The sequence below is a fragment of the Polaromonas sp. P3_B1 genome, assembly GCF_056402935.1.
The window spans coordinates 1-51,325 of sequence record NZ_JBFUGK010000043.1; the positions used below are offsets into that span (position 1 = coordinate 1).

General features: G+C 65.3%; 49 protein-coding genes. 22 read left to right on the forward strand and 27 right to left on the reverse strand.

Going from position 1 to position 51,325, the window contains the following annotated elements:
• Window positions 1–234: 234 nt before the first annotated feature.
• Window positions 235–411, reverse strand: a complete 177-nt coding sequence (locus tag AC1DXS_RS20870) for a hypothetical protein (RefSeq protein ID WP_477739374.1) — start codon at window positions 409–411, stop codon at window positions 235–237.
• A 321-nt stretch (window positions 412–732) separates the two neighbouring features.
• On the opposite strand from AC1DXS_RS20870, the gene AC1DXS_RS20875 reads away from it, so the two are divergent.
• Window positions 733–1,068 (forward strand): ElaB/YgaM/YqjD family protein, encoded by a 336-nt coding sequence (locus tag AC1DXS_RS20875; protein WP_477739375.1) that lies wholly within the window; start codon window positions 733–735, stop codon window positions 1,066–1,068.
• Window positions 1,069–1,285: 217 nt separating this feature from the next.
• The gene (locus tag AC1DXS_RS20880; RefSeq protein ID WP_477739376.1) at window positions 1,286–2,218 is read left to right on the forward strand and encodes a DUF808 domain-containing protein; all 933 of its coding nucleotides are present in this window, start codon (window positions 1,286–1,288) and stop codon (window positions 2,216–2,218) included.
• Window positions 2,219–2,226: 8 nt separating this feature from the next.
• Here the strand turns inward: AC1DXS_RS20880 and AC1DXS_RS20885 are convergent, their stop codons facing one another.
• Both AC1DXS_RS20885 and AC1DXS_RS20890 read right to left on the reverse strand, forming a co-directional pair.
• A complete protein-coding gene (locus AC1DXS_RS20885) occupies window positions 2,227–2,430 on the reverse strand; it encodes a hypothetical protein (RefSeq protein WP_477739377.1) in 204 nt (67 codons plus the stop codon).
• Between the two features lie 124 nt (window positions 2,431–2,554).
• Window positions 2,555–3,526 (reverse strand): LysR family transcriptional regulator, encoded by a 972-nt coding sequence (locus tag AC1DXS_RS20890; RefSeq protein WP_477739378.1) that lies wholly within the window; start codon window positions 3,524–3,526, stop codon window positions 2,555–2,557.
• A 461-nt stretch (window positions 3,527–3,987) separates the two neighbouring features.
• Between AC1DXS_RS20890 and AC1DXS_RS20895 the strand changes: the two genes are divergently transcribed.
• The 9 genes from AC1DXS_RS20895 to AC1DXS_RS20935 all read left to right on the forward strand — a co-directional run bounded on the left by AC1DXS_RS20895 (window position 3,988) and on the right by AC1DXS_RS20935 (window position 15,591).
• Window positions 3,988–4,836: an alpha/beta hydrolase gene (locus tag AC1DXS_RS20895; protein WP_477739379.1), complete on the forward strand. Its 849-nt coding sequence runs from the start codon at window positions 3,988–3,990 to the stop codon at window positions 4,834–4,836.
• 251 nt (window positions 4,837–5,087) lie between these two features.
• Entirely contained in the window at window positions 5,088–6,326 is a 1,239-nt protein-coding gene (locus tag AC1DXS_RS20900) for an efflux RND transporter periplasmic adaptor subunit (protein ID WP_477739380.1), read from the forward strand.
• A 33-nt stretch (window positions 6,327–6,359) separates the two neighbouring features.
• A complete protein-coding gene (locus AC1DXS_RS20905) occupies window positions 6,360–9,593 on the forward strand; it encodes an efflux RND transporter permease subunit (protein WP_477739381.1) in 3,234 nt (1,077 codons plus the stop codon).
• A gap of 28 nt (window positions 9,594–9,621) precedes the next feature.
• Entirely contained in the window at window positions 9,622–11,031 is a 1,410-nt protein-coding gene (locus tag AC1DXS_RS20910; RefSeq protein WP_477739382.1) for an efflux transporter outer membrane subunit, read from the forward strand.
• A gap of 230 nt (window positions 11,032–11,261) precedes the next feature.
• Entirely contained in the window at window positions 11,262–11,675 is a 414-nt protein-coding gene (locus tag AC1DXS_RS20915) for a hypothetical protein (RefSeq protein WP_477739383.1), read from the forward strand.
• A gap of 128 nt (window positions 11,676–11,803) precedes the next feature.
• Window positions 11,804–13,066, forward strand: a complete 1,263-nt coding sequence (locus AC1DXS_RS20920) for a methyltransferase (RefSeq protein ID WP_477739384.1) — start codon at window positions 11,804–11,806, stop codon at window positions 13,064–13,066.
• Between the two features lie 24 nt (window positions 13,067–13,090).
• Complete coding sequence (locus AC1DXS_RS20925; protein WP_477739385.1) at window positions 13,091–14,107, forward strand: tRNA dihydrouridine synthase; 1,017 nt, start codon at window positions 13,091–13,093, stop codon at window positions 14,105–14,107.
• 112 nt (window positions 14,108–14,219) lie between these two features.
• Complete coding sequence (locus tag AC1DXS_RS20930; protein WP_477739386.1) at window positions 14,220–14,630, forward strand: RcnB family protein; 411 nt, start codon at window positions 14,220–14,222, stop codon at window positions 14,628–14,630.
• A 106-nt stretch (window positions 14,631–14,736) separates the two neighbouring features.
• Entirely contained in the window at window positions 14,737–15,591 is an 855-nt protein-coding gene (locus AC1DXS_RS20935) for a PA4780 family RIO1-like protein kinase (protein ID WP_477739387.1), read from the forward strand.
• 109 nt (window positions 15,592–15,700) lie between these two features.
• Here AC1DXS_RS20935 and AC1DXS_RS20940 read toward each other — a convergent pair whose 3' ends face one another.
• Window positions 15,701–16,903 (reverse strand): multidrug effflux MFS transporter, encoded by a 1,203-nt coding sequence (locus AC1DXS_RS20940; protein ID WP_477739388.1) that lies wholly within the window; start codon window positions 16,901–16,903, stop codon window positions 15,701–15,703.
• A 306-nt stretch (window positions 16,904–17,209) separates the two neighbouring features.
• On the opposite strand from AC1DXS_RS20940, the gene AC1DXS_RS20945 reads away from it, so the two are divergent.
• Window positions 17,210–19,633: a cellulase family glycosylhydrolase gene (locus AC1DXS_RS20945; protein WP_477739389.1), complete on the forward strand. Its 2,424-nt coding sequence runs from the start codon at window positions 17,210–17,212 to the stop codon at window positions 19,631–19,633.
• Window positions 19,634–19,645: 12 nt separating this feature from the next.
• Here AC1DXS_RS20945 and AC1DXS_RS20950 read toward each other — a convergent pair whose 3' ends face one another.
• The 9 genes from AC1DXS_RS20950 to argE form a co-directional block, all read right to left on the reverse strand.
• Window positions 19,646–21,253: a gamma-glutamyltransferase family protein gene (locus AC1DXS_RS20950; RefSeq protein ID WP_477739390.1), complete on the reverse strand. Its 1,608-nt coding sequence runs from the start codon at window positions 21,251–21,253 to the stop codon at window positions 19,646–19,648.
• Between the two features lie 34 nt (window positions 21,254–21,287).
• Window positions 21,288–22,160 (reverse strand): ABC transporter permease, encoded by an 873-nt coding sequence (locus AC1DXS_RS20955; protein WP_477739391.1) that lies wholly within the window; start codon window positions 22,158–22,160, stop codon window positions 21,288–21,290.
• 4 nt (window positions 22,161–22,164) lie between these two features.
• Window positions 22,165–23,106 carry an ABC transporter permease gene (locus tag AC1DXS_RS20960; protein WP_477739392.1) on the reverse strand — a complete coding sequence of 314 codons (942 nt, stop codon included), beginning with the start codon at window positions 23,104–23,106 and terminating at the stop codon, window positions 22,165–22,167.
• A gap of 29 nt (window positions 23,107–23,135) precedes the next feature.
• Window positions 23,136–24,635: an ABC transporter substrate-binding protein gene (locus AC1DXS_RS20965; protein WP_477739393.1), complete on the reverse strand. Its 1,500-nt coding sequence runs from the start codon at window positions 24,633–24,635 to the stop codon at window positions 23,136–23,138.
• Window positions 24,636–24,723: 88 nt separating this feature from the next.
• Window positions 24,724–25,773, reverse strand: coding sequence for an ABC transporter ATP-binding protein (locus tag AC1DXS_RS20970; RefSeq protein WP_477739394.1), 1,050 nt, complete (start codon window positions 25,771–25,773; stop codon window positions 24,724–24,726).
• Complete coding sequence (locus AC1DXS_RS20975) at window positions 25,770–26,798, reverse strand: ABC transporter ATP-binding protein (RefSeq protein ID WP_477739395.1); 1,029 nt, start codon at window positions 26,796–26,798, stop codon at window positions 25,770–25,772. The genes AC1DXS_RS20970 and AC1DXS_RS20975 overlap by 4 nt, the downstream gene beginning before the upstream one ends.
• Window positions 26,795–27,514 (reverse strand): DUF1028 domain-containing protein, encoded by a 720-nt coding sequence (locus AC1DXS_RS20980; protein ID WP_477739396.1) that lies wholly within the window; start codon window positions 27,512–27,514, stop codon window positions 26,795–26,797. Before AC1DXS_RS20980 ends, AC1DXS_RS20975 begins: the two co-directional genes overlap by 4 nt.
• A gap of 252 nt (window positions 27,515–27,766) precedes the next feature.
• Complete coding sequence (locus tag AC1DXS_RS20985) at window positions 27,767–28,726, reverse strand: tripartite tricarboxylate transporter substrate binding protein (RefSeq protein WP_477739397.1); 960 nt, start codon at window positions 28,724–28,726, stop codon at window positions 27,767–27,769.
• Window positions 28,727–28,776: 50 nt separating this feature from the next.
• Window positions 28,777–29,997 (reverse strand): acetylornithine deacetylase, encoded by a 1,221-nt coding sequence (gene argE / locus AC1DXS_RS20990; RefSeq protein WP_477739398.1) that lies wholly within the window; start codon window positions 29,995–29,997, stop codon window positions 28,777–28,779.
• 203 nt (window positions 29,998–30,200) lie between these two features.
• Between argE and AC1DXS_RS20995 the strand changes: the two genes are divergently transcribed.
• Window positions 30,201–30,710 (forward strand): DUF1993 domain-containing protein, encoded by a 510-nt coding sequence (locus tag AC1DXS_RS20995; protein WP_477739399.1) that lies wholly within the window; start codon window positions 30,201–30,203, stop codon window positions 30,708–30,710.
• 52 nt (window positions 30,711–30,762) lie between these two features.
• Here the strand turns inward: AC1DXS_RS20995 and AC1DXS_RS21000 are convergent, their stop codons facing one another.
• The 5 genes from AC1DXS_RS21000 to AC1DXS_RS21020 form a co-directional block, all read right to left on the reverse strand.
• Window positions 30,763–31,347 carry a hypothetical protein gene (locus AC1DXS_RS21000; RefSeq protein WP_477739400.1) on the reverse strand — a complete coding sequence of 195 codons (585 nt, stop codon included), beginning with the start codon at window positions 31,345–31,347 and terminating at the stop codon, window positions 30,763–30,765.
• A 385-nt stretch (window positions 31,348–31,732) separates the two neighbouring features.
• Window positions 31,733–32,782, reverse strand: a complete 1,050-nt coding sequence (locus AC1DXS_RS21005) for a class I SAM-dependent methyltransferase (protein ID WP_477739401.1) — start codon at window positions 32,780–32,782, stop codon at window positions 31,733–31,735.
• Between the two features lie 207 nt (window positions 32,783–32,989).
• Entirely contained in the window at window positions 32,990–33,454 is a 465-nt protein-coding gene (locus AC1DXS_RS21010; protein WP_477739402.1) for a DUF4864 domain-containing protein, read from the reverse strand.
• 116 nt (window positions 33,455–33,570) lie between these two features.
• On the reverse strand, window positions 33,571–34,443 hold the full coding sequence (locus AC1DXS_RS21015; protein ID WP_477739403.1) for a PhzF family phenazine biosynthesis protein: 873 nt from the start codon (window positions 34,441–34,443) through the stop codon (window positions 33,571–33,573).
• A gap of 70 nt (window positions 34,444–34,513) precedes the next feature.
• Window positions 34,514–34,750: a hypothetical protein gene (locus AC1DXS_RS21020; RefSeq protein WP_477739404.1), complete on the reverse strand. Its 237-nt coding sequence runs from the start codon at window positions 34,748–34,750 to the stop codon at window positions 34,514–34,516.
• Window positions 34,751–34,947: 197 nt separating this feature from the next.
• Between AC1DXS_RS21020 and AC1DXS_RS21025 the strand changes: the two genes are divergently transcribed.
• Window positions 34,948–35,610 (forward strand): alpha/beta hydrolase, encoded by a 663-nt coding sequence (locus tag AC1DXS_RS21025; RefSeq protein WP_477739405.1) that lies wholly within the window; start codon window positions 34,948–34,950, stop codon window positions 35,608–35,610.
• Window positions 35,611–35,625: 15 nt separating this feature from the next.
• Here the strand turns inward: AC1DXS_RS21025 and AC1DXS_RS21030 are convergent, their stop codons facing one another.
• From AC1DXS_RS21030 to AC1DXS_RS21040, 3 genes are all read right to left on the reverse strand, one after another.
• Window positions 35,626–36,915, reverse strand: coding sequence for an MFS transporter (locus AC1DXS_RS21030; RefSeq protein ID WP_477739406.1), 1,290 nt, complete (start codon window positions 36,913–36,915; stop codon window positions 35,626–35,628).
• A 63-nt stretch (window positions 36,916–36,978) separates the two neighbouring features.
• Window positions 36,979–37,674, reverse strand: a complete 696-nt coding sequence (locus AC1DXS_RS21035; RefSeq protein ID WP_477739407.1) for a GspH/FimT family pseudopilin — start codon at window positions 37,672–37,674, stop codon at window positions 36,979–36,981.
• Window positions 37,675–37,859: 185 nt separating this feature from the next.
• Window positions 37,860–38,561, reverse strand: a complete 702-nt coding sequence (locus tag AC1DXS_RS21040) for a hypothetical protein (protein ID WP_477739408.1) — start codon at window positions 38,559–38,561, stop codon at window positions 37,860–37,862.
• 415 nt (window positions 38,562–38,976) lie between these two features.
• Here AC1DXS_RS21040 and gshA point away from each other — a divergent pair, with 415 nt between their 5' ends.
• Together gshA and AC1DXS_RS21050 are read left to right on the forward strand one after the other, a co-directional pair.
• On the forward strand, window positions 38,977–40,548 hold the full coding sequence (gene gshA, locus AC1DXS_RS21045) for a glutamate--cysteine ligase (RefSeq protein ID WP_477739409.1): 1,572 nt from the start codon (window positions 38,977–38,979) through the stop codon (window positions 40,546–40,548).
• Window positions 40,549–40,655: 107 nt separating this feature from the next.
• Entirely contained in the window at window positions 40,656–41,672 is a 1,017-nt protein-coding gene (locus AC1DXS_RS21050; protein ID WP_477739410.1) for a LysR family transcriptional regulator, read from the forward strand.
• Here the strand turns inward: AC1DXS_RS21050 and AC1DXS_RS21055 are convergent.
• The 3 genes from AC1DXS_RS21055 to AC1DXS_RS21065 form a co-directional block, all read right to left on the reverse strand.
• Complete coding sequence (locus AC1DXS_RS21055; protein ID WP_477739411.1) at window positions 41,553–42,275, reverse strand: SDR family oxidoreductase; 723 nt, start codon at window positions 42,273–42,275, stop codon at window positions 41,553–41,555. The genes AC1DXS_RS21050 and AC1DXS_RS21055 overlap by 120 nt on opposite strands.
• A gap of 127 nt (window positions 42,276–42,402) precedes the next feature.
• Window positions 42,403–42,609, reverse strand: coding sequence for an oxidoreductase-like domain-containing protein (locus AC1DXS_RS21060; protein ID WP_477739412.1), 207 nt, complete (start codon window positions 42,607–42,609; stop codon window positions 42,403–42,405).
• Window positions 42,610–42,629: 20 nt separating this feature from the next.
• Window positions 42,630–42,905, reverse strand: coding sequence for a hypothetical protein (locus AC1DXS_RS21065; RefSeq protein WP_477739413.1), 276 nt, complete (start codon window positions 42,903–42,905; stop codon window positions 42,630–42,632).
• 363 nt (window positions 42,906–43,268) lie between these two features.
• Between AC1DXS_RS21065 and ylqF the strand changes: the two genes are divergently transcribed.
• The 3 genes from ylqF (at window position 43,269) to AC1DXS_RS21080 (ending at window position 45,785) form a co-directional block, all read left to right on the forward strand.
• Entirely contained in the window at window positions 43,269–44,237 is a 969-nt protein-coding gene (gene ylqF / locus AC1DXS_RS21070; RefSeq protein WP_477739414.1) for a ribosome biogenesis GTPase YlqF, read from the forward strand.
• Window positions 44,238–44,354: 117 nt separating this feature from the next.
• Entirely contained in the window at window positions 44,355–44,924 is a 570-nt protein-coding gene (locus AC1DXS_RS21075; protein WP_477739415.1) for a hemerythrin domain-containing protein, read from the forward strand.
• A gap of 246 nt (window positions 44,925–45,170) precedes the next feature.
• Entirely contained in the window at window positions 45,171–45,785 is a 615-nt protein-coding gene (locus AC1DXS_RS21080) for a hypothetical protein (protein ID WP_477739416.1), read from the forward strand.
• Between the two features lie 760 nt (window positions 45,786–46,545).
• Here the strand turns inward: AC1DXS_RS21080 and AC1DXS_RS21085 are convergent.
• Window positions 46,546–47,229, reverse strand: a complete 684-nt coding sequence (locus tag AC1DXS_RS21085) for a GDSL-type esterase/lipase family protein (protein WP_477739417.1) — start codon at window positions 47,227–47,229, stop codon at window positions 46,546–46,548.
• A 126-nt stretch (window positions 47,230–47,355) separates the two neighbouring features.
• On the opposite strand from AC1DXS_RS21085, the gene AC1DXS_RS21090 reads away from it, so the two are divergent.
• Complete coding sequence (locus AC1DXS_RS21090) at window positions 47,356–48,162, forward strand: oxygen-binding di-iron domain-containing protein (RefSeq protein WP_477739418.1); 807 nt, start codon at window positions 47,356–47,358, stop codon at window positions 48,160–48,162.
• Between the two features lie 39 nt (window positions 48,163–48,201).
• Here the strand turns inward: AC1DXS_RS21090 and trxC are convergent, their stop codons facing one another.
• Window positions 48,202–48,639, reverse strand: coding sequence for a thioredoxin TrxC (trxC, locus tag AC1DXS_RS21095; RefSeq protein WP_477739419.1), 438 nt, complete (start codon window positions 48,637–48,639; stop codon window positions 48,202–48,204).
• 178 nt (window positions 48,640–48,817) lie between these two features.
• Between trxC and AC1DXS_RS21100 the strand changes: the two genes are divergently transcribed.
• Both AC1DXS_RS21100 and AC1DXS_RS21105 read left to right on the forward strand, forming a co-directional pair.
• On the forward strand, window positions 48,818–49,333 hold the full coding sequence (locus AC1DXS_RS21100) for a DUF2242 domain-containing protein (RefSeq protein WP_477739422.1): 516 nt from the start codon (window positions 48,818–48,820) through the stop codon (window positions 49,331–49,333).
• A 259-nt stretch (window positions 49,334–49,592) separates the two neighbouring features.
• Window positions 49,593–50,105 carry a hypothetical protein gene (locus AC1DXS_RS21105; protein WP_477739420.1) on the forward strand — a complete coding sequence of 171 codons (513 nt, stop codon included), beginning with the start codon at window positions 49,593–49,595 and terminating at the stop codon, window positions 50,103–50,105.
• 158 nt (window positions 50,106–50,263) lie between these two features.
• Here the strand turns inward: AC1DXS_RS21105 and AC1DXS_RS21110 are convergent, their stop codons facing one another.
• Window positions 50,264–50,911, reverse strand: coding sequence for a hypothetical protein (locus AC1DXS_RS21110; RefSeq protein WP_477739421.1), 648 nt, complete (start codon window positions 50,909–50,911; stop codon window positions 50,264–50,266).
• Window positions 50,912–51,325: the final 414 nt, after the last annotated feature.

Sequence of the window (51,325 nt, forward strand, 5' to 3'; positions counted from 1 at the left end):
CGTCTGGACCGAGCACCGCAGGCTGCCCGCAGCGAAGCGGAGGGACGCAGACACCAGGGTCGCCTTTTCTTTTGCTTACTTTTCTTTTGGCGAAGCAAAAGAAAAGTGAGTTGCCGCCGGGCAACCCCCGGCCAACAACCCTCAGCAGGGTAAACAGAAAGACGAAAACAGGAGAAGCGGAGAAGGAAGAGCGCGAAGACCGGCGCAAGACCCGGCCTGACGCAAGACCCGGCATCAAGAAGGAACATTCACAACCCGCTCATCATCCGGAATGAGCGGCGTCCCCTCATCCGGCTCCACCGGCAACTCCAGTGCATCGTCATCCTCCGGCGCCTCTTCAGGCGGGCCGTTGCGGGGTTGGCCGTTGTCGGGGTCGCCGATTCTGAGGGCGGGTCTGGGCGTGGCTGGCATGGTTTTCTCCTTGGGTTCTGTGCGAGTGAAGGCACTGGCGCTTTCGGGGTCTAGGCGCCGATGATGCGTGAGCGGGTGCTTCGGCCCGCCAAGCCAAGCGGCAGTTTCGCTGTCAGTGCAGGCCGACAATGCCGGACGTTTTGCCGACGCTCTCTTGTCCTACATCCGGCTTGTCCGGCAGCGCACAGGCTGTTGCTTTGCGGCTGCCTACAGTCAATGGGTACAGCGATGGCCCGGGCACCGGACACATTGGCCATCAAGCGCAACCCTCCACTCACGGCGCCTTGCCTGTTTTGTGGAACTTTTTTTGAAAGAAGCATCATGGACAAAACCACAGCATCGCCCGCCGGCGGCAATCCCATCCAGCGCGGCGTCGAATCCGCCGGCGCAGCGCTCCACAGCGGCATCGACAAGGTGGCCGATCCGGCGCGCAGCGCGGTGGACCGTGCTTCGTCAGCGGCGCACCAGGGCGTCGACAAACTGGCGGGCACCGCGGCCGATGTGGCCGACCGTTTTGCCGACCAGACGCGCCGCATCGGCGAAGCGCCGGCGCATGCGCTGGAAGTTTCGAAATCCTGGGTGCAGGAAAGGCCGCTGGAGGCCGTGGGCGCGGCCCTGGCCGTAGGCTTTATCCTTGGGCGGCTGACCGCGCGCTAAGCTGCGCCCCACCGGAAATCATTCGAAGAAAAGCCGCCCGCGGGCGGCTTTTCTTTTGTCGTTGTTTTGCCGTTGTTTTGCCCTTGTTTTTGCTGCCGTAAAACTTCGGTACAGTAAGCGCTCTTCCTGGTCGCGCCATCACTACAACACCATGCGCCGGATGCCTGTTCCACACCGCTGCGGCCTGACGCCACAGCCCTGACGAAAAAGAACACCTATGGCCAGCAGCCTGCTTGCATTGATTGACGACATCGCCACCGTACTGGACGACGTGGCGCTGCTTTCCAAAGCCGCCGCCAAGAAAACCGCCGGCGTGCTGGGCGACGACCTGGCCCTCAACGCCCAGCAGGTTGCCGGCGTCAAGGCCGATCGCGAACTGCCGGTGGTCTGGGCCGTGGCCAAGGGTTCTTTCATCAACAAGGCCATCCTGGTGCCGGCGGCGCTGGCCATCAGCGCTTTTGCGCCCTGGGCGGTGACGCCGCTGCTGATGGTGGGCGGCGCCTTCCTCTGCTATGAGGGTTTTGAAAAGCTCGCCCACAAATTCATGCACAGCGCACACGAGCAGGCGGCTGAGCATGAGGCGCTCGCCACGGCACTGGCCAACCCCGCGGTGGACCTGGTGGCGCTGGAAAAGGACAAGATCAAAGGCGCGGTGCGCACCGACTTCATCCTGTCGGCCGAGATCATTGCGATCACGCTGGGCACGGTGCAGGCCAGCCCGTTCATCACGCAGGTCGCGGTGCTCTGCGGTATCGCTGTGCTCATGACGGTAGGGGTGTACGGCCTGGTGGCGGGCATCGTCAAACTCGACGACGGTGGGCTGTACCTGAGCCGGCGTGCGGGGGAGGGGAGCTTGCCGAGCCTGCAGCGAAGCCTGGGGCGGGCCATCCTGTGGGCCGCACCCTGGTTGATGAAAGGGCTGTCGGTGGCGGGCACTGCGGCAATGTTCCTGGTGGGCGGCGGCATCCTCACGCATGGCTTTGCGCCTTTGCACCACTTCATCGACTCGTTTGCGCAGCGAGTGGCGGATGGCGCCGGCGCTTTTCCGGCCGCAATCACGCCGCTGCTCATGGATGCGCTGGTGGGCCTGGTGGCGGGCGCGCTGGTGCTGCTGCTCGTGAACATGGCCAGGCGGCTGAAGCCGCGCTGAGTCTCTCCTTAGTCGCCGGATTTGCGCGCGGGCTTTTCGTGCGGCGATTCGCGCGTGCTGTCGGCGGCTTCGCCTGCAGGCTGGTCGTCGGATACGGGAAAAGGCCAGCGGCCTTTTTGCTGGGGCGGCGCAGGGAGCACGGCCTCCCGCGCGCGTTGCTCCAGTGCCTTGCGGCTTTCTGCATCAGGCGCGGGTGCTTTCAATCTTGGCATGTCGGGTCTTTCGCAAGCAAGGTAAGGGACAAAGGAAGGACAGGCCTTCAGCGTAGCCCCCGCAGGCTGCACGCCCTGTAGGTTGGTGGTGACGCCGGCTGTAGGAAAGGCCGGCCCAGCGCGCCTACTCGATAAACGCTTCAGCGGCAGCCTCGGCGCGCGCGATGCGTCCCGGCAGGGTGCTCTTGCGCTGGATCAGGTCGTGCCTGGCGAAGAGGTCGGCGACCCAGTCGACAAACACGCGCACCTTGTTGCTCAGGTGGCGGTTGGGCGGATAGACCACATGAATGGGTTTGGCCGCAGTCCACCAGCCGTTGAACAGCGGCTCCAGCGCGCCGCTGCTGACATGGTGCTGGACCAGGAAGGTGAGCGTCTGCAGCACGCCCAGGCCGGCCAGTGCCGCCGCCACGCCGGCATTGGAGTCATTGACCGAAAGCTGGTGGTGGCCTGCGATCTCCACTTCCTGTCCATCCTTGTGCAGGGTGACGTTGTAGAGCTTGCCGTCGCGCGGCGAAAAATACCGGATCAACCGGTGGCCGTGCGCCAGTTCCTGCGGATGCTGCGGCACGCCGTGGCGTTTGAGGTAAGCCGGTGAAGCGCAGGACATCAGGTAGAACTCGCCGATGCGGCGCGCCACCAGCGACTGGTCGCTGATCTCGCCGCCGCGTATCACGCAGTCCACGTTCTCGGCCAGGATGTCAATGGGCCGGTCGCTTACGCCCAGTTCCAGCTGGATGTCGGGATAGCGCGCATAAAAATCCGGCAGGGCGGGGATGATCACCGCCAGGCCCAGGGAAGAAGGAATGTCCACCTTGAGGCGCCCGCGCGGGCTGGCTTTGGCGCGCGACATGCTCGACTCTAGTTCCTCCATTTCGCCGAGCAGGCGGCCGGCGCGCTCGTAATACGCCGCGCCGTCGGCCGTCACCGTGACCTTGCGCGTGGTGCGATTGAGCAGCTTGGTGTCCAGCGACTGCTCCAGCGTCTGGATCAGGCGCGTCACGGTCGGCTTGGGCATGCCCATGGAGTCGGCGGCCTTGGTGAAAGTGCCGGCTTCCACGACCCTCACAAAGGCCTGCATTGCGGAAAACTTGTCCATGAGAAGTCCTGTCCTGGTAAGAGGTCTGTCAATGCACATGAGGCATGGCGGGCGGGTCGGCCTGCTGCCTCGTCCCCCGCCGGCGGGTGGCCGCAGGGGTCTGGGGGAAAGTCGGGGAGATGCGTGAAGGGCGGTTCACAGGGGAGCTGCGAGGGGCGATTGTGACCATCCTGGCAACTTCCCGTGACAGCCGCCGAATAGCCCTTGGTTGCGTCCGGGTTTTCCCTGGGTTCGTTGACCCTGCCATGGTGGCAAGGCCAACACTTCGCGCCTGCATGCATCGCCGGGCGGCACGGTAGCAAAGCTTGTTGAGCTTACCCATCCCCTGATTGTTGCATTGGTGAAATAAAGAATAAACAGAACAGCTATTTATTAAGTGAGAGCCCGCGCGTATCTTCTGCTGCATTGCAACAAACCGGAGACCCTTTGCGGTCACGATGATGAAAAGCCACCAGCCCGCCATGAACGGCGCCGACAAAGCCGCCCCCCCGTGGGTCGAAAAACAGATCCAGCTTGCGCTGAAAAAGCCGCTGGATGTGCGTTTCTATGGCCGCAAGGGTACGGGCGTGGCGCCGCTGGTGGTGCATTTCCACGCCGGCGCCTTTGTGGGCGGCTCGCTCGAAGGCGGCTCCTGCGTGGCCGGCCTGTTGGCCGATGCGGGTGCCGTGGTGATGTCGCTGGACTATCCGCTGGCGCCCGAACACCCGTTTCCCAGTGCCGTGGAGATGGGCTATGCCGCGCTGGAGTGGGCCTTCAAGGCGCGCCACAAGCTGGCCGGCGTGGGTGCGCCCTTGTTTGTGGCCGGCGAAGAGGCCGGCGGCAACATTGCCGCCGCCGTGGCGCTGATGGCGCGCGACCTGCATGAGCCGGCGCTGGCCGGGCAAATTCTGCTGTCGCCCATGCTGGACCCTTGCCTGGCCACGGCTTCGCTGCGCGACGCTGAAGCCGGCCCGGTGGGCTGCACCTGGGCCGACGGCTGGCACAACTACCTGCCGCGCCTGGAAGACGCCAGCCACCCCTATGCCGCGCCGGGCTCGGCATTTCGCCTGGTCGGCCTGCCGCCCACGCTGCTGATCACGGCGCAGGACGACCCGCTGCGCGACGAGACGCTGGCCTATGCCGCGCGCCTGCGCGCCGCCGGCCTGGTCGCGCTGGACACGGTGCTGCCGGTGCCCACCGGCTGGCCCTGCAGTTACCAGGAACCGGCGGACCCCCAAAAAGCCTGGGCGCCGCTCATCCACGAGCGTTTCAGCCGATTTTTCGCCACCGCGCTCGATGCGCGGACGGCCGCGCACAGCGCCACCGCTTGAGTTTCATTGCATCCATTTTTCTTTGAGGGAGTTCACCATGACATTGCCATCGCCATTGATTCACCTGGATACCGAGCAGCGCCGCGCAGCCCAAGGCTCGCGGCAGCTTGATGTCCCTGCGCGGCCCCCGTGTTATGCGCTGCGCGCTTGACCTCAACATAAGTTGAGGTTTTAGAGTCGCCGCTTTTACCAAATCCGCTTGCCCCTCATTCGTTTTCAGTTTCATCCATTTCACCTTCGAGAGAATTGACATGCCAACCATCCCACTCCAAACCCCCAAACGCCGCCTGCTGGCCGTGGCCCTCGCCGTGCTGGCCGTGACCGGCATCTCCGCCGCAGTCTTCGGCGTCTCCGGCACCCGCGCCCAGTCCGGCCCTGCCGCGCCACAAGCCACCCCGGTCTCGGTCGCCGCCGTGGTGCAGAGCGACGTCTCCGCCTGGGACGAGTTCTCAGGCCGGCTGGAGGCGGTCGAGCGCGTGGACGTGCGCTCGCGCGTGGCCGGTACCATCCAGTCGGTGCACTTTCGCGAAGGCGCGCTCGTCAAGAAGGGCGACCTGCTGCTGACCATAGACCCGGCGCCCTATGCCGCCGACGTGGAACGCGCCGATGCGCAGGTTGCGGCGGCCCAGGCCCGGGTCACCCAGGCCAAGGGCGAGCAGGAGCGTTCGCAGCGCCTGTGGAGCGAGCAGGCCATCTCCAAGCGTGAATTCGACGAGCGCACCAACGGCAAGGGCGAAGCCGAAGCCAATCTGCGCGCCGCGCAGGCGGCCCTGCAATCGGCGCAGCTGAGCCTGGGCTACACCCAGGTGCGCGCGCCGGTGGCCGGCCGTGTCGGCAAGCTCGAAGTGACCGTGGGCAACCTGGTCGCCGCCGGCCCGGGCGCTCCCGTGCTGACCACGCTGGTGTCCGTGAGCCCGATCTACGCAAGCTTTGATGCCGACGAGCAGGTCGTCACCAAGGCCCTGAAAGACGTGGGCGGAAATGGCGGCAATGGCGGCCCGGCCAGCCGCAACCTGGAGCGCATCCCCGTGCAGATGGGCACCGCCGCCAGCACCGACACGCCGTTTGAAGGCAAGCTGCAACTCGTCGACAACCAGGTCGATGCCCGCAGCGGCACCGTGCGCGCCCGCGCCGTCTTTGACAACAAGGACGGCCAGCTGATGCCCGGCCAGTTCGCGCGCATCCGCATGGGCCAGGCCACCAAGGGCACGGCCTTGCTGATCAACGAACGCGCCGTCGGCACCGACCAGAACAAGAAATTCGTGCTGGTGGTGGGCGCCGACAACAAGGCGGTGTACCGCGAAGTCACGCTGGGCGCGGCCGTCAACGGCCTGCGCGTGGTGAAGGGCGGCCTGGCCGCCAACGAACGCATCGTCGTCAACGGCCTGCAGCGCATCCGTCCGGGCGCGCTGGTCGCGCCGCAAGTGGTGGAAATGTCCGCCAAGGCCGAGCTCACCGAGAAACCGGTCAAGGTCGCGGCGAAATCCTGAGCCTTGCTCGACACCTGAACAAGAAGAACTGCCATGAATTTATCCAAGTTTTTTATTGACCGGCCCATCTTTGCCGGCGTGCTGTCGCTGCTGATGTTCATCGCCGGACTGATCGCGCTGCGCTCGCTGCCGATCGCCGAATACCCGGACGTGGTGCCGCCCACCGTGGTGGTGCGCGCCAACTATCCGGGCGCCAACCCCAAGGTGATCGCCGAAACCGTGGCCACGCCGCTGGAGGAATCCATCAACGGCGTGGACGGCATGCTCTACATGAGCAGCCAGGCCACCACCGACGGCCTGATGACGCTCAACGTCACCTTCAAGCTGGGTACCGACCCGGACAAGGCGCAGCAACTGGTGCAAAACCGCGTCTCGCAAGCCGAGCCGCGCCTGCCCGAGGAAGTGCGCCGCCTGGGCATCACCACCATCAAGAGCTCACCCGACCTGACCATGGTGGTGCACTTGCTCTCGCCCAACGACCGCTACGACATGACCTACCTGCGCAACTACGCGGTGCTCAACGTCAAGGACCGCCTGGCGCGCATCAACGGCGTGGGCCAGGTGCAGCTCTTCGGTTCGGGCGACTATTCGATGCGCGTCTGGCTGGACCCGCAAAAGGTGGCTGAGCGCGGCTTGTCCGCCGGCGACGTGGTGCGCGCCATCCGCGAGCAGAACATCCAGGCCGCCGCCGGTGTGGTGGGCGCTTCGCCCGGCCTTCCCGGCGTGGACATGCAGCTGTCCATCAACGCACAGGGCCGCCTGCAAAGTGAAGAAGAGTTCGGCGACATCATCGTCAAGACCGACCGGAACGGCGCCGTGACGCGTCTGCGCGATATTTCCCGCCTGGAGCTGGGCGCTTCCGATTACGCGCTGCGCTCGCTGCTGGACAACAAGCAGGCCGTGGCCGTGCCGGTGTTCGCCGCGCCGGGCTCCAACGCCATCCAGATTTCGGATGACGTGCAGGCCGTGATGAAAGAGCTCAAGAAGAACATGCCCGAAGGCGTGGACTACGAGATCGTCTACGACACCACGCAGTTCGTGCGTTCCTCCATCGAAGCCGTGGTGCACACGCTGCTTGAGGCCGTGGCATTGGTGGTGCTGGTCGTGATCATCTTCCTGCAGACCTGGCGCGCTTCGGTCATTCCGCTGCTGGCCGTGCCTATTTCCGTCATCGGCACCTTCGCGGTGATGCACCTCTTCGGGTTTTCGATCAACGCGCTCAGCCTGTTCGGGCTGGTGCTGGCGATCGGTATCGTGGTGGACGACGCCATCGTGGTGGTGGAGAACGTGGAGCGCAACATCGAGGCGGGGCTGAGTCCGCGCGACGCCACCTACCGCGCCATGCGCGAGGTGTCCGGGCCCATCATCGCGATTGCCCTGGTGCTGATCGCCGTGTTCGTGCCGCTGGCTTTCATCACCGGCCTGTCGGGCCAGTTTTACAAGCAGTTCGCGCTCACCATCGCCATCTCGACCGTGATCTCCGCGATCAACTCGCTGACCTTGTCGCCTGCGCTGGCCTCCCTGTTGCTCAAGGGCCATGACGCGCCCAAGGACGCGCTGACCCGCGGTATGGACAAGGTCTTCGGCCGCTTCTTCGGCGCCTTCAACAAGGCCTTCAGCCGCGGTTCCGAGAACTACAGCCGCGGCGTCAAGGGCGCGATCTCGCGCAAGGCCATCATGCTGGGCGTCTACCTGGTGCTGGTGCTGGCGACCACGGGCCTGTTCAAGGCCGTGCCCAGCGGCTTTGTGCCCGGCCAGGACAAGCAGTACCTGATCGGTTTTGCGCAGTTGCCCGACGGCGCCACGCTGGACCGTACCGAAGACGTGATCCGCCGCATCAGCGACATCGCGATGAAGCAGCCCGGCGTGGAGCACGCGATTGCCTTCCCCGGCCTGTCGATCAACGGCTTTACCAACAGCTCCAACTCCGGCATCGTGTTTCTCTCGCTCAAGCCCTTTGACGAGCGCAAGAGCGCGGACCTGAGCGCGGGCGCCATCGCCGGCCAGCTCAACGGCAAGTTCAGCGGTATTCAGGAAGCGTTTATCGCGATGTTCCCGCCGCCGCCCGTGCAGGGCCTGGGCACCACCGGCGGCTTCAAGCTGCAGCTGGAAGACCGCGGCTCGCTCGGCTACGCCGCGCTGGACAAGGCCACCAAGGACTTCATGGCCAAGGCCTACCAGACGCCTGAACTGGCCGGCTTGTTCTCGAGCTTCCAGGTCAACGTGCCGCAGCTCTATGCCGACATCGACCGCACCAAGGCGCGCCAGCTCGGCGTGCCGGTGACCGACGTGTTCGACACCATGCAGATCTACCTGGGCAGCCTGTACGCCAACGACTTCAACAAGTTCGGCCGCACGTATTCCGTGCGGGTCCAGGCCGATGCGCCTTACCGCGCCCGCGCCGAAGACATCGGCCTGCTCAAGGTGCGCTCGGCCACCGGCGAGATGGTGCCGCTGTCGGCGCTGATGAAGGTCACGCCCAGCTTCGGCCCGGAACGCGCCATGCGCTACAACGGCTTCCTGTCGGCCGACATCAACGGCGGCGCCGCGCCCGGCTATTCGTCGGGCCAGGCGCAGGACGCGGTTGCCCGCATCGCGGCCGAGACCCTGCCGCCCGGCATCAGCTATGAGTGGACCGACCTGACCTACCAGGAAATCATCGCCGGCAACTCGGCCATGTGGGTGTTCCCGCTGGCGCTGCTGCTGGTTTTCCTGGTGCTGGCTGCGCAGTATGAAAGCCTGACCCTGCCGATCGCCATCGTGCTGATCGTGCCCATGGGCCTGCTGGCCGCCATGCTGGGCGTGAAGCTGACCGGCGGTGACAACAACATCTTCACGCAGATCGGCTTGATCGTACTGGTGGGGCTGTCGGCCAAGAACGCCATCCTGATTGTGGAGTTTGCGCGCGAGCTCGAGTTTGCCGGGCGCACGCCGCTGCAGGCCGCCATTGAAGCCAGCCGTCTGCGCCTGCGCCCCATCCTGATGACCTCGCTGGCCTTCATCATGGGCGTGCTGCCCCTGGTGCTGTCGACCGGCGCCGGCGCCGAAATGCGCCATGCCATGGGTGTGGCGGTGTTCTCGGGAATGATTGGCGTGACGGCCTTCGGCCTCTTCCTCACGCCGGTGTTCTACGTCACCTTGCGCCGCCTCACCGGCAACCGTCCGCTCAAGCTGCACGGCGAAGTGCCGCATCTCGAGGCCTTCGCGGGCGCAGGCGGTGCAGGCACGCAGGCACAACCCGCAGCGCCCCTCAAGTTGCACGAATAACAACAAGCATCAAGTACAGGAGTTCATCATGAACCGCACATCAACAAAATTGCGCAGCGCGCTGCTGCCCCTGCTGGCCGCCCTGGTGCTGGCAGGCTGCGCCACCAGCGCTTCGGTAGACCCAGCCAGCATTCCCGCCGCGCCGGCGGCCTACAAGGAAAACGCCGGCACGCCGACCGCCAATGCCGCGGCAACGGCCCCGCAATCGCAGGGTGCCTGGTGGAAGGTGTTTGCCGACCCCGTGCTCGACCAGTTGGTCGAGCAGGCGGCCGCTAACAACAACAGCGTCAAAGTGGCCGCGGGCCGCCTGGCCCAGGCGCGGGCGATCTTGCGCAACACCGACGCCGACCGCCTGCCGCAAGTGGGTTTGAGCGGCGGCGCGGTGCGCCAGAGCAACATCACCACGAATCGCGTGGCGCAAACCACGGTCACGGCCGCCGCCAATTTTTCGTATGAAGTCGACCTGATCGGCAAGTTGTCGCTCAACTCCGACGCCGCCTCGCTGGACGCAAAGTCGCGCGAAGCCCTGCTGCGCAGCACGCAACTGCTGGTGCAGGCCGATGTGGCGCAAACCTACCTCAACCTGCGTTCGCTCGATACCGAGCGCACCCTGGTGCGCGACACGCTGCAGGCCTACCGCAACACGCTGCGCCTGACGGAAGTGCGCTTCAAGGAAGGCGACGTGGCCGAGCTGGACGTGGCCCGTGTGCGCACCGAGGTGGCCGCCACCGAATCGGAAGCGCTGGCGCTGGACCGCCGCCGCGCCGAACTGGAGCATGCGCTGGCCGTGCTGGTCGGTGAGGTGGCTTCGAATTTTGCCGTCGCGCCCACGGAGTGGTCGACGGCGCTGCCGGTCATCCCGGCCGGCGTGCCCAGCACGGTGCTGGAGCGCCGCCCCGACGTTGCCGCCGCGCAAAGCAGCATGCAGGCCGCGCAGGCCCGCGTGGGCGTTGCCAAGGCCGCCTGGTTCCCGACCTTCTCGCTGACCGGCAACGCCGGTTATGCCGCGCCCGAGATCAAGGACCTGTTCAAGGTCTCAAGCCAGGCCTGGGGTGTGGGCGCTTTGCTGTCGCTGCCGATCTTTGACGGCGGCCGCCGCCAGGCGGGCGTGCAGAACGCGAATGCCGAACTCGACATCGCCCTGGCCAACTACCGCGAGCAGATCCTCGTCGCCTTCAAGGACGTGGAAGACCAGCTCGTGGCCATACGCCTGCTGGCCGAGCAATCCGAAGCGCAGTCGCGCTCCGTGGCCTCGGCCACGCGCGCCACGGTGCTGTCGGATTCACGCTACCGCAACGGCTTTGTCAGCCAGCTCGAATTGCTGGACGCCCAGCGCAGCGAGCTGCGCAACCGGCGCCAGGCGCTGCAGGTGAAAACCTCGCAGTACCTGGCGACGGTGGGGCTGATCCGGGCCTTGGGCGGCGGCTGGACAGTCTGAACACCCCTATTGGCGCTCACTGCGTGTAGCGCCCTTTCCCCTTGCAGGGGACGGGAGATAGGTACACCCCTGTTGAAGCTCACTGCGTGTAGCTTCCTCTCCCCTTGCAGGGAACGGGCGCCTTTGGGCCGGCAAAGCCGGACCCTGGCCCCGCTTGAGAAGGGACGGCATGCGCTGCCTCAGTGGCAACTTCGATACGATGCATGCTTTCCCTCCAATGCCGGACGCGTATGAACAAACCAAATCATGGGGTACCTAACCTGAACATGCAAGGACCGGGGGTTGCTTTGCGGTTCGGCCGCGGGCGCTCCCGCGAAAAGAACGGAATTCCCATGTCTCTGCGTTGGGCAGCAAGTGCCGCGCTGGCGATTTCCCTTTGCGCTTGTGGGCCGTTTGACACTTTGCGAGAAGGTTTTGCGCACTCGGAGGCGGTCTCCAAGGAGCTGGAAAAATCATTGGGGCTGAAATCGTTCGTCGGTTTCAACTGGAACAACGGCTCGCTGAGGTCGGTGAACGTGACGTTTGAGGGGCTTCCAGTCAATGGGACACTTGCCGAGATTTCGGAGAAGTCAAAGCAGGCGGTCATTGCGGAGTTCAAGCAAACCCCCGAACAAATCGTGATTGCCTTCACGCTCAAGCCTTGAGCTGCTACCGAGGTGTCACCCGAAAAGCGGCCATATTCTGCTTTGGCAGGCCGTTTTAGGGCCATTCCGCCCAAACGGGTTGCCGCATCTGTTAAAACACTCGGCTCCCTTTGCTGTGTTTGCTCCTGATGCCTGTTTCAACTACCGTTTCTGTCCCATCGTCTGAACCCGTCCTGATCCACTGGACGGAAGGCGGCCAGGCGCGTTCCGCGCGCTGGCGTTCCGAGCGCGGCGCGGCGCCGCCCAAGCGTGTGGTGCTGGCCGACGACAGCATGAGCGCGGATACCGCCTATCGCTTGGCTTGCGAGGGCACGGGGCTGCTGTGGCGCGGGGACTTCCAGAATGCCCGCATGCTGGTGCAGGCGCTCGCGCGCCGGGTCGACAAACCGGCCAAACCCAAACGCGAGAAGCGCGTCAAGGCCGAAAAGGCGGAAGGAACTGCAAATGTGGCAAAGGCCGGCACCCCGGTTGAAACGCCGGCGCCGGTGTTCCCTCAGGCCTTCCATCTGCACCGCCAGGCCCAGGCGCAGCGCGCGCGCGTGCTGAGCATGGTGCTGGTTCCCTTTGATGCGGACTACAGCATCCCTTTGCGCCGCGCGCCGGATGCGAAAAAAGCTTGCGCTGAAGCCTGGGGCCCTGCTCAGGCAGAGGGCGGCGCGTCAGTCGCCTCCTTGCGCGAGCTGATGGGCTTTATCAGCGCGCATGAATGGCGCCGCAAGGGCGTGCCGATTCCCGCGCTGGGCGAGGACGGCCCGCACAACCGCATCCATCCGCATTACGGTGTGTTCTCGCCGGTGCGCGGTGAATACATAGACCTGGTGGCCCAGGCGCCCGTGCCCGAAGGTACGGCCGACCTGCTGGGCTTTGACATCGGCACGGGCACGGGCGTGCTGGCCGCCGTGCTGGCCCTGCGCAGCGGCGTGCAGCGTGTCATCGCGACCGACCAGGACCCGCGTGCGCTGGCCTGTGCGCGCGAGAACCTCAAGCGCCTGGGCTTTCCGCAGGTCGAGGTGCGCAAGGCCGACTTGTTTCCCGAAGGCCGCGCCCACATCATTGTGTGCAACCCGCCCTGGCTGCCCGCGCGCCCCGGCTCGCCGGTCGAGCATGCCGTGTATGACGAAGACAGCCGCATGCTGCTGGGCTTCCTCAAGGGCTTGGCCGCACACCTGGAGCCCAAGGGCGAGGGCTGGCTGATCCTGTCGGACCTGGCCGAGCACCTGGGCCTGCGCACGCGCGAGTGGTTGCTGGACGCCATTGATGCCGCAGGCCTCAAGGTGGTGGATCGCCTTGACGCGCAGCCGCAGCACCCCAAGGCTTCGGACGCAAGCGACGCGCTGCACGCGGCGCGCGCGGCTGAAGTCACGTCTTTGTGGCGCCTGGCCGCCAAATAGCCATTGAATGCGATGAAGGTCGCGATGAAGGCTGATGCCCACGCCACCGTTCTGCTGGCCCCCATGGAGGGCCTGCTGGACTTTGTGCTGCGCGATATCCTCACGCGGGTCGGCGGCATAGACCGCTGCGTTTCTGAATTCATCCGCATCACCGACCAGCTGCTGCCCGAGCGCGTGTTCTACCGCATCGTGCCCGAGCTGCACAACGGAGGACGCACGCTGGCCGGCGTGCCGGTGCGCGCGCAGCTGCTGGGCTCGGACCCGGGTTGCATGGCCGAGAATGCCGCGCGGCTTGCAAGCCTGGGGCCGGATGGAATAGACCTGAATTTCGGTTGCCCGGCGGCCGTTGTCAATCGTCACGGTGGCGGCGCTTCGCTGCTCAGGGAGCCCGAGACGCTGACGGCCGTCGTGGGTGCGGTGCGCCGTGCGGTTCCGGCACCGATGCCCGTGTCGGCCAAGATGCGCCTGGGTTATGAGGACGACACGCGTGCCGTTGAATGCGCGCTCGCCATCGAAGCAGGCGGTGCGGGCGAGCTGGTCGTGCATGGCCGCACCAAAGCCCAGGCCTACCGGCCGCCGGCCTACTGGGAGCGCATTGCCGACATACGCGCGGCGGTGAAGATCCCGGTGGTGGCCAACGGTGAAATCTGGACGGTGGAGGACGCGCGGCGCTGCCGCGAGCTTTCAGGTTGCGACACGCTGATGATTGGCCGCGGTGCGGTGCGCGACCCGGGCCTCGGCCTGGCGATCAAGGCGGACAGGCAGGGCATGCAGGCCGCCGTGGACTGGCCGAATTTGCTGCCGCTGGTTGCTGACTTCTGGCGCATCGTCTGCTCAAGGATTGAACCGCGCGCCAGGGCGGGGCGGCTCAAACAGTGGCTGAATTTTTTGCGGCGGCGCTTCCCCGAAGCGGAGGCGGCTTACCAGGCGATCAAGACGGTGAACGACCCGGTATTGGTGGAGGCTTGGCTGGCCCAGTCGTTGCGCAGCGAAAAACTTGAATACGCTGCCGCGCATCAGCATTTGCTTGAAGCGGCCTGAGCTGCAAGCCTTGCACATTGCAACAGGTTCTTTACACAAACATCCCCGCGGCTTTGCGACCCCGACACGGCAGGGGAACACCATGAAGACTCACCAACCCCAAGGAGTCGACATGAAATCAACAGCCATTGTGTGTGCCATTGCCGCAGCGTCGCTGGGCTTTGCCTCGCTGTCATTTGCGCAAGGCTATGACGGACGCGGCCCGCGGGGCGAGCCGCCGCGTGTCGAGCAGCGTGGACCCGGCGCTCCCGGCTACGGCCCCGGTTATCGGCCCGTGGACCGCCGCGGCATCGAGCATCGTGATGCCCGCAACGACCACCACTTCAACGGGCATGGCCGGCAGTTTTACCGCGGCGGCCATATCCCGAACCAGTATCGCAGCCGGCAGTATGTGGTGAACGACTGGCGCGGCCATCACCTGCATGCGCCGCCGCGCGGCCAGCAGTGGGTGCAGGTCGGTGCCGATTACGCCCTGGTCGCCATCGCCACCGGCGTGATCGCGCAGCTGGTGCTGAGCAACTGACCACGCCTGTCATCAACACGAACCTGCCCGCTCAAACGGGCAGGCTTTTTTTCGGCATATCGCGCGCTGAAAAGGCCGTGCGGCCCGCAAGCGCAAAATGGCTTCCATGAAAACACCCCAAAGATTGCAGTCCCTGCTCGAAGAAGGCCTGATCGACAGCGTCGTGCGCCAGCTCATGAGCGGCAAGGAGGCCATGGTCTATGTGGTGCGTTGCGGCGACGACACGCGCTGCGCTAAAGTTTATAAAGATGCCACCGAGCGCAGCTTTCGCCAGGCGGTGGACTACACCGAAAACCGCAAGGTCAAGAACACGCGCCAGGCGCGCGCCATGGCCAAGGGCACGCGTTTCGGCCGGCAGGCGACCGAAGCGGCCTGGCAAAGCGCCGAGGTCGACGCGCTTTACCGGCTGGCCGCGGCCGGCGTGCGCGTGCCTAAACCGCATAATTTTTGCGACGGCGTGCTGCTGATGGAACTGGTGACCGACGAGCACGGCGACGCCGCGCCGCGTTTGAACGACGTGGAGTTCACGCCCGAAGACGCGCGCCTGCACCATGCCACCCTGCTCACGGAAGTGGTGCGCATGCTGTGCGCCGGTGTCGTGCACGGCGATTTGTCGGAGTTCAACATCTTGCTGGGCGTGACGGAGGGCCGACCCGGCCCGGTCATCATCGATTTGCCGCAGGCGGTGGACGCCGCCGGCAACAACCATGCGGGCCGCATGCTGCTGCGCGACGTGGCCAACCTGCGCGGCTTTTTCGGCCGTTTCGCGCCCGAGCTGCTGCAGACTGACTACGGCAGCGAAATCTGGGACCTGTACCAGCGCGGCGTGCTGCAGCCCGAAACGGTGCTGACAGGCCGCTTTGCGCACAAGACCGGCCCGGTCAACCTGGGTGCGGTGATGGGTGAGATTGACGATGCGCGCGCCGAAGAGATGGCCCGCCGCCTGCGCATGCAGGCTTAGAGCCGCTCAAAAACCCTCCTGGCGTTGTTGCGTCGCCTTGCCGTGCTGGTGCGCTGTCTGCGGCGACGCGCCTAGCCAGGATCGCTTCGCTGGGTTTTGTGAGCAGCTCTTAACGGACTGGGGCGGGTGCGCTGCGCGCACCACCGAGCGTTCCGCGCGCCATGGCATACGCCAGCAGCGCGCAGCCCGCAATGCCGGCCACCATGGGCAAGGCCGTGCCGTCGGCAAACACGCCGACCGTCGCCATCACCACAGCGCCGGTCACGAACTGCAGGGTGCCCATCAGGGCAGAAGCGGTGCCGGCAATCGCACCGTGCTCTTCAAGCGCGAGCACGGCGGTGGTCGGCACCACCAGGCCCAGGAAGCCGTAACCCACCAGCAGCAGCGCGATCATGACGTCCAGCCGCTCGATGCCGGCCAGGTTGACGACCAGCAGCAGCGCCATCACGGCCGCGTAGCCGGTGACCGCCACCTTCACGATGGGCACCAGGCCGAAGCGCGCGGCCAGCTTGCCGGTGAACTGCGACACGCCGATGAAGGAGGCCGCATTGACCGCGAAGGCGATGCTGTACTGGCGCGGCGTGAGACCGTAGTGGTCTATCAGCACAAAGGACGAATTGGCCAGGTAGGCGAAGAAACTCGAGATGCCGAAAGCGCCGATAAACACCAGGCCCATGAAATGGCGGTCGCGCAGCAGCACGCCGTAGGCCTTGATGGCGCTGCCGAAGCTGCTGTCCACGCGCTGCTCGGGCGGCCGTGTCTCGGGCAGGGTGAAGCCCACCAGCAGCAAGCCGGCGCCGGCCGCTACCGTGACGGCCCAGAACACGCTGCGCCAGCCGAAAGACTCGATCAGCAGGCTGCCGGCCAGCGGCGCCAGGATAGGTGAGACGCTGAAGACCAGCATCAGCAGCGACATCAGCCGCGCCGCGTCATGGCCGGTGTGCAGGTCGCGCACGACGGCGCGCGGCACCACCATGCCGGCGCAGGCGCCCAGGCCCTGGATGAAGCGCAGCACCACCAGCGTGTGGATGTCGGGCGCCAGCGCGCAGCCTATGCTGCCCGCGGCAAACAGCAGCAGGCCGAAATACAGCGGCGCCTTGCGGCCCACCATGTCGGACACCGGGCCGTAAATGATCTGGCCAATGCCCAGCGAGATGAAGAAGGCCATCAGGCTGGCCTGCACCGCACCCATGGAAGCGCCCAGGGTCTGCCCGATGGAGGGCAGGGCGGGCAAGTACATGTCGATGGCGAAGGGACCGATGGCGGACAGCAAGCCCAGCACCAAGGCGGCCCGGAAGAAATTTTTGGTCATGAAAAGATGTTTCGCAAAGCCGGGGTGCGGCGCAGCAGGAGCTTGGCACGCGGCGGCAGAAGAACCATCGCCGCGCGCGCGATGACGGTCAAAAAGAGAGGCGCCATTGTCGCCGACCTCGGGGTATCGCGCTCGGCGTCAATGCCGGGGCGGTTTGCCAGGGTATGGCGTGCGCAAATCCTTCACCGCTGTCAGATCTGACAGGGCCGAATGGACCTGAAATGTAAGCAGCGCTCAGTGCTGCGTCAAACTGTAATGAAGTTGCCGGATTGGGGCTTAACCTGAAGCTCTTCAGGAAAGGTTCTCATGCAAAGACGCGAATTTTCCCAAACGACCTTGCTGGCGGGCGCATTGGCGGCGCTCGGGCCCTTCGCCGTGAGCCCGCAGGCGCGGGCCGCCGTCGCGCGCGCCGCGGCCGGCATGCCCGCCATGGGCACGAATCTCTCGGGCATGGAGTGGGCCAAGCCCGGCCTGCGGGCCAACACCAGTTCGGCGCCCAACTACCATTTCACCGTGCCGCGCAAGGCCGACGTGGCCTACCTGGCCAACTGCGGTTTTATCAAGAACCGCCTGCCCATCCAGTGGGAGCTGCTGCAGCCCATGCTGCACGATACGGTGGCCAACACGGCCGCCAAGGCCGCCATCGGCAATCCTGGCGCCTTCCATGCGGGCTACGAGGCCTTCATCACCGGCGTGCTCGATGCCCACGCGGCGGCCGGCACGCGCTGCATCATCGACAACCACAACTACGGCCGCTACCAGGATTTCCGCTTCCAGCCCGACGGCTCGGTGATCGGGCTGACCGTGCCGCCCAGCCCCTTGCGGCCCTACACCACGGACGCGGTGCAGATCCAGTCGCGGATTTTTTCGCTGGCGCCGGGCGCGACACTCAAGATCGCGAACTTCACCGACTTCTGGACGCGCGCCGCAACCAAGTGGAAGGACCACCCGGGCTTCGGCGGCTACGGCCTCATGAACGAGCCGCACGACATGCCCAAGCCTGGGGGCGTCATCGCGTCGAATGAGGAAGCCGTGAAGGGCGGCGAAGACCTGACGATATGGCCCACCTTCGCGCAGGCCGCCATCCAGGCCATACGCGCGGTGGATCCGACCAACCCCATCTATGTAGCCGGCAACCTCTATGACTCGGCCATGTACATAGGCACCAGGAACCCGGGGTTTCCGCTGTCGGGCAGCAACCTGATCTACGAAGTCCATATGTACCTGGACGCCTTCAGCAACGGCGCTTTTTTTGACTACGACACCGAGGTCGCCAAGAACTTCAACGCCGGTTTCGGCACGGGGCCCATCCAGGTTTCCACCGGCGCGGACCGCCTCAAGATCGCGGTCGACTGGGCCAAGGCCAAGGGCGTGAAGCTGGCGCTGACCGAAGTGGGTATGCCCATCGACGATCCGCGCTGGGAGGCCATGTTCGCGCAAGCCGTGGTGCTGGCCGCGCAGTCGGGCTGCGAGGTCTACACCTGGATGGGCGGCAACCACTGGCCCATCCGCAACTACGCCATCAACCACGTGCCCGGCTGGCACCAGAACAAGACGCTGGAGCCGGTGGTCTCGGGTGTGCTCAAGTCCGCGATCGGCATCGTGCAGGCGAGCCTGTATGACGATGGGCCGGGCTATGCAACGGCGGGCACGCCCATCACCATCACCGTCTATGCGCGTGGCAACCTGGCCCAGCCGGTGGTGCTCACGGTGGCTTCCAACAAGGGGGGTACGCTGAGCAAGTCGCGCCTGACCATTCCCGCCGGTGCGAACGGGCAAGACAGCTTTACCTACACTCCGGCGGCCAACCAGGTCGCCACGCTCACCTACACCAGCGACGGGCAGCTGTCGGGCCAGGTGCCGCCGCCGCGCAAGGTGTTTTCGCTGAGCGACCCGGTGGGCTATGCGGCGACGAATCTTGCCGACGCCGCACTGGCCATCGTCGCCAAATATGGCGCCTGCAAATGGGAACTGGCCGACGGCTATACCGACTACCTGCTGGGTGCGCCGGCCGCGGCGGGTCAGGTGGTGCGCGCCGTGTCCGATTCGGGCTATGGATCCAGCCCGGGCAATGCCATGGAAATGATCAACTGGATGAACAAGGACAACGGCCCCACGGGGCCCATGTCGGTGCCCATCATGCGTGTCACCAACGGCAAAAAGAATTCAGACCACAGCGTGCCGGAGTCCTTTGGCTTCTGGTGCAAAAAGTCCAGCCGCGTGGCGGGTGTTCAGCCCAACCCGCGCAACCGCGTGCCCTACAACCTCGAGGATGCGCACTTCGCCCTGGCGGCCCTCAGCGTTCCTGCGCCGACCAATACCGGCGTGATCTTCCAGGCCTCGAAAACGGAGGACCCGCAGCTTTCGGAACTCGGCTTTCTCAACGGCCAGCCGCGTGCCAGGTGGATTGATGCCAAGGGCTTGACAGTGCAGGTGCTGGCTCCGGCGCGCCTTCCGGTCAACACGCCGGCGGTGCTGTCGCTGGCATCGGTAGCCGGTGCGCAAAAGCTGCGCCTCAACTCAGCCGAGGTCGGCGGCGCCGCCGCGACCTTCGCGCCCAGCGCTTTTACCCAGATGCTGATGGGTTGCGGCTACATCAGTTATTACCCGCGTGAGGGCTTTCGGGGCAACCTGTACGCCGTCATCGCGGGCAAGGGGGCGCCCACGGTTGCCGAGCTGGCGGTGCTGGAGCGCTACCTGGCCGGCACGGCCGGTATGACGCTCCCGTGAGCGCCGGGGGTTTTACCAGGCCGCGATGGCGCCGTCTGCCCGCGGTTCAGTGCCGCCGCACAGCACGCCGTCGGCATTGCGCCAGATGATCTGCCCGCGGCCGAAGCCCATGCGGTTGCCGGACCACACCACCTGATGGCCCAGGCCCGCGAGGCCGTGGAAAAGGTGTTCGGGCGTCGATCGTTCAATGCTCACGCGCTTGCCGCTTTCCCACTCCCAGCGCGGCGCGTCCAGCGAGGCCTGCGGGTTCAGGCCGAAGTCCACGGTGTTCATCACCATCTGCACATGGCCTTGCGGCTGCATGAAGCCGCCCATCACGCCGAACGGGCCGACTGCTTTGCCGTCCTTGGTCAAAAAGCCGGGGATGATGGTGTGGTAGGGCCGCTTGCCCGGCGCCAGGCAGTTGGGGTGTTCGGCGTCCAGCGAAAAATTGTTGCCGCGGTTGTGCAGCGCGATGCCGGTGCCCGGCACCACCATGCCCGAGCCGAAACCCATGTAGTTGCTCTGGATCAGCGAGACCATATTGCCTTCGCCGTCGGCCGTGCTCAGGTAGACCGTGCCGCCGCGCGACGGTTCGCCCGGCATGGGCTGCAGGGCGCGCTCGCCTATCAGCGCGCGGCGTTCGGCCGCATAGGCGTCCGACAGCAGGTCGGCCACCGAGACACGCATGTGCGCCGGGTCGGCGATATGCGCCAGGCCGTCGGCGAAAGCCAGCTTCATGGCCTCGATCTGCAGGTGGTGGGTGCGCAGGCTGTCGCGCTCGCTGAACTCAAAGCCCTTGAGGATGTTGAGCGCCATCAAGGCCACCAGGCCGTGGCCGTTGGGCGGGATTTCCCAGACCTCGTAGCCTCGGTAGCTGACGCTGATCGGGTCGCACCAGTCGACCTGGAAGGCGGCCAGGTCTTCCTTCGCCAGGTAACCACCGGCCGACTGCACAAAGGCCGCGATGCGTTCGGCCAGCGGGCCGCGGTAAAAACTTTCGGCGGCCGTGTCGGCAATCGACTGCAGGGTGTCGGCATGCGCGGCGGAGCGCCAGATTTCACCGGGCCGCGGCGCGCGTTCAGACGCGAAGGTGTCGAACCAGGATTTGAAATACGCTTCCTTGAATTTTTCACGGAACAGCGCCGTGGCCTGCTGCCAGGCGGAGGCCACGGTGGGCGAAACCGGAAAGCCTTCGCGCGCCAGCTCCACGGCGCGTGCCATCGAGGTCTTGAGCGGCAATTTGCCGAAGCGCTGCGCCAATGCCGCCCAGGCGGCGGGCGTGCCCGGCACCGTCACGGGCAGCGGGCCGTACTTGGGCACTTCGGTCAATCCCTGGCTGGTGAGTTTTTCGAGGCTGATGGCGCGCGGCGCCGGGCCGCTGGCGTTCAGGCCGTGCAGCTTGCCGCCATGCCAGACCAGCGCGAAGGTGTCGCCGCCTATGCCGTTGGCATTCGGTTCCACCACCGTGAGCGCGGCGGCCGTGGCAATCGCCGCGTCGATGGCGTTGCCGCCGGCCTGCAGCACCTGCAGGCCCGCCTGCGCGGCCAGCGGCTGCGAGGTGGCGACCATGCCCTTGTTGGCATAGACCATGTTGCGGCGGGAGGCGTAAGGGTAGTGGAGGGCGTCGAAAGTCGGCATGGTCGATGAGGAAGTGGGTGCCTTGCGGCGCGAATTATTTGTGCTTGGGATCCAGCGCGTCGCGCAGTCCGTCGCCCAGCAGGTTGAAGGACAACACCAGCAAAAAGATGGAAAGGCCGGGCCAGATCGCCATCCATGGTGCATTGTCCACGTAATTCTTGGCGGTGTTAAGCATGCTGCCCCAGCTGGGCGCCGGCGGCTGCTGGCCCAGGCCCAGGAAGGACAGGCTGGCCTCGGCGATGATGGCCGCGGCAATTGCGAGCGAGGCCTGCACGATCAGCGGCGGCAGCACATTGGGCAGGATGTGGCGCAGCGCGATGCGCCAGTGCGGGTTGCCCACGGCGCGCGCCGCTTCGACAAAGTCTTCCACCTTCATGGCCAGCACCTGGGCGCGCGTCAGGCGTATGAAGATGGGCGTGGCCGACACGCCGATGGCAATCATCGCGTTGCTCAGGCTGGGGCCCAGGAAGGCGGCCAGCGCGATGGCCAGGATGAGGAATGGCACGGCCAGCATGGCGTCGGTAAAGCGCGAAATCAGGCTGTCCGTCCAGCCGCCGACGTAGGCTGCCAGCAGGCCTATGGGCACGCCCAATGCCATCGAAATGCAGACCGATACCAGGCCCGCCAGCAGCGAGGCGCGCGCGCCCCACACCACGCGCGAGAGCACGTCGCGGCCGATTTCGTCGGTGCCGAACAGGTATTGCAGGCTGGGCGGCTTGCGCACCGCGCTCCAGCTGGTGGCGACGGGGTCGTAGGGCGCGATCCACGGGGCGGACAGCGCCAGCAGCACAAACATCACCACGATGGCCAGGCCCAGCATGGCGCCGCGGCGGCGCATCAGGCGGCGCAGCGCGCGCCGCGCCGGCGTGGCCTCGCGCGGAGGGACGGCGGGAAGGACTGCGCTCATGCTTTCAGCCCCTCAGCCGCGGGTTGACCACGAAGTAGGCCAGGTCGGCCAGCAGGTTGAGCAGGATGTAGACGCTGGAGGTGAACAGCGCCACGCCCTGCACGACCGCGTAGTCGCGGTTGAACACCGCGTCCACGATCAGCTTGCCGAAACCGGGAATCGAAAACACCTGCTCGGTCAGCACCGCGCCCGACAGCAGCGTGCCGAACTCGAGCGCGCCCAGCGTGATGATGGGCGTGAGCGCATTGCGCAGCGCATGCTTGAGCACCACGCGGCGCTCGTTCAAACCCTTGGCGCGCGCGGTGCGCACGTAGTCGGCATTGAGCACCTGCAGCATGGCGCTGCGCGTATGGCGCATCAGCACGGCGGCAATCGCATTGCCCAGCACAAAGGCCGGCATGATCATGGCCGCCAGGTTGGCGCCGAGGTCCTCAAAAGGGCTGACATAACCCGAGGCCGGCAGCCAGCCCAGCTGCACCGAAAACACCAGGATCATCAAAATGCCCAGCCAGAAATTGGGCGTGGACAGGCCCCATAGCGCGATGACATTGGCCAGGTAGTCCCAGGCCGAGTCCTTGCCCACGGCCGAGACAATGCCGGCCGGGATGCCGATGAGCAGCGCGATGACCATGGCCATGGCCGCCAGCTGCAGCGTGACCGGCAGCTTTTCCTTGATCAGGTCCAGCACCGGCTGCTGGATGCGCATCGACTCACCCAGGTCGCCGTGGAACACGCCGGAGATCCAGTAGGCGTAGCGCATGGGCAGCGGCTCGTCAAGGTGCATCTTTTTTTGCAGGTAAGCGATCACCTCCGGGTCCTGGTTTTCGCCGGCCAGGACCGACGCGGCGTCACCGGGCAGCAGTTGCTGCAGCCCGAAGATGATGACGGTGACAAAGAACACCGTCGGGATGATCGCGGCAAGCCGCTTGAGCAGGTACTGGAGCATGAAGGGTGGATTGCTGCCGGTTGCCCGCTTTACATCTTCAGGCCTTGGGGCCGCACCAGACCGTCAGGCACGGTGCGCATGCCGGTGATCTTCTTGTTGTAGGCCCACAGCCAGTTGCGGTGGAACAGGTAAATCACGGGTTTGACCTTCTCGGCCTCGGCCGCCAGTGTGGCGAAAACCTTGATGCGGCCGGCGGTGTCCAGCGTGTTGCGCGAGCGGTTCAGCAACTCGTCCCATTGCGGCCGGCATTCGCCGCTGTAGTTCAGCGGCTGCTTGCAGCCGTAGAAGCTGAACAGGTTGCCATCCGGGTCGGCGCGGCCGCTCCAGGCCAGCACGTAGGCGTCGAACTGGCCTTTGTCGGCCAGGTTCAGCGAGGTGGCGAACTCGGTGGACTGTATCTTCACGTCAAAACCGGCCTCCTTGGCCATGGCCTGCACCACCTGGGCCACGCGCTGGGCATCGGAAGTGGTGGGCGTCATCAGCGTGAAGCTGGGGTTGGGCACACCCGCTTCTTTCAGCAGCTGTTTGGCGCGCGCGATGTCGCGCTTGGGAATGGGCACGTTCCTGGCGTAGAAGCTGTTGGCGGGCGGCACCCACTGGTTGCCCGGCGTGGCTTCGCCGTCCATCGCGACCTGCACGATGCCAGCGCGGTCCAGCGACAGCTCAAAAGCCTCGCGCACGCGCGGGTCGCGGCCCAGCGGGTTCTTCTGGGCATGGTCGCTCTTGCCGGTATTGATGGTGATGCCCTGGTAGCCCAGCTCGGTGATGCGCGAGAAGGCCAGCTTTTTGTCGGCCTTGATAGAGGCGATGTCGGACGGCGCCACGCGCTCGATGAAGTCCAGCTGGCCGGAGCGCAGGTTGGCCAGGCGCACGGTGGCGTCCACGATGGGCTGGAACACGACCTTGTCGAAGTGGATGTTGGCCTTGTCCCAGTAGCCGGCGTAGCGCTCCAGCACGATGCGGTCCTGCGCCACGCGTTCGGTGAATTTGAAGGGGCCCGAGCATACCGGCCTGGTGCCGAAGTTGGTGGGCGCTGCCTGCGCGGCCTTGGGCGAAACCATCATGCCGGCGCGGTCGGCCAGCACCGTCAGCAGTGGCGAGAAAGGCGCGCTGAGGTTGATCTTCACGGTGAGGTCGTCGATGACGTCCACCGTGGTGACGGGCGCGAGTTCGCCGCGGCGATTCGAGCCCGCGAGGTTTTTGTGGCGGTCTATGTTGAACTTCACGGCGGCGGCATCAAACTTCTCGCCGTCATGGAAAGTCACGCCGCTGCGCAGTTTCATGGTGAGCGATTTGTTGTCGGCCGCCCACTGGTAGGAGGTGGCCAGCTGCGGCACGATGTTGAGCTTTTCATCGATGTCGACCAGCTTGTCGCACAGCGAGGAAAACACAATGCGGCTCACGAAGCTGCGCGCCAGCGTCGGGTCCAGCACGTCCGGGTCTTCGGCCAGGCCTATGCGCAGGGTTTGGGCCTGCGCCACGCAGGCGGTGGCGGCCAGCGCCAGGCTCAGCAGGATTTTCTTGCTCATGGTTGTTCCTTCACGGTTGTCGGTTGCGATGATGGTTTGCTTGATGGGCTGCCTTGCGCCGGCGTGGTGGTGAGCATCATGGTCTCCATCAGGCCGCTTGCGCATGAAAAGCCGCCTGGAGCCGGAGCAGCCTCTCGTTCACTGCGGTGCCGCCCGTGATGCCGGCCGGCGCCTTGATCTCTTCCCAGAAATGGCAGGCCACGGCGTGGCCGCCTTGCGAACGCAGCGCCGGCACCTCCTCGGCGCAGCGCTCGCGCGCATGCGGGCAGCGCGTCCTGAAGCGGCAGCCCGAGGGCGGGGTGATGGGGTTGGGCACGTCGCCCTGCAGCAGCGTGCGCTCGCGCTTGAGGCCGGGTTCGGGTACCGGGATCGCCGACAGCAGGGCCTGTGTATACGGATGGCGCGGCTGCGCGAACAGGCTTTGCTTGTCGGCGTATTCGACGATCTGACCGAGGTACATCACCGCGACGTGCGAGGCGATGTGCTTGACCACCGCGAGGTCGTGCGCGATGAACACATAAGCCAGGCCCAGGCGCCGCTGCAAGTCCTGCAGCAGGTTGACCACCTGCGCCTGGATGGACACGTCCAGCGCCGACACCGCCTCATCGCAGACGATGAGCCGCGGCTCGACCGCCAGCGCGCGCGCAATGCCTATGCGCTGGCGCTGCCCGCCGGAAAATTCATGCGGGTAGCGCTGCAGGTATTGCGGCGCCAGGCCCACCAGGTCCAGCAGCTCGGCGGCGCGCTCGCGGTGCCGCCCACGCGCCAGGCCGTGCAGGGCCAGCGGCTCGGCCAGGGCCTGCTCCACCGTCATGCGCGGGTTCAGCGAGGAATACGGATCCTGGAAAATCATCTGCAGCTCGCGGCGTTTGGCGCGCAGGCGGCCGGCCGGCAGCGCCATCAGGTCCTCGCCGTCAAACCAGACCTGGCCCGAGGTCGCGTCCAGCAGCCGCAGCACCAGCCGGCCCACGGTGGACTTGCCGCAGCCCGACTCGCCCACCAGCGCCATGGTCTCGCCGGCGTTCAGCTCGAAGTTCAGCCCGTCTACCGCATGCACAAGCGCTTTGGAGCGGCTGAACAGGTGCGGGCGCACCGGGAAATGCTTGACCAGGTTTTCGACTTTCAGCAGCGCGCTCACGGCATCACCTCACTGGGCATGGCATTCGTGCCGCGCCGGGTTGACGTGTCCGCATCCAGCGGCGCGCGCCAGCAGGCGGCCTCGTGGCCTTCACCCATGTCCATCAAAGGCGGCACCTCCTGCAAACATTTGTCGACGGCGAAGGGGCAGCGCGGCGCGAAGCGGCAACCGTCCATGCGTGTCATGGGCGTGGGCACCTGGCCTTCGATCGCGTTGAGCCGCTCCTGCGCCAGGTGCAGCTTGGGGATGGAACCGAGCAGCCCTATGGTGTAGGGGTGTTGCGGTTCGGCGAACAGCCGGGCCACGGGCGCGCGCTCCACGATCCTGCCGGAATACATCACGGCGACGTCGTCGGCCAGCTCGGCGATCACGCCCAGGTCGTGGGTGATCAGGATGATGGCGGTGCCGGTCTCCTCGCGCAGCGTGCGCATCAGGTCCAGTACCTGCGCCTGGATGGTGACGTCCAGCGCGGTGGTCGGTTCGTCGGCGATCAGCAGCTGCGGCTCGCAGGCCAGGGCCATGGCGATCATCACGCGCTGGCGCATGCCGCCCGAGAGCTTGTGCGGGTATTCGTCGATGCGCTGCTTGGGTGAAGGGATGCGCACGCGGCGCAGCATGTCGATGGCGTGGGTCCTGGCCTCGGCCGCGCTGATGTCCCGGTGGCAGCGTATGCCCTCGATGAGCTGGTCGCCAATCGTGAAGGCCGGGTTCAGCGAGGTCATGGGCTCCTGGAAGATCATGGCCATGCGGTTGCCGCGCAGCGCGCGCATGGCGTCCGGCCCCAGCGTCGCCAGGTCGGTGCCTTCAAAGCGTATGGAGCCTGCCGAGACGCGGCCCTGGCCCTTGGGCAGCAGGCCCATGATGGACAGCGAGGTCACGCTCTTGCCGCAGCCCGATTCACCGACGATGCCCAGCGTGCGGCCCGACTCCACCGAAAAACTGATGCCGTCCACCGCGGCGAATTCACCGCCGCCTTCGAGCTTGAAGCTGGTGCGCAGGCCGTTCACTTCCAACAGAGCCGTCATTCGGCGGCTCCGCCGCGCAGGGCGTGAAAGCGGGTGATCTCGGCCTCGATCACCGCGCGGTCGGTGACGCCGGCCGGGCTGCGCCGCGAGGGCAGGCAGGTGCTGAAGGGCTGGTAGCGCTCCATGCTTTTGTCGTAGAGACGGCGCAACTCCTGCAGGGGTTCGGCGTGGTCATCCACGCGTATGTCCAGCGCGCAGTAGTCCTCGGTGGTGAAGACCAGCAGGGCCGCGGCCTGCTTGCCGCGCTTGTCGCCGCCCGCGGCTTCACCGGCGGCGAGCGCGGTGATCAGGCGTTCGGCAAACGGCAGTTCGGCATGGGCCTCATAGGCGAGAGCCGTGGCTTCAATCACCTGCGGGCCGGCCAGCATGTTGCCGGCGACCGAATAGCCAAGGCCCGCCCTGTGGCCGCACCAGTCTATGCAGGCGCTGCCGGTGTAGCCGGCGGCCTGGCCGTTTGCGCCTATCAGGTGCAGCTGGCGGTGGTCACGGCCTTCGTCGGCCGAGGTCAGGCGCTTGATGATGTAGTCGGGAGACTGGCCGAAGGCCAGGCCGTCCAGCGCCGGCGCGGCATACAGGGGGTTGACCAGCGCCTGCGTGGCCAGGGCGCCCACGCCGCTGCGGGCGTGCGGGCACAGCGCGCCCACGGCAAAAAATTTGCTGGCAACCGCCACGCCAAACGCGCCCGATGAATCGCGCGCGATGAGGGACCAGGTCATGAATCAGAACTTTCAGCAGCTGCGCCCTTGATGAGGCGTCTGGCGTGCTCCCCGAAACAAAAACCGCGCTAGCGCGACTTTCGTCATGCGACAGACAACGCATGAATCGTGCCACTCGCCGGCGAGCTCGTCTCTGCGAGACCTGCCGGCCCACCGGAGTCTATTCCACTTGGGCCGGCCTGTTGTGCCACCGTGGCCGCTTGTTCATGCGGGTTAACCCGTGACGGTTTTCCCGGCCGGGTGGTGGCCGGTTTACTCGATTTTGGCGCCCGAAGCTTTCACGACTTCGGCCATGCGCTTGTAGTCGTTCGCCAGCAGCTTCGCGAAGTCGGCATTGCTCATGGCCAGGGGCTCAATGCCCTGTTTGTCGAGGCGCTCCAGCACCACCGGGTCCTTGAGCACCTTGGCCATGGCCGCGTTGACGCGGTTGACCTCGGCCGCCGGTGTGGCCGCCGGGCCCAGCAGGCCGAACCAGGAATCGAACTGGTAGCCGGGCAGGCCGCTCTCGGCGATGGTGGGCACGTCCGGCAGGTATTTGGAACGCTTGGGCGAGGTCACGCCGATCAGGCGAATGCGGCTGTCCTTGGCGAAGGCGAGCGCGCCAATGCTGGCGGCGATCACGGCCTGCGCGCGGCCCGAGATCACTTCGTTGATCGCCTCGCCCGTGGCCTTGAGCGGCACATGCACCACATCGATACCGGCCAGGCCGTTGAAGTAGGCCATGGAAAGGTGCGTGGCGCTGCCCACGCCGGCGGTGGCGTAGTTGAGCTTGCCGGGGTTGGCCTTGGCATAGCGTATGTACTCGGCCGCGGTCTTGGCGGGCACGTCGGGATGGATCATCAGCACGTAATCGGCCGTGCCGATGTGCGCCATGGGGGCGAAGTCTTTTTGCGGGTCGTAACTGAGTTTGGTGTACAGCGAGCCGGCAATGTTGTGGCTGGCCGCGCCCAGCACCATCGCACCGCTGTCGGGCGCCGACTTTGCGACGTAGCCCGTCCCCACGGTGCCGCCCGCGCCGGGGCGGTTCTCGATGATGACGGTCTGGCCCAGCGCGGCACCGAGCTCGGTGGACATGGCGCGCGCCAGCAAGTCCTGCACGCCGCCCGCGGCAAAGGGCACCACGATGCGTGCGATCTTGGTGTTGGACTGGGCGAAGGCGCTGCCCGCGGCCAGGGCCAGGCCGGTGCCCAGGAAATTTCGGCGTTGCATCATGGAGTGTTTCCCTCGGTTGGTGATGTTTGTTTTACGTTACGGGCGGGTTTTCAGTTCACGCAGATCTCGTCGGCCAGGCGGCGCATGAAGCGTTCGCACCAGGCCAGTTGCTCGAGCGTGACCCATTCATTGGGCTGGTGCGCCTGCGCGATGTGGCCGGGGCCGCACACGATGGTCGGCACACCGGCCTGGTGAAACAATGCAGCTTCCGTGCCAAACGAGACCTTGCCGGCGCCCGAGCTTGCGTCGACGTCCGCGCACTTGAAGCACAGCTGCGCGATCTCGCTGCCGGCGTCGGTCGCGAAACCGGGCAGCACCGAGTTGAGCTTGTGCGTGATGCCGGTATCGGCCGCCACGGCCTGCATGGCCGGGATGAGGCTGTCGGCGAAGCTCTTGGCTTCGTTGAACAATTCGACCGGCGAATTCATGTGGTGGTGGCGTATCTCCCAGGTCACGTCGCAGTCGCGCGGGATGATGTTGAGCGCGGTGCCGCCGGCGATCACGCCGGTGTGGATGGTGGTGTGCGGCACGTCGTAGATCGGATCGAACGGGCCTTCCTTGACCAGGCGCTTGTGCATGGTCTTGAGGTGGGCGACAAACTCGCAGGCGATCTCCACCGCGTTGACGCCCAGTGGCGTGAGCGAGGAATGCGCCTCGAAGCCGCGCACCGACGTCTTGTAGGCATGCTTGCCCTTGTGCGCGATCACCACCTGCATGCCGGTGGGTTCGCCCACGATGCAGCCGGCAGGCTTGTAGCCTTGCTCCACCATGTCGGCGATCAGGCGGCGCACGCCTATGCAGCCGACTTCCTCGTCGTAGCTGAAGGCCAGGTGCACCGGGCGCTTGAGTTTGCGCTTGAGCAGTTCGGGCACCATCATGAGCGCGGTCGCGCCGTAGCTCTTCATGTCGGTCACGCCGCGGCCGTAGAGCTTGTCGCCTATGACCTGCGCGGTGAAGGGGTCGGTGTCCCAGGGCTGGCCGTCCACCGGCACCACGTCGGTGTGGCCCGACAGCACCAGGCCGCCCAGCTTGGTTTCGCCGTTTTCCGCGGGCAGGGTGGCCCAGAGGTTGGCCTTCTTGCCGCTGTCGTCGTAGGTGCGGCGGCATTCAATGCCCAGCGCTTCGAGCCGCGCCTGCGTCCAGTCGAGCAGGGGCAGGTTGCTGTCGCGCGAGACGGAGGCAAAGGACACCCATTTTTCTATCAGCGGCAGGGCGGCGAGGTCGGCGGCCTGCACGGCGCTGTGGGTGGTGTTGGGGAGTGGGGCGTTCATGGCGGGACCTTTAAGGGGACGGCGGCGAGGCGCGGAAAATTGTATGACAGCATACTATTTTGCGGCAGGCCGCGCAGCCATGGCGGGCCATTGGCGCGGCCCTGCGCATGCCAACTGCAATCCGGCGAGAATGCATGGCGCCCGCGCGCAGGGTGCGGCAGGCTATCCCCTATCCCTATTCCCCTATCTACCGAAAGTATTCCATGACCAGCAGCATCTACACCACCTCTGTTCCCGTTTTCAAGCAGATGCTGGGCGGCCTGAAGGGCGTCCTGGCCAAGGCCGAAGCCCATGCGGCGGCCAAGAACATCGACCCCAACGCGCTGCTGCAGGCGCGCCTTTTCCCCGACATGTTCCCGCTGCTGCGCCAGGTGCAGGTGGCCAGCGACTTCGCCAAAAGCGTGTCGGCCCGGCTGGCCGGCGTTGAGGTACCCAAGATCGAGGACAAGGAAACCACATTTGGCGAGCTGCAGGCGCGCATAGACACCATATTGGCTTTTATCGAGGGGCTGGACAAGGCGAAGTTCGACGACGCCGCCGTGCGCGAGATCGTCACGCAGGCCGGCACGCCCAAGGAGAAGCGCTTCACGGGCCAGTCCTACCTGCTGAACTACGGCCTGCCGCACTTCTTCTTCCACACCACCACGGCCTATGCCATCCTGCGCCACAACGGCGTGGAGGTGGGCAAGAAGGATTACATCGGCAGCTACTGAGTAGCGAAGAGCCGCAAGGAGCAGTGCGCCGCGGGCGCCGGGCCACCCCGGCTCAGTGCTTGCGCAGGTTCTGCGGCTGTGTCTTGTCGTAGGTGCCGGCGGGATAGGCGGCATCCGCGCCGCGCACCAGCATGTCGGCGTCGCGGATCGCGAAGATGTGCGCGATGTCCTGCTTGATGTCGCCACCCGCGGCCATCGGATGCGCCGTGGGGCTTTCCCACACATGGCGATCAGGCAACGAGGTGTACGGGCAGCTGTCGCCGCAGTCGATCTGCCACGAGATGCCGTACAACCACTGGTCGGCGTGCGGCTCGAAGCGGGTGATGTCCACCATCAATGATTTCTGGAAGGCCAGCGCGTAGGTCAAGAGGCGGATGTCCCAGTGCTTGACGATGATGCGCAAATACATGCCCTCGCCGCGGCTGCGGCTGGACACCAGCAGCATCTGGCAGTCCAGCCATCCGGCCGGAATGCCGTGCCGGCGCATGGAGTCTTTCAGCAAAACCTGGATCAGCTGGCGGCGCAGGGCATTGGCGGAGCCGTCTTCAATCGTGGACGGGCCCTCGTGAGGGGGGCGGGTGCTGACAGGGATGGCCGGTGCGTGGCCGTTCAGGCCGAATAGGCGCTTTAGATTCATGTTGTGTTCCCCTCATCCCGCTCAGGCCGAAATCGTTGTGTTGTTCCATTCACCCGCGGGATGGGTAAATGTTACAAAGTGTTTGTATGGTCCTCCTGTGGGATCAGCAAGTCAAGGCGCGTGGTTCGAGAAAGCGGAACTTTTTCATGAAATTTTGCTAAAAATGAATCGTGAACGTTCGCTTTAAAGAGTGCAAAAGAATTCAAAATAATGCAAATCGCTCCCTTGCACAGCAGTGGAGAACTGGGTGGAGTGCTGAGCGTTGGAAGAGCTTTTGAACGAGAAATGTAAACACTTGTAAATACAAGTTGCTCACCTTCGATCGGGCCCTGGGAGCTGGCGCCTGGCCAGGCGCCTGGGGCTGCGCGAAAGCTGAGGGTTTGCCTCAGGCCCTCACAAAATAGACAAAGGTGGTGCGCGGAAAGATATGCCGGTACAGGGGCCGGGCAATCTCCCGTGCCAGGTTTTTGGGTTGCAGCAAGCCCGAGGCGCTGTTGAACAGCCGGTAAAGACTGGGCCGCAGGGGCTTGAGGCCCAGCTCTTTGGCGAAGGCCACCAGCGACTCGTGGCTGAAGGCATTGATGTGTTCCAGCGGGGCAATCGGCATCTGGTCATTGGCCGACAGTGCGCCAAAACTTTTCCCGTGGCTGATTTTCTTCAATGCGGCTGCCGCATCAGGCACGCTGATCTTGATGACGCCGTCGCCCGACAGGGCATCGCGCAGCTTTTCCAGCACCAGCCGGGGCTCCGTCAGGTGTTCGAACACCTGCTCGGTGTTGATGAAACGAAATCGCCGGGGCGGCAGGTCGGCCAGGCCGACGACCCGCAGGCCCACGGACCTTCCGTATTGGGCGCGCTCTTCGGAAAGCTCCACGCCCCACACATTGCAGCCGAAGCCCATGGCCATCTTGGACCAGTGCGCCCAGCCAAAGCCGAAGTCCAGGGCGTCGAGCTCGCTGGGCGGCAAGCCGAAGTACTGGATCATGAACTGGACCTGTTCGGCAAGGTAACGGTATTCGTCCAGGCCGTAGTCGCGATGCTCGCGCTCCAGGTCGGTGCCGGGCACCCAGTCGTTGTAGATCTCGCCGAGCAAGGCATCGTCGGGCACTTGCTGCTGAAAGACCAGGCCGCAGTGCTCGCAGCGGGCAAGGGCGTAGGTGCCTGCGTCGGCCGTCCTGGAGGCATGGCCTTCGTACTGCCGTTCCAGATAAGCCTGCATCCCGGGGCCGGTGTACGGCTCCTGGTACACGACGCAGAGCGAACCCGAAAGGCAGGCGGGGCAGTTCGTGCGGGTTTTCAGCGCCGATTCACGCGGCAGCGTGGAGCCTTGGAGCCCCCGTACCTGCCACGGCGTTGGCAGGCTCTCCCTGCGGTGCGGCAAAGCCTGTTCGCCTGACAGGCGCGAAAATTCAAGTGAGCTGGCAGGCATGTTCATGGGGTGGGTTCCGAAGCGCCGCAACGCAGCAATACCGGCCACCTTAGCGCCGGCCCAAGGGGCGCGGGTAACCCGCCGTAAACCATGTATCGACTCTTGCCTGCAAGCGCCGGCCGGCGCGGCAAGTTTCAGGGCCGCAGCGGCGCCTGCCTGAAGGTTGGCCGTGCTGCCTTCACGGGGAGGCAGGGGCCGTGCAGTGCCTGTGCCTCAGGTCATGCGGCCCCTGTTTTCGACCACCACGCAGCCCGTGATGCGCCACGCTTTGTTTCGTTGCCGCTCCAGGCTGTAGACCGCGAGCCACGACACGCCGCTGCTGTCGGCCATTTGCACGCGCTGCACGGCCTGGTCGTCCTTGCCGTCGGGTTTGAGAAAGGCGACCGACGCCGGGCGGTACACCACCGGGTAGTCCTTGCGCACCATGGCCATGAATCCCGTGGCGCTGCCGACGGCTTCACGCACATTGGGCGCGGCGAAAGAGAAGGCTTTGGCCGCATCGTCTTTCGCAAAAGCGGCCAGTTGGCCCTCGATCACGCTGCGCACGCTTTTCTCATCTTCTGCCGTGAACGGCGCGGCTTGTGCCGGCGCGGCGCCGAGCAGCAGCGCTACTGCCGCGGCTCCCGCAGCAAGCAGCCGGCGCAAATATGCCGAAGCAGGGTGTGGGCGGGTGTTCATGGCTTTTCCTCCTGGGACTGGGCTTTATGGCGTGGCCGGCAGCGCCATCATGCCGCAACTGCCCCTGCATTTGTCTTCAATACGCAGTCCGCCGCACCGCGGATGCACAAAGGTCGTCAAAGAAGCTGTCCGCGCGCCAGCACCACAACGCCGCCGCTGACCATGATGTCGCCGGTCGCATCGGTGTGCACCGTGATCTTGCTGGGACGCCCAAGGAAACGGCCCTGCTTCAGGGTGATCACCTCGCCGGCGGCTGCAGCGCCGTGCTGCCTGAGGTAGGCGCCTACGGGGCCGGCCGCGCTGCCGGTGGCGATGTCTTCCACCATGCCGGCGTTGTCCCAGGTGCGGCCTTCCCGCGCGGCCACGTCCAGCACATAGGCGAACTTGGCGCCCACGGTGGCCAGCAGCGCCTCGAAGGCCGGGTGCACGATGCGCGCGCGGTCCAGGCCGCCGGCCGCGGGCACCAGCAGGTAGGGCAGGCCGGTCGACACGACCTGCAGCGGAAAGCGGATGTCCAGCTGGGACGCATCAAGGCTGAGCGCGTCCAGGAAGGGTTGGCTTTCGGCCCGGCCCAGCGGCGGCAGCAGCGTGGCCTTGCCCTGGTTCATGCGGGCGTCATAGGTGGCGGCCGTGCCTTCCAGCCGTGTGGTGTGCAGCGGCACCGTGCGCGTGCCCAGCATCAGGGTCCAGTCGGCGCTGGCCTGCCCTGCGGCATGCAGGTGGTGCAGAAGGCCGGCCGCGCCCAGCAGCGGGTGGCCGGCAAAGTCGAGCTCTTCTTCCATCGTGAAGATGCGCGCTTCAAAGCGCTTGCCGGGACCGTCGGGCGTGAGGAAGATGCTTTCGAATTGCCGCATCTCGACGGTCAGGCGCTGCATGGCGCGGGCCGGCAGCGGGCTTTCGGGCAGGAAGACCGACAGGCCGTTGCCTGCCAGCGCTTCATGGGTGAACACATCGACCTGGTAGTAGCCCAGGCCCGCGAGAGACGTCATGGTGATTTCTCCTGGAGACCGCGCGTGATGGCGGTCGGCAGGGGATTATCGCGGGGGGCGCACGTGGCGCTTAGATCCCGAGGATTTTCTTGGCGCTGCCCAGCGCCTTCATCGAGTCGTCGTGCTTGCCTTCCTTGTGGAATTTTTCGCCGTCGGCGCGCAATTCCTTGACCTTGCTCATGTCGGCGGGCGACAGCTTGGGGTTGGTCATCAGCTTGGCGTCTATGGCCTTCATCTCGTTGGGGCAGTTGTGGGCAAAAGCCAGTGAAGATGTGGCAAGCGCCACGGCGGCAATGATGAGCTTCATGGGAATCTCCTGCTGCTTTGGGAGTACGTCAGAAAATGCTGACAGGAAATACTAGCAAGCTGTGGGACGGCTCACAAGGGAAGTTGCCCGCAGCGCCGGCACCGTGCCATATCAGGCGCCTAAAATCCGGGGCTGCAAGGCCTTGCGCCTGCGGCAACCGACTATTTCCTCTCTTTCAACCCTCCTCAGGTCCACGCATGTCTCTTGAAGTCCTTGAAGCCCAGACGGGCGATAACCCTGTCGCCACCATCCTCATCATGCACGGCCTGGGGGCCGACGGGCGAGACTTTGTGCCCATCGCCGAACAACTCAATCTCTCCAGCGTGGGCGATGTGCGTTTCCTGTTTCCGAGCGCGCCTTCCATTCCCGTCACCATCAACGGCGGCTACGTCATGCCGGCCTGGTATGACTTGCTAGGCGCGGACCTGGTGACCCGGCAGGACGAAGCCGGGCTGCGCAAATCGCAGGGCGACATCGAGGCGCTGATCGCCCATGAAATCTCGCGCGGCATTCCCGCCCGTCGCATCGTGATCGCGGGCTTCTCGCAGGGCTGCGCCATGGCGCTGATGGTGGGCCTGCGCCACGGCGAGCGCCTGGCCGGCATCGCGGGGCTCTCGGGTTACCTGCCGCTGGCCGACAAAACCGCCGCCGAGCGCAACGCCGCCAACCAGGACGTGCCCATCTTCCTGGCCCACGGCGCGCACGATGGTGTGGTTGTGCTGCCGCGCGCCACGGCCACGCGCGACGCGCTTACGGCCATGGGCTACCCGGTCGAGTGGCATGAGTACCCGATGGAGCATTCGGTGTGCCCGCAGGAAATCGTTGACCTGGAAAAGTGGCTGTTAAAGGTCCTGGCCTAGGCCTCAACGAAATCTTCAGGCCGGCTGGGCCGTCCGCGTATCCCGTGCCATGCGCCGCACGCGCCACAGCAGGAAAAACACGATGCTGAAGTTCAGCAGGTTCCACGCCACGCCGTTGACGAAGGCGGCCTGGTAGGAGCCCGTCAGGTCAAAGACCTTGCCCGACATCCAGCCGCCCAGCGCCATGCCCAGCAGGGACGCCATGATGACCGTGCCCACGCGCGCACCGGCCTCGGCGGGCTCGAAGTATTCGCGCACGATGATGGCGTAAGCCGGCACGAGGCCGCCCTGGAACAGCCCGAACAGCGCGGCGATGACATAGAGCGACACCAGCCCGTCAAAGGGCAAAAACAGCAGCAGCGCGATGCCCTGCAGCACCGAGCCCAGCATCAAGGTGCGCAGCCCGCCAATGCGGTCGCAGATCGCGCCCGACACCAGGCGGCTCACCACCCCGCAGGCCAGCATCAGCGACAGCATTTCGGCGCCGCGCGCCGCGCCGTAGCCCAGGTCGGTGCAGTAAGACACGATGTGCACCTGGGGCATGGCCATGGCCACGCAACAGGCCACGCTGGCTACGCACAGCAGCATCTGCGCAGCGCCCGGGCTCAAGCCGAAAGGTGTGCTGCTGGTGGTCGCCGGCCGGCCGCTGCTGCCCACGCTGGAGGCTACGGCCAAGGGCGGGCGCTTGCGCATCAGCAGGGCCAGCCCGGCCATGGCCACAAAACTGAAAATGCCCAGGCCCAGATAGGTCTGCCGCCAGCCCACGCTTTCGACAAAGTGTTGAACGATGGGCGGCCAGATCGCGCCGCCCACATAGTTGCCGCTGGCGCACACCGCCACCGCGAAACCGCGCCGGCGCACAAACCACAAAGAGGTGTCGGCCAGCAGCGGCGCGAAGGTGGCGGCCGACCCGAGAAAGCCGATCAACAAGCCATGCGCCAGCGAAAACATCCAGATGTTGCCGGCCGTGGCCGCGAGGGCAAAGCCCAGGCCCAGCCCTGTAGCCCCTATCAACAGCGGCACCATCACGCCGAAGCGGTCGGCCAGCCGGCCCATCATCACGCCGCCCACGCCGAAGCCGATCATCAGCAGGGTGTAGGGAATGGACGCATCGGCGCGCGTGACGCCGAACTCGGCCTGCACCGCCGGCAGCACCACGGCCACCACATACATGCCGGCGGCGCCCACCGTCATCAGGGCCAGCGTGACTATCAGCCGCATCACGGCATAGCGCGAGTCAACGAGCGCCGAAGAATCCTGGGAGTGAGGCTGAGGGGAAGCGGTGGATGCAGGTGAGGGGCTCATCGGCCCAAGCGTACACCAGGCAACGGCGCGTTGCAGGCAGGCCCCGGAAGGGCGCCCGGGCGGTCAGGCGCAAGCGGCCTCGCCGGCCTGTATGCGCACACGTCCCGTCATGTTCATGCACAGGGTGCGGGTGTAACTGCTGTTTCTGGCCAGGGCGCCCGCCGCCTGCACCAGCCAGCGGCTTTGCAGGCCGATGGCGCGGCCGTTGGCGTCGTAGCTGATGTGGTTGCGGTTGGTGACGGCGGCACCCGCGTTGTTCACCGCCAGAAAGTTGCCGGCGTCGGCGAAAGCTTCCTGGACGCGCACCACGGTGTCGGCCCCGCTGTCAAAAGTGCCGTCGCCATCTTCATCGGTAAAGACAACCCAGCCTTCCCGCCAGCCGCCGATGGCCACGCCATCCCCACTGGAGCACTTGGGCGGGTTGGCCGCCGGATCGGCGCTTCGGCAGATGGTGACGGTTTTCCCGCGCCGCATGGCTTCACCGCGGGCGTAGCGGGTGTCGGCCACGAAGGCGTTGACGGTTCTGGAGACGCGCGTGCTGGCCATGAGCCCGAGGAAGGAGGGGACCGCAAAGCCCACAACGATCGCGATGATGGCCAGGGCGACCAGCAGCTCGATCAGGCTGAACCCTTGTTGCCGTGGAGGGGCTCTACGGTGGCGTCCGCCGGTAGCCGGCGGTGTATTTTCTGGAGGTGTTGTATCGAGGCTTTGTGGCCTGGTCGCGGCGGGGGCGGCCGCGGCCTGGTGCTGCAAATTCATGGCGGCTGATCCGGATGTTTGGGAGGAACATTCGGACCGTACTGGAGGCCGCCGTGCCGGGCTCAGTCAATTGTCTGCGGCAGGACTTTGATTGCTGGAAAGCGTGTGCGATGTCGCCGCGGCGCGAAGCGAGGGCGAGCTCGCGCGGGCTTGTGGGTGCCACATGATGTGGCGTTGGCGCTCTGTTACAGCGGCGAAGGCTGGGTGGCTTCGTAGCCGACCGGGCCGATGGCGCCGTCGGCCTTGATGCCCAGTTCCTGGTCGCGAATGCGGAAGAGGCGCTCCAGGTCCTTCATGGCATCGCCGTCCGGGGCTGCAGGCCCGGACGCAACCACGGGGGCTTGCTCCGCTTGCGGCGGCTGCGCCGCGTGGGCCTGGCCCAGCGATGCGAGTATGGGTGCGGCGGCGGCCACCGCGGCGGCGGCGCTCATGGGCGCGGCTGCGGCAGCGCCGGCAGGAGCAAGGGGCTGGCCGACGCGCGCGGGCGCCACACGGGGAGCGGGCTTGACGACGGGGTCGGCCCAATAGGACTTGTCGGGCATGGTGCGATAGGGGCAGGTGTCCGCGATGTCCAGCTGCCACGAAATGCCATGCAGCCAATGGGCGGCCTGGGGTTCAAAACGGGTGATCTCGACCATGAGCGCATTCTGGAAGGCGAATGCGTAATCCATCAGGCGCTCGTCCCATTCGCGCACGACCAGGCGCACATACATGCCCGGTCCCTTGCTGCGACTGTTGACCAGCAGCATCTGGCAGTCGATCCAGCGCGGCGGTATGCCGTATTTGCGCAGGGCATCCCGCAGCAGGACCTGCACCAGCTGGCGGCGCGTGGCGTTGTCCGAGCCGTCTTCAATGGTGAGCGGGTTGTCCCGGTTTGAAGCGGGCATGCGTTTGGCTGCTCCACTGGATGACCGGCCAAACAGCGAATTTATCAATTTTTTCATTTTTGGTACATGCCGTCGCAGTTTCGCTGGAATTTTCCCTGTGAAAAACCATGGATTTCGGGAAGCTTGCGAGGCGAAACAGAGGTGTTACTGAATGTTTTTTATCGTCGTTCAGCTTGCCTGGCAAGTCAAGGAAGTTTCAACAGCCAGGCATGGCCGCGTCGCTCGCTTTCCACATTCAAATGGCTAAAGTGTGTATTTGTGCCTGAAAAGGCATTGCCTGGCTGAAATCCGGCAGGCCTGCCGGCCTGGCCGCCAGACCCCACCCGGCCTGTGCTGGCAAGCCCGTCCGCGCCAGCGTAAAGCGGCGGCCTGTGATACCTTCCAGCCAGTTTCAAGAATCTGGGGGAATGACGATATGACCAAGTTGCAGGCGCCTGCGGGCGCGCTACAGGGCCGCCTGAAAGCGCTTACCCCGGCCCGGCTCAAGGGCATGCGCCGCGGCGTCGAGAAGGAAAGCCTGCGCGCCCAGCCCGGCGGCGGCCTGGCGCTCACGCCGCATCCCGCCGCCCTGGGCTCAGCCCTTACGCACCCCACCATCACCACCGACTTCAGCGAGTCGCAGGTGGAACTCGTCACGGGGGCGCACAAAAGCCCCGAAAGCACGCTGCGCGAACTCACCCGGCTGCACCAGTTCACCTACAGCACCATGAAGGCGCTGGGCGACGAAATGCTGTGGGTTTCCAGCATGCCCTGCGGCCTGCCCACCGACGAAACCATTCCCATCGCGCGTTTCGGCTCGTCCAATGTCGGGCGCGCCAAAAGTGTTTACCGCATGGGCCTGTCGCACCGCTATGGGCGGCGCATGCAGACGATCTCGGGCATCCACTACAACTGGTCCTTGCCCGACGTGACGAGCGAGCAGTACTTCGCGCTGATCCGCAACTTCCGCCGCCAGGCGTTTTTGCTGCTCTACCTGTTCGGCGCCTCGCCCGCCGTGTGTTCGACCTTTGTGGAAGGGCGCCAGCACGAGTTGCAGACGCTGAGCGACAGCACCATGTACATGCCCTACGGCACCTCCTTGCGCATGGGGCGCCTGGGCTACCAGAGCGATGCGCAGGCCTCGCTGGCCGTGAGTTACAACAGCCTTGAGGGCTACGGCGCTTCGCTGCAGGACGCGCTGACCCGGCCTTACCCGGCCTACGAAAAGGTCGGCATCCGCAACCCCGGCGGCGACTACAACCAGCTGGCCACCACGCTGCTGCAGATTGAAAACGAGTTCTACGGCACCATCCGCCCCAAGCGCGTCATCCGCCCCGGCGAGCGCCCGCTGCATGCGCTGCGCGATCGCGGCGTCGAGTACATCGAGGTGCGCCTGATGGATCTCGACCCCTTCGAGCCGGTCGGCATCAATGCGCAGACCATGCGTTTTCTGGATGTGTTTTTGCTGCACTGCCTGCTCAGCGACAGCCCGGACGACACGCCCCAGGAAATCGCCGAGCTCAAGCACAACCAGCACCAGACCGCGGCGCGCGGCCGCGAGCCGGGCCTCAAGCTCAAGCGCGGCGGACATGAAGTCACGCTGACGGCCTGGGGCGCCGAGGTGCTGGCGCAGTGCGCGCCCATCGCCGCCGCCCTGGATGCCGCGCATGGCGGCACGCAATACAGCGACACCCTCACGGCCGCCAGCGCCGCCTTGCTCGATCCGTCCACCTTGCCCTCGGCCCGCGTGCTGGCGGCCATGGCCGGCGAGCATGGCAACTCCTTCATCAGGTTCGCGCGCGCGCAATCCCAGAAGACCCAGGCGCTTTTGCAGGCGCTGCCCCTGGGCGCGGACGAACTCGCGCAGTTCGCCGCATCGACGCAGGCCTCCATCCAGGAGCAAAAGAAGATCGAAGCCTCGGACACCATGCCCTTCGAGGAGTACCGGCAGCAGTATGTGTCGGCCGAGCGCCTGCACGTGCCGGGCGGCGAAGCCGTCGCGATCTGAGCGGGCTGATTCCGCTTCCCCCGCTTCAAGAGCGCAAAAACGGCCCGGCCGGATGGCGTCCACGATGATTCCGGGAAACCGCCCTTGTCCTTGCGAGAGGCCTTGCGATGTTCCTGCTTAGGCAGCTGAGGACATTCGTCGCTGCCGCCGAAACGCTGAGTTTTACGCGCGCAGCCGAGCGGGTTCACCTCACGCAGCCCAGCGTCACTGAGCAGATCCGCGCGCTTGAAGACGTTGTCGGCCGCCCTTTGTTCATCAGGCAACACAACACGCTTGCGCTGACCGATGCCGGTGCGAAGCTCCTGGGCCGGGCGCGTGAGCTGCTGGCCATGGCGGATGACACCCTTCAGGTGCTAAAGGGCGATGCGGCGGGCGCCGCGATGAGCCTCACCCTTGTCGCGCCGGAAACCCTCGCCCTCACGGTCTTTACGCCGCTCGTGGTCGATTACGCCGAACGCTACCTCAATGCCAAGGTGACGCTGCTGACCCGGAACTCGGCGGACACGCTGTCCATGGTCAAGGACGGCTCAGCCGATATCGGCCTCGTGCACGGATTGCCTTTGCACGAGCCCTCATTGGCCGGCGAGGTTCTCGGCGCCGACGAACCCGTGCTGGTCGTGCCGTCCGGGCATCTCCTGGCCGAGCGTCAAAGCGTCTCTATTCACGATTTTGCTGAACAGCGGCTGGGTGCGACCGCGCCGGGTTGCAGCTACCGGGCTTACCTCGAGACGCTTTTGCAAGCAGGCCCGGGCCTGCCTGCCATCCGCTTTGAAGCGGAAAGCGTTCGCGGCCTCGTCGCCATGGTGGCCGCGGGGCTTGGCGTTTGCGTGTTGCCGCGGCTGGCCTTCAGAAGCGCCTTGCCCGGCACGGGCGTGAAGGCCGTGCGCCTGGAGGGTGCCTTGCGGGCCCTGCCGGTATGCCTGCTCACGCCCGCCGGGGCGCGTCGGCGCCAGCCCCCGCACGTTTCGGCCTTTGTCCAGATGCTGCGGACGCGGACGCAAGCCCTACACCAGGCGATGCCCGCCGTCCACATGCAGCACAGTGCCCGTGGTGTAGCCGTTCCCGAGCAGGAAGACCATCGCGTGGGCGATGTCCTCAGGGGTGCCGATACGTCCCACGGGTAAGCGCTGGGCCATTGCGGCCAGCATCTGTTCGGTGTCCGCGCCGGCAACGTCTTCCCAAATGGGGGTTCGAACCCATCCTGGTGAAACCGCATTGACCCGGATGGGCGCGAGTTCCACCGCCATCGCACGCACCACGCCCTCGAGCGCCGCGTTGATGGCGGCAACCGCGACGCCTTTGGCCCGGGGGCGATAGGCCGCAATGCCGGACACGAAGGTGATGGATCCCTGTGCCGGCAGGCGCGGCGAGGCGTATTTGGCCAGCAGGACAGGCGCGACGATCTTTGAGTTCATGGCGCGTTCCAGTGCGCTTCGCTCCAGCGCCTGCAGCATGACGTAGGCACCGCCGATATCCGCGGCGGTGCAGACCAGGTGATCGAGCTGCCCGATCCGCTCGAACAGGTCTTGCACCTCGCGCTCCGCACTCACGTCGGCCTGCTCAAGCTGCGGTGTTCCGCAAGCTTGAAGGTGCTCGCGCGCTGCTTGCAGCTTCGCGAGCGATCTTCCGACGATCGTCACCGCCGCGCCCTGGGTCAGGAGATCCCGCGCCAGCGCCAGGCCCATCCCCGAATTGCCCCCGGCGACCACTACATGCTTGCCCTTCAATGATGTACCCACGTTGATCCTGTAAAGAATGATTGAACAGGATGCCGATGTTGCGCAAGACGCGCTTAGGGCTCAAGAAGGAAGTTTCGATGAGGGTATTGGGATCATCTATGGCGCTGCGGTCCGCCTAGCTTGCCAGCTTCAACAGCGCCTCGTCACGCCAATAGTCCACCGCGGCATACCAGCCTTCCCACACGCAGCCGTTGCAGCCGCGGCCGCAGCAGCTGTCGGGCTCAGAGGGTGGTTGCCGCAGCGTGATGCCGGCGGCCGCCGCCTGCCGCTGCAAATCGGCAAACATCGCCAGCGCGGCGTCGCGGTCCGTGTTGTCCGGCATGGGCCCGGGGAAGTGCCGTGTCAGGCCTTGACGGGCGTCGCCATCCGCCGGCGCAGATACAGGCCGACAAAAGCACAGCCCAGCACCAGCGCGAACCAGCCCACCAGTGATGACTTGGCGACGATGCCCTGCATGCCCGGCGAGGTGATGAAGTAGGGCGAGACCAGCACGCCCAAACCTATCAGCGTGCAGAGAATGCCTTTGATCAACACTTCGTTGTTGGCTTTGAGGTCGGCGGCGGCCTGGCGGCGGGCGGGAACCACGGGTTTCTGTTCAGGGGCGGAGGGTAAGGGCATGGAGGCTCGATATGTGGGTGGGTTGCGGGGCGGCTTGCTTGCGGCCCTGGTGTGCGTTGCTGCGTTCCGGTGGGCCCGCAGCTGCGATGCCCCGATTGTCCTCCATTGCCCGGGCCGGCGCCTGGGGAGCGCCGGCCGCCCTTAATGATTTCTTGATACCGCTAAGAAGTCCTTAAATTCGCCTCGGCACCATCCGCCTCCGGGGTAGACCACCCAGAGAGTATTTTGCGACACGGGCGGAGAGCCCAAAAAGCCGTTCGGGCCCGCCACGCGACGGGGCTACCCGCAACGGCGACAATCGGGGGATCGCAGGGGCCTGGAGGCCCCTGGCCCTGAACCCGCAAGCAAGAAAGAACAATCCCGATGGCCATCCAGTGGTTTCCCGGTCACATGCACCTGACCAAAAAAGCCATTCAAGAGCGCATCAAGGAAATTGATGTGGTCATTGAGCTGCTGGACGCGCGCCTGCCCGGCTCCAGCGCCAACCCCATGCTGGCCGAGCTCACCAGCGGCAAGCCCGCGCTCAAGGTGCTCAACAAGCGCGACCTGGCCGACCCGACGCGCACGCCGCTGTGGCTGGAGCACTACAACAGCCTGCCCAACACCCGTGCCATCGAGCTCGACGCCAGCGAAACCACGCCCGCGCGCCGCCTCATCGACGCCTGCCACACGCTGGCCCCCACGCGCGGCAGCATGGTCAAGCCCATGCGTGTGCTGATCTGCGGCATTCCCAACGTCGGCAAGTCCACGCTCATCAACACCCTGACCGGCAAACGCGCCACCAAGACCGGCGACGAGGCCGGCATCACCAAGGTCGAGCAGCGACTTGTGCTGGCCGATGGTTTTTATTTGTGGGACACACCCGGCATGCTGTGGCCGCGCATCATCGTCGCCAAGAGCGGCTACAACCTGGCCGCCAGCGGCGCTATCGGCCGCAATGCCTTTGACGAGGAAGAAGTCGGCCTGGAACTGCTCGACTACCTGATCAAACATTACCCCGGCCTGCTGGAGGCCCGCTACAAGGTCGAGGTGGCGCCCGGCATCACCGATGAACAATTGCTCGAAGCCATAGGCCGCAAGCGCGGCGCGGTGCTGGCCAAGGGCCGCGTCAACCTGCAAAAAGCCGCCGAAATCGTGATCCACGAATTCCGCGCCTCCACGCTGGGCCGCATCACGCTGGAAACACCCGAAGAGTTCGCCGAATGGCTGGCCGCCGGCCGCTTGCTGGACGCCGAGCGGCAGGTGAAGAAGGACAAGATAGAGACCAACCGGCTTATCAAGTTCAAGAAAATCCCGCGGCCCGAAAAAAAACGCGAACCCGGCGAATCCTGAGATTCACCAGCGGCATGCGCTGCGCTTGATCTTCGTCAATGCGTCTGCGCCACTTGCTGGCATTCTTGGCGGGAGACCCATCACCCGCCGGAGGCCGCCATTCACAAACATGCCAGCGTGCAAATCATCCTCGATGAGCACGCATCCCTTTCCGCCATGCTGCGTTCCATGCCCATGATGGTGGCGCGCGGCCCGGGCGACCATGCGCAGAAGTTTTTTGACGTGCTGCGGGCCATGCTGTTTTACATCGACGAGTTTCCCGAGCGCCTGCACCACCCCAAAGAATCGAATCTACTGTTTCCGCGCGTGGTGCGCCTGGCGCCTGGAGTCATGCCCGTCGTGGAGCGGCTTGAGCGCGACCACATGAACGGCGAGAAGGCCGTGCGTGAACTGCAGCACCTGCTGCTGGCCTGGGAACTGCTGGGCGAGCCGCGCAAATCCGCCTTTGAGCTGCACTGCAAACGTTATGTGGACTTCTACCTGGAACACATGCGGCTGGAAGAGTCGGTCATCCTGCCGGAGGCGGAAAAGGTGCTCAGTGAGGCCGACTGGAAGGAACTGGATGCGGCCTTCCTGGAAAACCGCGACCCGCTCGGCGGCCGGCATGTGGTGGATCCGGTGTATGACCGGCTGTTCTCGCGCATTGTGAGGGAGGCGCCGGCGCCCATAGGGCTGGGCGACGCCTGAGGCCGCCCGGCGCCTGCCTGCGCTCGCGGACGCGACATTCGTACCGGCTGAATGTCCGTTTGCCTTACACGGCGACCTCCCGCGCGGGTGAACACTTTATGCACTGGATCACACAACAGCCTTGAAAAGCAGCGGTTCAGCAGAGCAGCTCCGGGAGCCGCTTGCCCGACCCTGGGATGGCACTTCGGCCACCGCAAGCAGCCCTCCGGGTTGCTGGTCATTCCACCCAGAAAGCAGGAGAACCCCATGAGATCGAAACTGTTGACCGCCTCTTTATTGGCAAGCGCCTTGCTGGCCGGCCTGGGCATGGCCCCGACCGTGGCCATGGCGCAAAGCACCAACACCCCGGGCATTGACAACACCCAGCAGGCCATCAGCGCGCGCATCCAGCAAGGCATGCAGGCCGGCCGCATCACGCCGTCCGAGGCGCAGGAGCTGTACGCGCGCGACCGCGACATTTCCATGCGCGAGAACCGCTACAAGTCCGACGGCAATGCCACACCCCAGGAACGCCAGCAACTGCGGGCCGACCTGGAAGGCCTGAGCGCTGAAGTCGAGCGCAAGATCGCCAACAACGTGGTCGTCGGCCAGCCGGGCCACAACCCAAACACTCCCGGCGTGGACAACAGCCAGTTCAACATCAGCCAGCGCATCGACGAAGGCGTGCGCACCGGCCGAATCAGCGAGCGCGAGGCGCGCAGGCTGCACGACCGTGAACGCAGGATCGAGCGCCACGAAGCCAATTTCAAGTCCGACGGCGTGGTGACCAAACAGGAGCGTCGCCAGCTGCGCAATGAGGTGGCCGCTTTGCGCGACCAGGTGGAGCGGATGATGCGGGGTGATCGCCGAGGGCGCGGCTAAGCGCCTGTAGAAGAGGCCGGGTCTTGCTCCGGCCTTGCGCGCTCCTTCTCTCTTGCTCTCTTCTTAGTTTTGCTGGCCGGGGGTTGCCCGGCGGCAACTCACTTTTATCGAAACCCGCGAAGCGGGTTTTCTTTTGTTCGCCAAAAGGCGCGCTACGCGCGCGGGGTTTGCTCACTTCGCGCAGCGAAGTTACGCAAACACCAAAAGTAAGCAAAAGAAAAGGCGACCCTGGTGTCTGCGTCCCTCCGCTTCGCTGCGGGCAGCCTGCGGTGCTCGGTCCAGACGGGGTCAAAAACAACTCGCTTCGCTCAGACACGTTTTTGCCCTTATCCGTCTGGCCCTGCGCTCCTCGGCGCATACACAAGGGGCCCGGATACCGAACAGCCGAAAACAGAATCCCGAATACCTGAAACCACAAGGACACGCCATGGCGTGYCCTTGTTTGTATTGGAGTTCGGTATTGGTTTTGGTATTTCGGACTTCCCCGTCCTGGCTGGGCCGAGGAGCGCAGAGACAAGCGGATCAGGGCAAAAACGTGTTTGAGCGAAGCGAGTTGTTTTTGACCCCGCTTGGCTCGAGCACCGCAGGTTGCCCGCAGCGAAGCGGAGGGACCCAGACTGCGGGTCGCCTTTCTTTTGGGTACTTTTCTTTGGCGAAGCAAAGAAAAGTGCCTCGCCCGCCGGGGCGAGTCCCGGCCAGCAAGCCTATGCAATGGGCAAGAGCGCGCCCGCCGGAGCAAGACCCGGCCTCCACCCCGGCCTTAAGAGGCCAAAAACTTCATTTCCCTCAACCACGCCGCCAAGCGTTCGGCAAAAACCTTATAACCCTCGGCGTTCGCATGAATCTGGTCCGACCGCAGCTCGCTGCGCGACAACACATAAGACCATCCCCCACTGAACAGCGGCGTGCCGGTTTCCTTCGCGACTTCGGCGTACACCTCATGGTCGCTCAGCGAATTCGTGGCGGCTGCGATGAATACCGGTTTGGGCTGGGCGATCAGTACCACCTGGGCGCCGGCGGCGGCTGTTTGCATCAGGCTCTTGAGCGCGGCACGTGTGCGGTCCAGCGGCAGGCCGCGCAAAAAATCATTCCCGCCTATGGAGATCAGCACCAGGCCGGGCGTGTTCTCTTGCAGCAGGGCGGGCAAGCGCGCCAGCGCGCCTTCGGCGGTGTCGCCGTTGAGGCCCGCGTTTTTGGTCACGTAGCCGGTCAGTTGCTCGAGTTGCTGCGGGTAACCGGCGCCCGCAGTTGCGCCGTAGCCAAAGGTCAGCGAATCGCCCAGGCACAGCAGCACGGCTTCCTTGGGCAGGGTCTTGCCCTGGGGCTTGGCTTTTTTGGAGCAACCGGCCGCCGCCATTGCGAATGCAGAGGCCATGCCGGCCAGCAGCAGCCGGCGTTGAAGCATGGAGGGCGATGGCGAAGAGGATGGGCGTTGGAAAGGCATGGTGATCCCGTGTACAGCGGTATTCAAATGGATTCTGCCAGCGCTTGACCTGCATCAAGCGCCGGTGCGCGCGGGACTTCTAAAGTCTGGGGTTTTCCCAACCCGGCGCTGCACCGATTTTTCACCATGCCCATCGAACTCTACCGCGACAGCCGCCACGCCTGCCTGATGTTCACCGACCTCGTCGACGAGGACAACCAGGCCGTGCAGGCCAACCAGTTCCTGATCGTCGACAACGGCACCGGCGCGGTGATAGACCCGGGCGGCAACCTGGCCTTCAATGAACTTTTCCTCGGCATGTCGCGCCACTTCAGCCCGCAAAAGCTTTCCTACATCATCGCCTCGCATGCCGACCCCGACATCATCGCTTCGCTGGACCGTTGGCTGACCTCCACCCCGGCGCAGCTGGTGATCTCGCGCGTGTGGGAGCGCTTTGTGCCGCACTTCACCAAGGTGGGCAAGACCGACCAGCGCGTGATCGGCGTGGCCGACGGCGGCGGGCGCCTGCCGCTGGGTCGCAACGAGTTGTGGCTGCTGCCCGCCCATTTCCTGCACTCGGAAGGCAACTTCCATTTTTACGATCCTGTCAGCCGCATTCTTTTCACGGGGGACTTGGGTGTCTCCATGACATCAGGCAGTGATGCCCAGGTGGCTGTGACCGACCTGAAGAATCATCTACGCCTGATGGAAGGCTTTCACCGCCGCTACATGGTGTCCAACAAGGTGCTGCGCCTGTGGGTGCGCATGGCGCGCCAGCTCGACATCCGCATGCTGGTGCCGCAGCACGGCGCACCGCTCGAGGGGGCGGCCATAGGCCAGTTTTTCGATTGGGCCGAATCGCTGATGTGCGGCATAGACCTGTTTGACGACAGGCATTACCAGTTGCCTGCGGCGGCCATCCCGATGCCGGAGCGCGCGGTCAGCGCGGCCTGACGCTTCAGGCCTGACGAGCTGCGCCGGCGCGCCGCTGGTTCAGCGCAAGTTTGCCCGCACCCACCGCACAATATCCGCAGCGCCCATGGCGCCCGCCTGGCGCGCCACCTCGCGGCCGTTCTGGAACAGCGCCAGCGTGGGGATGCTGCGGATGTTGAAGCGCGCGCCCAGATTGGGCACCGCCTCGGTGTCGACCTTGGCGACGCGCACTTGCGGTTCCAGCTGCGCGGCGGCCTGTTCGTAGGCCGGCGCCATCTGCCGGCAGGGGCCGCACCAGGGCGCCCAGAAATCGACCAGCACCGGAATCTGGTTGCGGCTGACGTGCTTGTCGAACGCCGCTTCGTCGAGCGCAGTCGAATGCGCCACAAACAAGGCCTTTTTGCAATTGCCGCAGCTGGGCTCGCTGCCGAGCTGGTCGGTGCGCACGCGGTTGGTGGTGTGGCAGTGGGGGCAAACAATGTGCAGCGAGTCGGTCATTGTTTGTAACTGGGGTGTTGCGGCGGGCTTTTCAAGCCGGCGCAGGGTGTACAAATGAGCTTTCCGCCGCCCTCGTGTGGCGTGCCGAGAATTTCCAGATTGTGAAAGGATTTCGCTTGTGAACCTGTTTTGGAAGCACCGCCGCCTGGCGCGTTCCGCGGGCATCCTGTCCGGCGTGCTGCTGGCGGCCTGTCTGCTCACGGCCTGCGTCAGCACCGTGAAGACGTTTCCGCTGCAGGAAAAGTTCGGCTCCACTGCCACCTATTCGCGGTTGTTTGATGCCAGGCCCGAGCAGACCTGCGAGGCCGCGCGCCGCGCGCTGCTGAGCCAGGGTTACATCATCAACACGGCCAGGGTGGACCTGGTCGAAGGCCAGAAGAGCTTCCAGCCCGAGGCCGAGTCGCATTTGCAGATGGTGATACGCGTGGTCTGCGCGCCCGAAAGCCCCGACGGCAAGATCAGCCTGGGTTTTGTCACCGCGTTGCAAGACAGCTACCAGCTCAAAAAGAGCAACAACTCCGCCAGCCTGGGCGTGGGCGCCATAGGCTCGGTGTCCCTGCCTTTCACCTCGGGCAACGACTCCATGGTCAAAGTCGGCAGCGTCACCATTTCATCGGATGCGTTTTACGACAGCTTTTTTGAGCTGGTCAGCCGCTACCTGGCGACGGTGGATGATTTGCCGCTCAGCCAGTAGGCGGCTTTGTTCCCTCTCTTCGCTCTTATTCCCTCTCCCTCTGGGAGAGGGCTAGGGTGAGGGCCCGCGGCGTTGGCACTCGTAGCGATCTATCGACCGCCGCTAACCCTCACCCCCGCCCTCTCCCAGTGGGAGAGGGCGTGAAAACCGGACAAGCCGAAAACCTTCTGGACACCTCTCTCTAACCCATTAGGTCGCACTCACTAGCCAAACCCGGCAAGATCAGCTCATCGTCAAATTCCCACCAAAGGAAAAAACCATGAGCGCCAAAAACCTCTCCACCGTTGCCAACGACCTGATCGAGTCCTACGGCAATACCGCCCTCAACGTCATCCAGGCCTACCGCGCCGGCGGTGAGCGTGTTGTCAGCCTGCTGGAGCAGCGCTGGAACCAGGCCCTGAAACAGTCGCGCAGCGAACTGACGGCCGAGACCGCCAAGAACGCTTCGGCCGCGCAAGCCGCCTTCAGCGCCTACTACACCAAGGGCCTGCTGCTGACCACCAGCGGCGCCGAACAAGTCGTGAGCCAGCTCGTGAAAGTCGCCGAAGCGGGCGTCGAACGCGCTGCCGCCAACGCCAGCCTGTTTGAAGAAAAAACCGGCGTGACCACGCTCAACACCCTGGCCCAGGCCACCGCCCCCGGCGCCCTGGCCCTGAGCAAGCTGGCCGCGCAGCTCGAACAAAAGAGCGCCGAACTGGCCGGCAAGATCGCCGGCGACAGCAAGGCCGCCACCAAGCGCAGCTCGGCTTTCCGCCGCGCCAAGGCCGCCTGATTCATTTTTGCTGTCACGCAATAAAAACCCCGGCCGGCGCCATGCGCTGACCGGGGTTTTTTTATGGCGCGAGCTTGAAAAACCCGCCTGCCTTCACCCGTTCGCCCTGAGCCTGTCGAAGGGCTTCGACCAGCTCAGCCTGAACGGTGCAGGCTTGATTAACCGCGCGGGTTGATCAGGTGTTCAACTTCATCACGCAAGGCACTCAGCCGGGCGCGCAGGTCGCGGCGCTCCTGCGGCGTCACCACACCGTCTGACCGGTAAGCCGCCTCGCGGTTCTCAATTTCCTGTTCACGCGCCTGCAAACGTCCCGCTTCACGCAGGCTCAGGCGGTGGCTGCGCACGCCTTCGTCAATGCGCTGGCGAATATTGAACTGCTGGCTGTCGATGGCGCCCAGCCTGTCATGCGGGTAGGCCACGGCCACGGTGCGGTTGTTGGCAATCGCGCGTTCAACCTCGGCGCTCAGCTGGGCGATGTCGGCGCGCAGCTGCTGGCGCTCCTGCGGCGTCACGCGGCCGTCGGCCTTGTACGCGGCTTCACGGTTCTGGATCTCGCTGTCGCGGCGGTACAGCACACGCGCTTCCGACGGCGTGATGCGGCCCGACTGCAGGCCTTGCCGAATGCGGTCACTGACGGCCTGCTGCGCGTTGTCTATGCCCGGCGTCTGCGGGGCCGGTGCGTACACCACCTGCGGCGGGTACGAAGGCGCGTAGGGACCTTGCGGCTGTGCCATGGCTGGCGCGGCGGCCAGGCCCGCGAGCAGCGCGGCGCCCAGAAGGGATGCGGTCAAGTGTTGCGATTTCATGTGAGGCTCCTTTGCTCAATGAGTGAACCGGCAAGCCCTTTGAAAAGAAGCTTGCTTTCCGAAGCGCCGGCCCCTGGGGGCTTGTTGGTGCTTCAGTGCTTTCATCGTGGAGCCGCAACGTGAAGGTTGTGTAAGGCGGAGGTAGGGGCGGTGTAATGTGGCGTGTTTTTACCCCGTGTTTACCTTGCAGCATGCTGCGGTATCAGGATGTTTTTTCTCCCACTCTTTGTCTTCTGGTATTCGGTTCCCGCTCCCGATTGCCCCGTCCTGGCTGGGCCGAGGAGCGCAGAGACAAGCGGATCAGGGCAAAAACGTGTTTGAGCGAAGCGAGTTGTTTTTGACCCCGCTTGGCTCGAGCACCGCAGGTTGCCCGAAGCGAAGCGTAGGGACCCAGACTGCGGGTCGCCTTTCTTT

Excerpts from the sequence above, each read along its gene's own strand:
- AC1DXS_RS20965 (WP_477739393.1), bottom strand. The coding sequence starts at position 24,635 with ATGAGCAAGAAAATCCTGCTGAGCCTGGCGCTGGCCGCCACCGCCTGC.
- AC1DXS_RS21035 (WP_477739407.1), bottom strand. The coding sequence starts at position 37,674 with ATGAATTTGCAGCACCAGGCCGCGGCCGCCCCCGCCGCGACCAGGCCA.
- argE (WP_477739398.1), bottom strand. The coding sequence starts at position 29,997 with ATGAACGCCCCACTCCCCAACACCACCCACAGCGCCGTGCAGGCCGCC.
- AC1DXS_RS20945 (WP_477739389.1), top strand. The coding sequence starts at position 17,210 with ATGCAAAGACGCGAATTTTCCCAAACGACCTTGCTGGCGGGCGCATTG.
- AC1DXS_RS20980 (WP_477739396.1), bottom strand. The coding sequence starts at position 27,514 with ATGACCTGGTCCCTCATCGCGCGCGATTCATCGGGCGCGTTTGGCGTG.
- ylqF (WP_477739414.1), top strand. The coding sequence starts at position 43,269 with ATGGCCATCCAGTGGTTTCCCGGTCACATGCACCTGACCAAAAAAGCC.
- AC1DXS_RS20960 (WP_477739392.1), bottom strand. The coding sequence starts at position 23,106 with ATGCTCCAGTACCTGCTCAAGCGGCTTGCCGCGATCATCCCGACGGTG.
- AC1DXS_RS20875 (WP_477739375.1), top strand. The coding sequence starts at position 733 with ATGGACAAAACCACAGCATCGCCCGCCGGCGGCAATCCCATCCAGCGC.
- AC1DXS_RS20955 (WP_477739391.1), bottom strand. The coding sequence starts at position 22,160 with ATGAGCGCAGTCCTTCCCGCCGTCCCTCCGCGCGAGGCCACGCCGGCG.
- AC1DXS_RS21085 (WP_477739417.1), bottom strand. The coding sequence starts at position 47,229 with ATGCCTTTCCAACGCCCATCCTCTTCGCCATCGCCCTCCATGCTTCAA.
- AC1DXS_RS21005 (WP_477739401.1), bottom strand. The coding sequence starts at position 32,782 with ATGAACATGCCTGCCAGCTCACTTGAATTTTCGCGCCTGTCAGGCGAA.
- AC1DXS_RS20940 (WP_477739388.1), bottom strand. The coding sequence starts at position 16,903 with ATGACCAAAAATTTCTTCCGGGCCGCCTTGGTGCTGGGCTTGCTGTCC.
- trxC (WP_477739419.1), bottom strand. The coding sequence starts at position 48,639 with ATGACCGACTCGCTGCACATTGTTTGCCCCCACTGCCACACCACCAAC.
- AC1DXS_RS21040 (WP_477739408.1), bottom strand. The coding sequence starts at position 38,561 with ATGCCCGCTTCAAACCGGGACAACCCGCTCACCATTGAAGACGGCTCG.
- AC1DXS_RS20895 (WP_477739379.1), top strand. The coding sequence starts at position 3,988 with ATGAACGGCGCCGACAAAGCCGCCCCCCCGTGGGTCGAAAAACAGATC.
- AC1DXS_RS20870 (WP_477739374.1), bottom strand. The coding sequence starts at position 411 with ATGCCAGCCACGCCCAGACCCGCCCTCAGAATCGGCGACCCCGACAAC.
- AC1DXS_RS21000 (WP_477739400.1), bottom strand. The coding sequence starts at position 31,347 with ATGAATCTAAAGCGCCTATTCGGCCTGAACGGCCACGCACCGGCCATC.
- AC1DXS_RS20930 (WP_477739386.1), top strand. The coding sequence starts at position 14,220 with ATGAAATCAACAGCCATTGTGTGTGCCATTGCCGCAGCGTCGCTGGGC.
- AC1DXS_RS21015 (WP_477739403.1), bottom strand. The coding sequence starts at position 34,443 with ATGACGTCTCTCGCGGGCCTGGGCTACTACCAGGTCGATGTGTTCACC.
- AC1DXS_RS21050 (WP_477739410.1), top strand. The coding sequence starts at position 40,656 with ATGTTCCTGCTTAGGCAGCTGAGGACATTCGTCGCTGCCGCCGAAACG.
- AC1DXS_RS20950 (WP_477739390.1), bottom strand. The coding sequence starts at position 21,253 with ATGCCGACTTTCGACGCCCTCCACTACCCTTACGCCTCCCGCCGCAAC.
- AC1DXS_RS20920 (WP_477739384.1), top strand. The coding sequence starts at position 11,804 with ATGCCTGTTTCAACTACCGTTTCTGTCCCATCGTCTGAACCCGTCCTG.
- AC1DXS_RS21065 (WP_477739413.1), bottom strand. The coding sequence starts at position 42,905 with ATGCCCTTACCCTCCGCCCCTGAACAGAAACCCGTGGTTCCCGCCCGC.
- AC1DXS_RS21025 (WP_477739405.1), top strand. The coding sequence starts at position 34,948 with ATGTCTCTTGAAGTCCTTGAAGCCCAGACGGGCGATAACCCTGTCGCC.
- AC1DXS_RS20905 (WP_477739381.1), top strand. The coding sequence starts at position 6,360 with ATGAATTTATCCAAGTTTTTTATTGACCGGCCCATCTTTGCCGGCGTG.
- AC1DXS_RS20985 (WP_477739397.1), bottom strand. The coding sequence starts at position 28,726 with ATGATGCAACGCCGAAATTTCCTGGGCACCGGCCTGGCCCTGGCCGCG.
- AC1DXS_RS21090 (WP_477739418.1), top strand. The coding sequence starts at position 47,356 with ATGCCCATCGAACTCTACCGCGACAGCCGCCACGCCTGCCTGATGTTC.
- AC1DXS_RS20995 (WP_477739399.1), top strand. The coding sequence starts at position 30,201 with ATGACCAGCAGCATCTACACCACCTCTGTTCCCGTTTTCAAGCAGATG.
- AC1DXS_RS20915 (WP_477739383.1), top strand. The coding sequence starts at position 11,262 with ATGAACAAACCAAATCATGGGGTACCTAACCTGAACATGCAAGGACCG.
- AC1DXS_RS20935 (WP_477739387.1), top strand. The coding sequence starts at position 14,737 with ATGAAAACACCCCAAAGATTGCAGTCCCTGCTCGAAGAAGGCCTGATC.
- AC1DXS_RS21020 (WP_477739404.1), bottom strand. The coding sequence starts at position 34,750 with ATGAAGCTCATCATTGCCGCCGTGGCGCTTGCCACATCTTCACTGGCT.
- AC1DXS_RS21105 (WP_477739420.1), top strand. The coding sequence starts at position 49,593 with ATGAGCGCCAAAAACCTCTCCACCGTTGCCAACGACCTGATCGAGTCC.
- AC1DXS_RS20910 (WP_477739382.1), top strand. The coding sequence starts at position 9,622 with ATGAACCGCACATCAACAAAATTGCGCAGCGCGCTGCTGCCCCTGCTG.
- AC1DXS_RS21080 (WP_477739416.1), top strand. The coding sequence starts at position 45,171 with ATGAGATCGAAACTGTTGACCGCCTCTTTATTGGCAAGCGCCTTGCTG.
- AC1DXS_RS21060 (WP_477739412.1), bottom strand. The coding sequence starts at position 42,609 with ATGCCGGACAACACGGACCGCGACGCCGCGCTGGCGATGTTTGCCGAT.
- AC1DXS_RS20925 (WP_477739385.1), top strand. The coding sequence starts at position 13,091 with ATGAAGGCTGATGCCCACGCCACCGTTCTGCTGGCCCCCATGGAGGGC.
- gshA (WP_477739409.1), top strand. The coding sequence starts at position 38,977 with ATGACCAAGTTGCAGGCGCCTGCGGGCGCGCTACAGGGCCGCCTGAAA.
- AC1DXS_RS20890 (WP_477739378.1), bottom strand. The coding sequence starts at position 3,526 with ATGGACAAGTTTTCCGCAATGCAGGCCTTTGTGAGGGTCGTGGAAGCC.
- AC1DXS_RS20900 (WP_477739380.1), top strand. The coding sequence starts at position 5,088 with ATGCCAACCATCCCACTCCAAACCCCCAAACGCCGCCTGCTGGCCGTG.
- AC1DXS_RS20885 (WP_477739377.1), bottom strand. The coding sequence starts at position 2,430 with ATGCCAAGATTGAAAGCACCCGCGCCTGATGCAGAAAGCCGCAAGGCA.
- AC1DXS_RS21030 (WP_477739406.1), bottom strand. The coding sequence starts at position 36,915 with ATGAGCCCCTCACCTGCATCCACCGCTTCCCCTCAGCCTCACTCCCAG.
- AC1DXS_RS21010 (WP_477739402.1), bottom strand. The coding sequence starts at position 33,454 with ATGAACACCCGCCCACACCCTGCTTCGGCATATTTGCGCCGGCTGCTT.
- AC1DXS_RS20975 (WP_477739395.1), bottom strand. The coding sequence starts at position 26,798 with ATGACGGCTCTGTTGGAAGTGAACGGCCTGCGCACCAGCTTCAAGCTC.
- AC1DXS_RS20880 (WP_477739376.1), top strand. The coding sequence starts at position 1,286 with ATGGCCAGCAGCCTGCTTGCATTGATTGACGACATCGCCACCGTACTG.
- AC1DXS_RS21110 (WP_477739421.1), bottom strand. The coding sequence starts at position 50,911 with ATGAAATCGCAACACTTGACCGCATCCCTTCTGGGCGCCGCGCTGCTC.